The following is a 57,671-nucleotide window of genomic DNA, read 5'->3' on the forward strand; positions in this document are numbered from 1 at the left end:
TCGGGGCTGTAGAGGCGCTGGAGGTTCACCCACTCATTGCCGTTCGAGTGCAGGCCCTCCTGCGCGCGTTCATACATTTCGAGATCATCATGGCCGACGATCGAGGTCGGCGCGTTGATCAGCCGGTTGTACATCAGCGTGCGCTCGAGCAGCATGTCGGGCGTATCGACGAGCTGGAACGTCCAGGATTCGACCAGCGTCTTGTTGGCCGCGATCGGCTTGAAGTGCCGCAATAACTGGATCGGCCCCTTGATCATGATGTTGGGGAAATAGACCGTGTTGTGCCGGTTCTCGCCGAGGATCGCCTTGGCGCGTTCTTCGCCATAGGCGGCTTTCATCTTGTCGAAATAGCCTGGCACCGCCGAATAGTTGGAATGGATCGAGTGGTGCACGCCGGTGTGGCCGTGGCCGTTATCCCAGATCCGGATGCCCATGTTCTCGAAGAATTCGTAGGGGCTCATGAAGGGAGCGATGATCTCGACCGCCATCGGCTTCTTGGTGCCGGGCGGCGCTTTCTTCCAGACCTCGACCACCGTCCCGGCGGAGGACTCATGCGCGACCATCGGATGGCAAGTGTCGGTCTGGTTTTCCACCAGCATTTTCCAATTGCAATTGTGCATGTAGCGCAGCACGCCGCCGGCGACCTTGAGCTGGCCGACCGGCGAACGGTCGATCATGTTGTCGAAGCTCGACAGGCTTTCACCGAAGAACTCCTCGAAATCGAGGCCGCCGTCATTGATCTTGGCGAACACGAAGCCGCGGTAGTTTCTGATATGGCGGACTGGCGCCATGCCGCTCGCCGCATGGCTCTGTTCGAAGCCGGTATTCTCATAGCCCTTCTTCAGTGGGATAGCGAGCAGCGAGCCGTCGGTCCTGAAACTCCAGGCATGATAGGGGCAGCGGAAGAACTTTCCGGCATTGCCGCAGGTCTCGGACGTGATGCGCGTGCCCTTATGCGGGCAGCGGTTGTGCAGCACCTTTACCGTCCCGTCAGTGTGGCGGACCAGCAGGATCGGCTGCGTGCCGATCGTAGTGCCAAAATAATCGCCGGGATTGGGGACCTGGCTGTCGTGGCCGACATAGACCCAGCTATTTGGGAACATATGCTCCATCTCGAGCTGGAACACTTCCTCGCTGACATAGACGTCGCGGTGAACCTCCTGTTCGCGGACCAGATCGCGAATGGCCGCGACATTGCCGGCATATCGGGTCATGGGTTTCTCCATCACAGGTCGAGCACGAGTCGCTTGGTCTTCGCGCGGGAAATACAGATCTGCATCACCTTGTTCGATGCCTTTTCGCTGTCGCTCAAGATGTAGTCGCGATGATCGGGAATCCCCGCGATCACCGTTGTCTGACAGATGCCGCAATCGCCGCGCTTGCAGTCATGCATTGGGTCTTCGCCGGCCTCGAGCAGCACGTCGAGGATGGTCTTGCCGGCGGGAATCTCATAGACGCGCCCGCTGCTCTTGAGTTCGACCTCGAAAGCGGAGTCCCCGGACTTCTCTTCGGGCGCGGTGAAGATTTCGAAATGCAGCCGCCCTTTCGGCCAGTTCATCCGCTTCGCCAGCGCGATGGCTGCTTCGATCATCGGCAGCGGTCCGCAGAGATAGAGCGGCACATCGGGGGCGAGCCGGCTCATCAAGCCCTCAAGGTCGAAGAAGCGACCGGCTTCGTCGTCGGCGTGGATGGTCGCGCTGGCACTAGCCAGCCGCTCGATGTCGCCGAGAAAGGCGAGTTCGCCGCGGCTGCGACCGGCATAATGGAACGAGAACGGCCGCTTCACGGCGTTCAGTTCACAGGCCATTGTGAGCAGCGGCGTCACGCCGATGCCGCCTGCGACCAGTGCGACTTCACCTACGCCAGCTCGAAGCGGAAAATTGTTCGCCGGTGGCGAGATCGTGAGGCGATCGCCGGTCTTGAGGCCGTGCATAAAGCTGGAGCCGCCGTGGCTCTTGCTTTCCTGCAGCACGGCGATGCGATAGGCGGTCGGATGTTCGGCCGCGCGCGGCGAGACCGTCTCGATCAGCGAATAGGAGCGACGGCCGACATCAGGCAGGTGGATGTCGATATGGGCGCCGGCGGACCAGCCGGGCATCGGCGCACCGTTGACGCGCGTCAGCACGAATTCGCGGATGCGCGACGTGAGTGCCTCGGCCTTCGACACCACGACTTCGAATTGATCCATCCTCAGGCGTCCTCGAACAGTGTTTCGACGGTGCGCAAGGCGCCGTCGAGTGCGGCGCCATCGGCGTCCTTCAGCGCCACCTTTACGAGCCGCTGTACCCATTCGGCGGCATCGGGCCGGCCCGCCAGGCGCTCGGACGCAAGCATGACCTTGTCGAACTTCGATTCGCCACGCAAATGCGTATCCGAATAGCCGCCGACGAGACGGCGAGCCTCGCACACGGCGGTCGCGAGCGCCGGATCGGTCCCGGCGAATTTCCGGACGCGCTGCACCCACTCCTCGAGATGGCGCATCTCGCGCGCGTGCCGCAGCGTGCGCCGGCGCAAGCGCCGCAGTCCGGCCACGCAGTACAGCAGCAGGAACGACGACGGCGCGGTCGTGCGGAGCTTGCGCCCACGATCGATCAGCCGGGCCAGCCGCGGGCTACGCTCGACTTTTTCACCGAGAATTGGCGGCAGGAGCCCTGCCATTTCCTCGATCCGCGGATGGAAGAACTCGGTGATCGCGAGAACCTGGTCATCACCGGCCCGCACCTCCCGGCGCACTCGGTCGAAGCGTCCCGCGCGCGTCTTGAGATCCGCCACACGAATTACATCGTCATAGGCCATCGCGACCGCAAGATATTTGGCAAAGGCATGCAGCAGGCCTGTCGCGTCCCGCGGCATCGCTTCCAGCCGGTCGAGATACTCGCTGCCATAGGCGATGTCCTGGAAATCGACGACGCGCTGTAAGCCGGCGGCGACGATCCCATGTAGTTCTTCGGGCATCGTCCGCCGCGCCCGCACGACCAGCGCGTCATAACCGGCGTGGCCGATTGGTTCGAGAAGCGGAAAGCGCTTGGCTAGCGGCGGCTTCGCCGCAGGCTTGATCTTTGGGTCCTGCTTGACCATGGCGCCGGCCCGCTCACGGCCGGCGGTGAAGGCGCGCAGGCTGGCATCGACACCGACCCCCGCGGCCCGGATCGTGGCTTCAAAATCCTCGGTGGCAAAGGGCAGAGCGCCGGAGCCCGCGAGCGCGCCGAACAGCACCGAGGAGACCACGCTGCCGGTGGCGTCGGCGATTTCAGCCATATCGAAGGCGATGAAGCGGTTGGCGGCGACATTCGCCGCCTCGTAAACCTGCGCCGCGTCTGCGGTGCCGTCGCCGGGCGCGGTCTTCTCGATCACGGCTAATGAGCGATGCGAAGAGCCGATCAACAGCGTGCGATCAGGCGAGACCAGCCCACGCAGGATGGCGCGGCCGGCCTCCATCAGTTCGGCGCCGATCACGATGTCGACGTTGCCCGGCGCGGGCATCAGCGACAGCACGGGGTGGCGGTCGGGCTTGCTCGTGTCGGGCGCGATCATCTCGATGTAGTAGATCGTGGCGCCGGTGCGCTGGGCGACGCCGGGCACCGAAGTCGATTGCGCGAACCAGCCGCGCCGCTCGGCCAGTGCCACGATCCAGTCCACCAGCACGCCGCCGCCCTGGCCGCCCATCGCTAGCACCGCGACGGTGATCGGGCGAGCCTGACTAAGCGCGATGGAGGAGGGCGCGACCGAGACGTTCATGCCGCCTCCTGCTCGAACGTGATGCGGCGTCCGGCGCGCCAGCGCTGCAAAGCGCCGATCATTCGTTGCCAGAGGCGGTCGAGCTGCGTTTCGAACGAGGTCGGATTGGAAACGATGTCGGCGCGATAGAACGAGGGACACAACACAGCCGCGTCCGCGACCTCGCCGCAATGGCCGCAGCCGACGCAACTATTGTCGACGGCGGCGACCGGATTGTCCTTGAGGGGATCGGTGGTCGGCTTCACCGACAGCGAGGGGCAGCCGGACAGGCGGATGCACGCGTGGTCGCCGGAACATACATCCTCATCGACGCCGAAGCGCTCGCGCACGATGCGCTCGCCGCGCTTGGCGGCGGCGGCCATTAGCGGTTTCACGCGCCGCTGCTTGTTCAGCATGCACTCCGACGACGCGACGATGATCTTTGGGCCCTTCTCCTCCGTCGTCAGCGCCTCGCGCAGCGTGTCGCGCATGCGTGTGACATCGTAGGTGCGGTCGATCTGGCGCACCCATTTGGCGCCGACGCCCTTCGCCGCCTCGACGATCGGGTGTTTGGTCGAACGGGAACGGTTGTCGGCGCGAGAGGAAGGGATGTCCTGGCCGCCCGTCGCGGCGGAATAGTAATTGTCGACAACGACGATCACGCCATCGTGCTGGTTGAAGACGGCGTTGCCGACGCCGCTGGTCAACCCGTTGTGCCAGAAGCCGCCGTCGCCCATCATCGAGATCGGTCGTTTGCCCGCAGGCACATTGAAGGCGGAGGCCGAGGCCGGGCCTAGCCCGTACCCCATCGTGGTGGCGCCGATATTGAAGGGCGGCAGGATCGAGAACAGGTGACAGCCGATATCGGCGGCGATGTGATGCGGTCCGAGTTCCTTCTCAACCAGTTTCATTGCGGAAAAAATCGGCCGCTCCGGACAGCCGGTGCAGAAGCCGGGCGGGCGCGGCGGCACCACGTCGGCGAGCACGCGGATTTTCTCGTCGACTTCGGCGCGGTCGATGTTCGGTGCGCGCGCGGCATCCGACAAGGCATCCGGCCGCCAGCGGCGGATGAAAGCGCCGATCGCTTCGCCCATGACTTGTGATGTATATTCGCCGGCCATCGGGAACAGGTCCTTGCCGTGCAGCTTGGCTGGAACGTCGGCGTTGCGCAGGATCTTGTGCAGCGCCTGCTCGATGAACTCGGGCTGTCCTTCCTCGACCATCAGCACCGCTTTCTTGCCGCGGCAGAAGTCAATCACCTCGCGGTCGACGATCGGGTAGGTCACGTTCATCACGTAGAGCGGCACGCGCGTCTCGCCCCAGATGTCGGCAAGCCCGGCCTCGCGCAGCGCGGTGATGACGCCGTTGTACATGCCGCCCTGCATGATGATGCCGATATCGTCGATGTCGCCGTCGAAGGTCTCGTTCATGCCGCGGGCGTGGATGAATTCAACCGCCGCGGGCCAGCGATGCTCGACCTTCTGCTTCTCGTGCAGGAACGAGGCCGGCGGCAACACGATACGGTTGGTGTCGCGCGACGGCTGATCCAGCGCGCGGGACAGCGGAAAGGTGGGGCGGACATTGTCGTGGGTAGCGAAGCGGCCATGCACATGGCAGGCGCGTATCCGCACCTCTAGCATGACAGGCGTATTCGACGCCTCGGACAGATCGAAGGAATCGTGCACGGCCTTGACGATCGACGCCACGTTGGGCCGCGGATCGACCAGCCAGAGCTGCGACTTCATCGCAAACGCATGCGAACGCTCCTGCATGATGGATGAGCCTTCGCCGTAATCCTCGCCGATGATGATCAGCGCGCCGCCGGTCACACCGCCCGAGGAGAGGTTGGCGAGCGCGTCGGACGCGACGTTGATGCCGACCGGCGCCTTGAAGGTGACCGCGCCACGCACCGGATACATCACGGAGGCAGCCAGCGTTGCCGCGGCGGTGGCCTCGCTGGCGCTGGATTCGAAATGCACACCGAGGTCGGAAAGAATGTCCTGTGCGTCCGACAGCACGTCCATCAGATGCGAGATCGGCGCGCCCTGGTAACCGGCGACATAGCTGACGCCGCATTCCAGCAACGCCTTGGTAATGGCGAGGATGCCTTCGCCGCGAAATTCCTGGCCGGCACCGAGCTTCAGGTCTTCCACCTCGCGCGCGAAAGAGCGTTCTGCCATGCTCGCCTCCTGAGGGCTCGCCCGGAACTCCGGATGACCGAATATAATTTTAGACATCAAACAAAAATGATGTCAATCGGACGCGCGAGTCCTAAGGCCGCAAAACGCTTCACGCGCATTTGAGCGCAGTTTCTAGCCTGTTTCGTAGGCTTCATGCACACGCGCCGGGCTTCCGATCGGCGGCCGGTTCGCTTGACAGGATATTTTAGCCATGAAACATTATTGAGGCGCACGTTGCACTTCGCGGACGCGCGCAAAACCGGCCTTTGCGGGAGACTGACATGACTCCGGTTTCGCCATTGCGCGGGCCGTCGCGCGAACACCTCGCGTGGCCGTTCTTCGATTCCCGCCACAGCGAATACGCCGCCGCGCTCGACGCATTTGCAGCCGACCTTGGCGATACGCACGGTCATGACGTCGACGAAACCTGCCGTTCGCTGGTGCGCCGGCTTGGCGCGGCCGGATTGCTGGAGGCATCGGTCGCGGACGATCGGTCCGATGCGGTGATCGACTCGCGGCTGATCTGTCTCGCCCGCGAAACGCTTGCCTGGCACAGCGGGCTCGCCGATTTCGCATTTGCGATGCAGGGGCTTGGAACCGGTGCGGTGGCGATTGCCGGGTCGCCCGAATTGCGCGCGCTGGTGCTGCCGAAGGCGCGGCGTGGCGAATGGATTGCCGCCTTTGCCTTGTCGGAGAAGGAGGCCGGTTCCGACGTCGCTGCCATGGGCTGCAGCGCCCGCCGCGAGGGCGACCACTACATCCTCGATGGCGAGAAGACCTGGATTTCCAACGGCGGCATTGCCGACGTCTATACGCTGTTTGCGCGAACCGGCGAGGCACCGGGCGCGCGGGGCATTTCGGCCTTCGTGGCGCTGCCGGACGATCCCGGGTTTTCGATTGCCGACCGTATCGATGTGATGGCGCCGCATCCGCTGGCGACGCTGCGTTTTGAGGGCTGCCGGATCCCGGCGGCGCGGCTGTTGGGTTCGCCGGGCGAAGGTTTCAAGATTGCGATGCGCACCCTCGATATCTTCCGCGCATCGGTTGCAGCCGCCGCGCTGGGTTTTGCCCGCCGCGCGCTCGACGAGGCAGTGGCGCACGCACTGTCACGGAGGATGTTCGGTGGCGTACTGGGCGACCAGCAATTGACCCAGGCAGCCCTCGGCGACATGGCCGCAGGCGTCGATGCCAGCGCGCTTCTCACCTACCGCGCGGCATGGCGGCGCGACGTGCAGAAAGCTTCCACGACCCGTGAAGCGGCAATGGCCAAAATGGTCGCGACCGAAACCGCGCAAGCGGTGATCGACCGCGCCGTACAGATGTTCGGCGGCCGCGGCGTGCGCTCGGGCGAAGTCGTTGAGCAGCTCTATCGCGAGATACGCGCGTTGCGCATCTATGAAGGCGCGACCGAAGTCCAGAAACTCATCATCGGACGTGATGTCCTGAAGGCGGTCTAGCCGAACGGCCGTCCAGTCGCGTCCTGCTACGGGAGTATGAAATGTTCGAGGTCTTGCAACCACCCGGTTGGGCCAAGCCGAGGGGGTACGCGAACGGCATCGCCGCGCGTGGCAGGATGATCTTCGTCGCCGGCCAGATCGGCTGGAACGAGCAATGCAAGTTCGAGTCCGATGATCTGGTGGATCAGATCGGCCAGAGCCTGAAGAACGTCGACGCGATCTTGCGCGCCGGCGGCGCGGTGCCCGGGCATGTAGTATCGATGACCTGGTTCCTGCTCGATCGCAAGGAATATTCGGCGCGGCTGAAGGAAATCGGCGTCGTCTATCGCGACGTCATGGGCCGGCACTTTCCGGCCATGACCGCGCTGCAGGTATCTGGGCTGGTCGAGGATCGTGCCAAGGTAGAAATCCAGGCGATTGCAATGACACCTGACTAGATGATTGACAACGCGACGCCGGAAGCGGCGCCAACTCACAGGAGGGCGACATGGCAACGAAAGCGCGTGAAAACCATCGGGAAGATGTGGCCGGGCGGGCCAATGTCGAAGACACCCCTGAATTGCTCGCCTATTATGACGAACTCGAACGCCTGGAGGCGGGTGCACTCTGGACGGTCGCGAACAAGATCGAGCCGTGGCAGCCCAAATCGTCTTCCGTCCCGGTGCTGTGGCGCTATGAGGACCTCCGCGCGCACGTGCTGCGTTCCGTTGAGTTGGTGTCACCCGAAAAGGCCGGGCGCCGCGTCATCTATCTGAACAATCCCGGACGCCGCGACCACGCCGCCGCGGTCGGCTGGCTCTATTCCGGCCTGCAGGTGATGCATCCGGGCGAGGTCGCATCCGCCCACGCCCATTCGGCCTCTGCGCTCCGCTTCATCATGGAAGGCGAGGGCGCCTATACGATCGTCGATGGTCACAAGATGACGCTCGGTGCCAACGACTTTGTGCTGACGCCGAACGGCACCTGGCACGAGCACGGCGTCTCCAGCGACGGCACGCCCTGCATCTGGCAGGACGGTCTCGACATTCCCCTCGTCAACACGCTCGAAGCCAACTTCTATGTGGTTCACCCCGACCTGCAGCAGAGCGTCGGTTATCCCGTCGACGACATGACGCATAGCTGGGGCAATCCAGGTCTGCGTCCGGCGGGCGCCGAATGGTCGAAGGGATATTCGCCGCTGTTGAAGTATGAGTGGGGTCCGACCTACGAGGCGCTGCAGCGTTACGCCAAGGCGACCGACGGCTCGCCCTATGACGGCGTTCTCATGAACTACGTCAATCCGGTGACCGGCGGTCCGGTGATGCAGACGATCGGCGCGTCGATGCAGATGCTGCGGCCGGGCGAGAGCACGCGCGCGCATCGTCACACCGGCAGCTTTATCTATCAGGTCGCCAAGGGGCGCGGTCATTCGATCATCGACGGCAAGCGCTTCGACTGGAAGGAGCGGGATATCTTCTGCGTTCCGTCCTGGGCCTGGCATGAACATGTCAACGCCTCCGCCAGCGAGGACGCCTGCCTCTTCACCTTCAACGACCTGCCTGTCATGCACGCGCTCGGGCTCTATCGCGAGGAAGCCTTCGGCGACAATGGCGGCCGCCAGCCGCTCGTATCCTAGAGCTTCGATTCTGATTAGAACCGAAGCTCTAGACTTTGTTTGACGCGTTTTCTTCACGCGAACCGGTATCCACTTCGCTTGAAAACGCTATAGGAGAGCATCGTGCGTCTTGTTACCTATCGCAGCACCGTTGAAGCTGCCGCCCGTCTCGGCGCGGTTGTCGGCGATCTCGTCGTGGACGTCGAGAAATTGGGCCAGCATACCGGGGTTTCCCTTCCCCCATCGATGCTCGACTTCATCGATCTCGGACCGCCCGCCTTGGCGGCGCTCAAGAAGGTACTGAACGAAGGCAAGGATAACTGGCCGGTCGGCGCTGCATTGCCGCTTGCAAACGTCCGGCTGCTGGCGCCGATACCGCGCCCTCGCAAGAACATTTTCGGCATCGGTCTCAATTACGTCGAGCACGTCGCGGAATCCTCGCGCGCCCTCGACACCGCAAAGGATTTGCCGAAGCAGCCCATCATCTTTTCGAAGCCGCCGACCAGCGTCATCGGACCGGACGAAGCCATTCATCACAACAAGGCGATCACGCAGCAACTCGACTGGGAAGTCGAGCTTGCCGTCGTGATGGGACGAACCGCGCGGCGCGTGTCCGAAGCCGAAGCGCTCGGCTTTGTGTTCGGCTACAGTGTAATGATCGACGTCAGCGCCCGCGACAACCGCCGTGCCGGCCAATGGATCTATTCCAAGGGGCAGGACACCTACGCGCCGTTCGGGCCGTGCATCGTCACGGCAGATGAAATCACCGACCCGCATGCGCTCGATCTCTGGCTGACGGTGAACGGCGTCGAGAAGCAGCGATCCAACACTCGCCACATGCTGTTCAAGGTACCGCTCCTGATCGCCGACATTTCGGCCGCGATGACGCTGGAGCCGGGAGATATCATCGCGACGGGCACGCCCGAGGGCGTCGGCGCCGGCCGCTCTCCGCAGGAATGGCTGTGGCCGGGCGATGTGGTGGAAGCCGAAGTAACGGGCATCGGCCGGTTGCGTCATCCGGTGGTGGCGATCTGAGAGGTCGGCATGATCTTCGACATGGAGACGCTGGAAGCGCAAAACCGCTACAAGATATTGACGGCAACGGTGACGCCGCGGCCGATCGCCTGGATCACCACGCTCTCGGCGAGCGGCGTGATCAATGCCGCGCCGTTCAGCTTCTTCAACGTGATGGGTCATGAGCCGCCGACCGTCGCGATCGGACTTCTGGCGGGTTCGCAGCGATTCAAGGACACGGCGGCGAATATCCTCGATACCGGGGAATTCGTCGTCAATCTCGTCGCCGAGCGCAACGCCGAGGCCATGAACATCACGTGTATCGACGCACCGCCCGAGATCGATGAATTGGCGCTGGCTGGACTGACACCGGCTGCCTCGCAGGCAGTGCGCCCGCCGCGTATCGCGGAATCGCCGGTGTCATTCGAGTGCCGGGTACTCACGTCGCTGGTGACAGGACCGCGACAAACGGCCGTGATCGGTCGTATCGCTCGCGCCCATATCGATGACGCGGTGATCCTGGACAGGGAGCGCTGCCACATCGATACGCAGGCGCTGCGGCTGATCGCCCGCATGCACGGCAGCGGCTGGTATGCGCGCTCCACCGACTTGTTCCAGATCGATCGGCCAACCTGGGTGGCGTGGCAGGAAAAGAACGTCAAGGCGGAGCCTGCGTGACAGGATTGCGCGATACGCGTGGCGACGAAGCGGAGGATACTTTTGAAGATCGCAGTGTTGGGTGGAGGAAACGGTTCGTTCGCGGCCGCCGGCGACCTCGCGTTGGCCGGTCACGAAATCCGGCTGTGGCGGCGAAATCGCGGAGATGTCGACGCACACCGTGCGCAGGGCGGCACGATCACGGTCATCGATCGATCGGGCCGCCGCGAGGCCAGGCTGGCTGTGATTACGTCTTCGATCGCGGAAGCGATCGACGCTGCCGATCTCATCCTTTGTCCGGCACCGGCTTTTGCGCAAGGCGCGATCGCCGAATTGGCCGCGCCGCATTTGCGCGACGGCCAGGTCGTGTTCCTGCCGCCCGGCACATTTGGCTCCTACATCTTCGCCCGTGCCGCCCGCGACGCAGGCAACCGCGCGGAGATTGCAACGGCGGAGACCGGGACCTTGCCGTGGCTGGCGCGCAAGCAGGGCCCTTATGCGGTCCGCATCTCGGGCAGGGGCGCTCGATTGCCAACCGGTGTGTTTCCGCAGCACCTTGCCCCGCACGCGCTTGATGTGATCGAGCGCGCGTTTCCGGATGCCATCGAGCCGTGCGGCGATGCGCTCTCGGCGGCGCTGATGAATGCCGGTCCGATCATTCATCCGCCGCTGATCACCATGAACGCCGGTCCGATCGAACATTTCGATAAGTGGGATATTCACAAGGAAGGAACGCAGCCGGCCATACGCCGCGTCACGGACGCGCTCGATGCCGAGCGCATCGCCATTCGCGAGGCGCTTGGTTATGGAAAGCCGCATTTTCCCCTGGCCGATCACTATTCGCGGGATGGTGAGCCCTGGATGTATGCGCGCGACGCGCACGAGCAACTCACGGATTCCGGCGATTGGTCCGAACGCCTCATTCTTGTCGAGCACCGCTACATGCTGGAGGATCTGCGTCTCGGCCTGTCGTTCCTCGCATCGGTCGCTGGTCTTGCAGGCGTGCACACACCGCTAGTCAAGGCGTTCCTCGCAATCGGCGCGGCCATCACCGGCGAGGATTTCGCGGTGACGGGCCGGAGCTTGTCCTCGCTCGGCCTCGGCGATCTCGACCGGGCTGCGTTGCAAAATCTTCTGGCCGAGGGCTTCCGATGAAACCGGCGATCGGATGCCTCGGCGCTGGACGAATGGGCCGCGGCATTGCCGTCGTGTTCGCTTTCGCCGGTCATCAGGTTGTCGTCATCGATTTCAAGGAACGGGAGGCGTCGGCCTTCGAGGCGTTGGCGGCCGAAGCTAAAGTGGAAATTCGCTCAACGCTCGAGATCCTCTCGCGCATCGGTCTCCTCCCGCCGGAACTTGTGCCCACAATTGCCGAGCGGATCACGGTCGCGTCCCGGGACGAGGCGGCTATGGCGTTGCCGCGCTGCGATGTCGTCTTCGAGGGAATGCCGGAGATCCTTAGCCTGAAGCAGGCGGCGCTGGCTGAGGCCTCGCGGCTGGCGGGCGAGCGCCCGGTCATCGCCTCGACCACCTCGACGATCCTGGTCGACGACCTCGCCGGATCGATCGAACATCCCGGCCGCTTCCTCAATGCGCACTGGCTCAATCCCGCCTACCTCGTGCCGCTGATCGAATTGTCTCCCGGACGGCTCACCGCGCCGGAGACGACAGCGCGGATGAAAGCGCTGCTCGAAGGCATCGGCAAGGTGCCGGTGGTCTGCGCGGCACGTCCGGGCTTCATTGTTCCGCGAATCCAGGCGCTGGCCATGAACGAGGCCGCCCGGATGGTGGAGGAGGGTGTCGCCTCCGCGGAAGATATCGACAAGGCCGTGATCTATGGCTTCGGATTCCGCTTCGCGGTGCTCGGCCTGCTCGAGTTCATCGATTGGGGCGGCGGCGACATTCTGCATCATGCCAGCCGCTATCTGGTCGAGGCGCTCGGCGACAGCCGCTATGCGGCACCGGCGATTATCGAGACCAATATGCGCGAGGGACGCATCGGCATGAAGACCGGACAGGGATTCATGAACTACGAAGGCGTCGACCAGGCTGCCTATCGCGAGCAACGCCTCGCCGCTTTTGCCTCGGCGCTGCGGGCGATGGGCCTTGCGCGCGGACCCGTCGCGTAACGCGCGCGCTGTCCTAGCTAGCTAGATCTAGTGTTCGGATGATGCGAGGCCCCATTCCTACTTTGCATGGGGTTGTTTTCGCAATTTTTGGTCCCGCTCTTAGTTGCTCTAATGCCCGCCGAGATAGGCCGCGATCAGCTTCGGGTCATGAATCAGAGTATCCGCGGGCCCGGATTGGATGATCTCGCCGGTTTCCAGCACATAGCCGTAATCTGCGGTCTCAAGCGCTGCGCGGGCGTTCTGCTCGACGAGCAGGATCGACACGCCGAGGCTCCGCAGCGAGGCGATGGTGCGGAAGATCTCCCGGACGATGAGCGGCGCAAGGCCCAGGCTGGGTTCGTCGAGTACCAGGAGCTTCGGCTTCGCCATCAGCGCACGGCCCAGCGCCAGCATTTGCCGCTCGCCGCCCGACAGCGTGCCGGCGGCTTGCCTGCTGCGCTCCTTCAGCCGCGGAAAGCGGTCGAACACATCGTCGAGGCTTTTGCGCGTCGTCGAGCGATCGCGCAGGCTGTAGGTGCCGAGCAACAGATTGTCGGCGACCGACAGATCGGCGAATAGCTCGCGTTTCTCGGGTACGAGGCAGAGACCACGTTCGACACGTCCTTCGACATCGATCCGCGCAAGATCGTTGCCTTGAAAGGTCATTCGTCCGGTGGACTTCAGCAGACCGATGGCGGCCATCAGCAGCGTGGTCTTGCCGGCGCCGTTCGGTCCGATCACGGTCACGATCTGCCCTTGCTCAACGGAAAGCGAGACGTTCCGCACGGCCTCCACCTTGCCGTAGGCGACCGACACATTCTCGATCGAGAACATCTGCGTCACGCGACACCTCCAAGATAGGCTTCCTGGACGCGGGCGTCGTTGCGTATTGCCGCCGGTTCGCCTTCGCAGAGTTTTGAGCCGAAATCGAGCACGACGATGCGGTCGACCAGCGACATCACGAACTCCATGTCGTGCTCGACGAGGAGGATCGTCAGATGGTCGGCGCGAAGCGACCGCAGCAGTTCGGCCAGTTTTAGCTTTTTCCTGGCGGCGCAGACCGGCCGCCGGCTCGTCGAGAACGAGTAGTGTCGGGTCGGCTGCGAGCGCGCGGGCGATCTCGAGCACGCGCTGATTGCCGAGCGGCAAGTTGCCGGCGAGTTCGAACGGCTTGTCGCCGAGCCCGACGCGTTCGAGCTGCTGCAACGCCTCGTAGCGTGCGCTGGCCTCTTCCGCCTGATTCAGGCGGAGCGCGCCGGCGAGCAGGCCGGTCCTGGTGCGCGAATAGGTGCCGAGCAGCACGTTGTCGAGCAGCGTCATGCGCGGGCGCAGCTTGACGTGCTGGAAGGTGCGGGAGATGCCGGAGCGAGCGATGTGGAATTGCTGATCGTGGGTGATGGAGTGTCCCGCGAAAGCGATCTCGCCGCTGTTCGCGCGCAGCGCCCCCGTGAGCAGGTTGAACATCGTGGTCTTGCCGGCGCCATTCGGCCCGATCAGCCCGAGGATCTCGCCGGACCTTACTTCGAAGCTGACATTGTTGACGGCGACGAGGCCGCCAAACCGCCGCTGCGCGCCGCTCACTTTAAGAAGAAGCGTGCCGGGCGCCGGCTGCTCGCGGCGCGGCAGCGGGCTAGCCGGTTGCGGACGGGACAGCTTCACGTCGGGCAGAAAGCCCGCGAGAAACGGAACGATGCCTTGCCGGGCCCGCTGCAGGAACAGGATAAAGAGCGCGGAGAACGCCACGATCTCGAGCTGGCCGGAGGCGCCCTTCGCAATCAGCGGCAGGTAATCCTGCACGGTGTTCTTCAGCAGCGTGACGATCGCAGCACCAACCACGCCGCCCAAAATGCTGCCGGCGCCGCCGACCATCGCCATCATCAGATATTCGATGCCCATACCGGCCTCGAACGGGCCTGGGCTGACGAAACGGCCGAGATGGGCATAAAGCCAGCCCGACAGCGCGCCGAGGAATGCGGCGATCACAAACGTCACCAGTTTGATCTGGAAGGCGCTGATGCCGAGGCTTTCGACCAATGTATTGCCGCCGCGCAGCGCGCGCATCGCGCGGCCGATGCGGGAGTCGAGAAGGTTGTAGCAGAGGAGGAGGACTGCGACGACGATCGCCCAGATCAAGAAATAGATCTGCCGACTCTCCACCAGTGCGAACGGGCCAATCGAGATCGGTGGAATGCCCGAGATGCCATTATGTTGGCCGAGCCCCTGGATGTTGCCGAACAAGAACGCGATCGCCAGTCCCCACGCGACCGTGCTCAGCGACAGGAAGTGGCCGCCCAGGCGCAGCGTCACGAAGCCCAGGATTGCCGCGATGCTGCAGGTCAGAATGACGGCCAGCACCAGTCCGAGCCAGGGCGAATAGCCGTTCAGCGCTGTGACCCACGCTGTTGCATAAGCGGCGACGCCGACGAAAGCGGCCTGGCCGAACGAGACGATGCCGCCGACGCCGGTCAATAGCGCCAAGCCGATGGCCGCAAGCGAATAGATGCCGATATAGTTCAGCAAGGTGATGCTGAACGGATTGAGCACAAAGGGCGCAGCCACGAGGCAGGCGATCGCCGCGGCAATGATGAGACGGATCTGCTGCGGCGTCATTCCTCGACTTCCTCTTCGGAATGTTGCGAGGCGAGCGAGCGCCAGAGCAGCACGGGAATCAGTAGCGAGAAGACGATGACATCCTTCAGGGTGCTGCTCTGGAACGAGGCGAAGCTTTCGAGAAGGCCGACGCCGAACGCGCCGAGCGCAGCCCCCGGATAGCTCGTCATGCCGCCCACGATAGCGCCGACAAAGGCCTTCAGGCCGAGCAGGAATCCGGAGTCATAGAAGATCGTGTTGACCGGCGCGATCAGAATGCCGGAGACGCCAGCCATCAGTGATCCCAGCAGATAGGCGATCGTCCCGGCACGCGCGGGTCTAATGCCCATCAGCCGGGCGCCGGTCCGGTTCAGGGCGGTCGCGCGCAGCGCTTTGCCGATCAGCGTGAAGTCGAAGAACAGAAACAGCAGGCCGCTGAACACCAGCGCAGCGGCCAGGATCAGCACCGTCTGTCCGGAGACGTGCACCCCGGCGATCTCCATTGCCATCGATGTCAGCGGCTCGGTTCTGACGCCTTCGGGGCCGAAGAACAGCAAACCAAGTCCGACCAGCGCGAAGTGGAGCGCGACCGAGACGGTCAGCAAGAGGAGAACAGAGGCATCCGCGATTGGGCGAAATACGATCCGGTCCAAGAGCGGCGAGATCGGCATGATCAAGAGCAGCGCCAGCACGATCCGGACCGGCATCGGCGGAGCAAAGCGCATCGTCAGCCAGACGGTCCCAACGACGATCAGAGGCAACACGAGATAGAAGAGGACGGCCTTCGGCACCGCGCGAAGCTCGCCGGCGCGCGCCAGTGAGACGACTTCCATCGCGCAGGCCATGCACGCCAACACGACAACCAATCCGACTGTTCCGGGAAGCTGCTTGGCATCCAATGCGGCCAGCGTCAGCGCCGTGAAGGCTGCGATGTCGCCGAACGGAATGAAGATCACCCGCGTCACGGTGAAGATCAGCACGGTTCCGATCGCCACCAGGGCGTAGACCGCCCCGGTGGCTATTCCGTCGATCGCAAGGATCGCTGCGATGTCTGCCGTCATGCCCTCAATCGTCCTTCCGTGTCACGCGTCGGCATCGCTCAGGGCTGGTAGGTCCAGGCGCCGTTGACTAGGCGAACGATCACCAGCGCGCGCTCGTCCACGCCGTGATAGGCACCGGGCTTGAAGTTGTAGACCGCGTGCACGCCCGAGAGCTCCTTGGTGTTGAGGATCTCGTCGCGCAGGGCCTTGCGGAATTCGATGGTGCCGGGCTTTGCGGTTTTCAGCGCGCGCGCCGCGGCTGACGTGAAGATCATCCAGCCGTCGAAGGAATAGGCCGAGAAGCCGTCCGTGCTCGGGAGATTGTTGGCCTTCTGGTAGGCAGCGCGGAATTCGAGCGCGAGCTTCTTGGCGAAATGGCTGTCCGGAAGCTGCTCGGCCACGATGACTGGACCGGCCGAGACCTGAATGCCTTCCGCGGCCTTGCCGCCGACGCGCACGAAATCGGGATTGACGAGCGCGACCGTGCCGTAGGTCTTGCCTTTGAAGCCACGTTCCCCGAGCGCGAGCAGCGGCAGCGCGCCCTGCGTGCCCGATCCGCCGATCAGCACGGCATCCGGACGCACGGCAAGAACTTTAAGGATCTGGCCGGTGACCGACGTATCGACGCGCGCATAGCGCTCGTTGGTCAGCACCTTGATGCCGTCCTCGGTTTCCACCGCCTTGGCGCCGTTGTAGACGAGATCGCCCCAGGCATCGGAAAAGCCGATATAGCCGATGTTCTTCATCGCGTCGCGCTTCATGCGATCGGCGACGACCTTGACCAGCAGCGAAGCGGGTTGCGGAACGGAAATACCCCATTGGTCCGCCGGATTCGGTTGTCCTATCACCGGAGAGACGGCGATCATCGGCACCTTCAGTTCGGTCGCAACTGCCATCATGGCGATGGTCGATGGAGCGGTTGCGGTGCCGATCAGGAGGTCGACCTTCTCTTCCTCGATCAGCTTGCGCGCGTTGCGGGTTGCGGCGGAGGGATCGGAGCCGTCGTCGAGCTGGATCAGCCTGATCTTCTCGCCGTTGACCTCGTTTTTGTATTCCATAGCAGCCTGGATGCCGCGCCCATATGGGATGCCGATCGAGGAGCCGGGCCCGCTGAGCGACGTCACGAAGCCGATCGTGATGTCGGCCTGTGCGGTCGATGCCGCAACGAGGCCGCCGATGAGGGCAGTCAAACTCAACATCTTGCGCATTGCATTCCCCTTGGTTGAAAACAGCCGCGACCTGAGCGAGATGTCAGCATGGATCGGGTCGGACCAGCACGATCGATGCCGTGATTGTCGCCGAAACCCGGCGCGGGTCCGTTCCCCGCCTCCGGATGGGAGTTATGAAATGAGCGTCAGCAAAGTCGGTTCAATCTCGAGCGCCGCTTCGTCACGACGCGTCTTGGCCGCATCCATGTCGCTATGGCCGGAACCGGGTTTCCCATTCTTCTGCTGCATCAGACGCCGCGCTCGTGGGACGAATACCGTGATGTGCTGCCGCTGCTCGGCCGCGATTTCCGCGCCATCGCAATGGATACGCTCGGCTTCGGAGATTCCGATCGGCCTGCCGCTGGTCCTTCGATTGAACTGTGGGCCGAAGGGGCGTTCGCGCTGCTCGATGCGCTGGAAGAGCCGCGGGCCGCGATCGTCGGTCATCACACGGGCGCGGTGATCGCGGTCGAAATGGCCGCCTCGGCGCCTGCGCGGGTGAGCGCACTGGTGCTCTCGGCCTGTCCCTTCGTCGATGCAGCGCGCCGGGCCAGGCATGACGGCATGCGTGTGATCGACGAGGTCGAGGCGCGTACCGACGGCTCCCATCTCACCGAGCTCTGGGCGCGCCGGCAGCCGTTCTATCCCGCCGATGATGTCGATTTGCTGCACCGCTTTATGGTCGATGCGTTGCGGGCTGACGAGATGGCGGCGGAAGGCCATCGGGTGGTGAATCGCTATCGGATGGAGGATCGTCTGGGAAGCATCCAGTGTCCCACGCTGGTCATTGCTCCGACAGCCGATCCGCACGTTCATCCCGTGGCTCCAAGAATTGCCGGAGCTATCGAGGGTAGTATCTTGCGCGAGCTCTCAGGAGGCATGGTGCCGCTTCCCGATCAGATGCCGGAGGCCTTCGCTAGCTTGGTCCGCGATTTCGTCGCCGCCGAGGTGGCCAAGGGCGGGAACGGTACCTGAAGCGCCGAGTCCAACCGCGGCGGATGCGAACCCATCTGCAACACCTGCTGTTCCGAGGTCGATAATCTCAGCCACGATTGATGACCTTTATCAACGCAACGACCAATGCGACGCATGCCCGCACAGGCGTGGATGCCCGTCAATTGTTTAAAGCCTAAAGTATTTATCGGCCGAACGTCAATACGCCAGCGTCGTGCCTTTGCGGAAAGTTTGCGGCGGCGCGTGCAAGCGCGAAAGCTGAATTAGCTTATGCAAAAGCGTGAGGCGCTCTCTGCCTTTCCTTTCGGCAACTCGATCTCGTCGCGCGCAGATATCGTCGGAAAGCCGTTCAATTGACGCGAAAATTATTTTGTGGTTGAAATATTTCAGTCGATGGAGAATGGCGCGACGCTATCGCGTGCCTTCACATCGATGGCTTGTGCATATCGTCAGTCTTCTCAGACTGCGTCGTTTGAGGATCGATCGGTATGCGTCGCCTGTGAACGGGATATCCGCTGTGCGCATCTTCTGGCAGAGCTTCGTCGACCAGGCTACGAGCGCGCCCTACATGGCGCAGCTTGCGGCCTATCTGAACGAGATCGCGGCGCCCGGCACCAGCGTCCACGTCGAGGGCATCACGCCCGCTGACCGCGACTTCGGCCGCCTCAGCGAATTCCGTTGCGCGATCCAGGCGGTCGACAACGGACTCGCAGCGCAGGAAAACGGCTTCGACGCCTACGTCATGGGCCACTTCCAGGATCCGGGATTGTACGAACTGCGTTCGGCGCTGACGATCCCGGTGGTCGGCGCCGGCGAAGCCACGCTGCTCGCGGCCTCGCAGCTTGGCCGTCGGCTCGGCCTTGTCACGCTCGATGCCGCCTTCGAGGTCTGGCATTATGAGCAGACCGATCGTTACGGGCTTTCCGGCCGCGTGGTGCATGTTACCGGCATGGGCTGTCGTCCGGAAGATTTCAGCGCCGCGTTTGCGGGCGATGCGGCGGCGAAGGCACGTATGCTGAGCGACTTCGCAGCCTGCGCGCAGCCGCTGGTCGATCGCGGCGCCGACGTCGTCATTCCGGCCGGCGTGCTGCCCGGTCTCCTGATTGCGAGCGAGCGTGGCTTCAAGATCGGCTATGCGCCCGTGGTGAACTGCGCAGCGGTCGCGCTGAAGAGCGCCGAGATGTGGGTGCAGTTGCAGCGTCTCAACGGCACCGAGCCGAGCCGCGGGCCGAGTTTTACGCTGGCCAATGATCGTGCGCGCCGGGATTTCCGCGCCACCGTGGCGCGCACGCCCGACAAACCGAACAGCGCTTGAGGACAAGACATGCTGCAGCCCGACAAGATCTTGTATGAAACCGAGGTGACGGCGACCGGCGGGCGCGACGGCAAGGCGGCGAGCGACGACGTCAAATTGACCGTACTCTGAACGGCTCACAGGAATCCGGCGGTCCGATGCAGAGCTCCATCCGAACACCTTACGATCGGGTCGTGATGGCAGTTCCGGTGACGATCCCGTACGTGCGCTACTCGATCGAGAGCGCGCAATGGTGGATCGGCCGCGCGCTGAAGGCGTTGGTCGATGGCGCCGGAATCACGCCGCGCGACATCGACGGCTTCTGTGTTTCGAGTTTCACGGCGGGGCTCGACAGCGGGATCGGTCTCACCCAGCATTTCGGCCTCTGCGTGCGATGGATCGACACCATTCCGCTGGGCGGTGCGAGCGCAATTGCCGCGCTGCGCCGCGCGGCGCGAGCGGTGCAGGCGGGCGACGCGCGCATCGTGGCCTGCGTGGCTGGAGATACCAATCACGTCGATTCCTTCCGCTACACGCTCGAAAACTTCTCGCGCTTCAACCAGGATGCCGTCTATCCCTATGGCGCCGGCGGTGCCAATGCGAGTTTTGCATTGATCGCGCGCAACTACATGCGAACGTTCGGCGCCCGGCGCGAGGATTTTGGCAAGATCGCCGTCGCTCAGCGCAGCAATGCGCTTCGCTATCCCAACGCGCTGATGAAAGCGCCGCTGACTATCGAGCAATACATGTCGGCGCGACCGATCGCCGATCCGATCCATCTGTTCGATTGCGTGATGCCGTGCGCCGGCGCGGAGGCGTTTCTCGTGATGAGCGAGGATGTCGCCGCGTCCCTGAACCTGTCCGCCGCCAAAATTCTCGCCACGATCGAGCGCCACAATGCGTTCGGCGATGATCCCGTTCAGGTACGGGGCGGATGGGCGATGGACGTCGATGAGCTCTACGCGATGGCGGGCGTCAAGCCTGATGATCTCGATTTCGTCGAGACCTACGACGATTATCCTGTGATCTCGATGATGCAGTTCGAGGACCTCGGCTTCTGCCGGAAGGGGGAGGGACCGGACTTCGTTCGGCAGCACGATCTCACGATCGACGGCAGCTTCCCGCACAACACCTCCGGCGGTCAGCTCTCGGTCGGGCAGGCCGGCGCGGGCGGCGCCTATCTCGGCGTGGTCGAGGCGCTGCGTCAGGTTCTCGGGCAGGCCGGTCCGACGCAGGTTAGGGATGCACGCGTCGGGTTGGCTTCGGGTTTTGGAATGATCAACTATGATCGCGGCCTCGCTTCGGGCGCGGCGATCCTCGCGGGACCAGGCGCATGATCGAACCGATCGCAAAGCCGCGCCGGAAGAACCCTTTGCAGCGGACGCGGCTGCCGACGTCGCCAGCGCCCGCACGAAGCCGCGCCTCGCACGGGTTCACGCGGGCCGCCGCCGAGGGCCGCTTCATGCTGCAACGCTGCGGCGCCTGCGGAACGTTCTGTTATCCGGCGCGCGATGCATGCCCTGCATGCCTTTCCGCCGATCTCGCCTTCACGGACGCGCCGCGGCGAGGAACGCTTTTGTCCGAAACGACGCTGCATGTCCCGGCGGACGTGCACTTCCGCGAGCGCGCGCCATGGCGCATCGGCCTGGTTACGATGGAGTGCGGGCCAACCCTCGTGACGCACCTGCACGCGGATTGCGAAGAGGGCGGGCCGGTCGTGATGTCGTTCCAACTGGACAAGAGCGGGCAGGCCGTGGCTTTCGCGCACCCCGAACGTGAGACCCCCAACATGACGGACGACAGGCAGTGGCGTGAGATGACCGCCGATCCAAAGTTTCGGCGCGTTCTGGTAACCAATGGGCGCAGCATCGTCGGTCAGGAAGCGGTGGCTGCGCTGAAGACAGCCGGCGCGTCGATCGTGTTCGTCGGCGTCGCCGAGCCGTGGAAGCCGTTCCACGGCGAGGAGGCGTTGCGCGCCATGGAGGGTGTCGAGATCGTGCCGCTCGATATCGGCGACGAGAAGTCGGCCGCAGATCTGGCGGCCGATATCGGCGGCAAGGTCGATATTCTCGTCAACACCACCGAGCATGTCCGCGCAGGCGGGCTGCTCGATCGTCAAGGCACCAGCGTCGTGCGCGACGAGATCGACCAGAGCTATCTCGGCTTCGTGCATCTGGCGCAGGCGTTCGGACCGGCGATGCGGATGCGCGGCTCGGATGGCGTCAACAGCGCTGCCGCCTGGGTCAATATCCTGTCGGTCTATGCGCTGGCGAACTGGCCGGTGTTTGGCGCCTATTCGGCATCGCAGGCCGCCTGTCTGTCGCTGTCGCACTGCCTGCGGGCGGAGCTTCGGCCCGGCGGCGTCAAGGTGGTGAACGTGTTCACGGGTCCGCTCGATATCGAGTGGTTCCAGACGGTGCCGCCGCCGAAGGTGGCGCCACGCGCGGTGGCGAGTGCGATCGTGTCAGCGCTCAAGCGCGGGCTTGAAGATGTGTTCGTGGGCGATGTCGCCGAAGATATTCGCCAGCGCCTGGCCGCCAACCCCAAGGCGGTCGAGCGTGAGCTAGGGGCGTAGGCAGGCTTGTTGAGAACGGGAGAAGCGCAATGGATAGCAACAGTCTCATGCAATTTGCCGGCGCGGTTGCATCCGGCGCGGTGCGTGTCGTCGATCTGACGTTTACGCTCAGCCCGGACTTTCCCGTCATCGTGCTGCCGCCGGAATTTGGTCAGGCCGCGCCGGTCCGCATCCAGCAGATTTCGCGCTACGACGCGAATGGTCCTGCCTGGTACTGGAACAATCTCAGCTTCGGCGAGCACACCGGCACGCATTTCGATGCGCCGATTCACTGGTTCACCGGCAAGGACCTGCCGAACAACGCAGTCGACACGCTGCCGGTGCGCGACATGATAGCGCCGGCCTGCGTGATCGATTGCTCGGCGCAGGCCGCAAAGGATGCGGATTTCCTGTTGACGATACCGGTCGTGGAGGCCTGGGAAAAAATCCACGGGCGGATTCCGGAACGGCATTGGGTGCTGCTGCGCACCGACTGGTCGAAGAAAGGTTGGCGCGACTACGCCAATCTGAAGGACGACGGCGCCCACACGCCCGGACCGAACGCCGCCGTGATGCGCTGGCTCGTCGAGGAACGCGGCGTCATCGGCTTTGGCACCGAGACGATCGGCACCGATGCCGGCCAGGCCGGGCATCTCGATCCTCCCTATCCGGCGCATCATTTCCTTCACGGCGGCGGACGTTACGGCCTGCAGTGCCTGTGCAATCTCGATCAGCTTCCGCCGACCGGCGCGGTGATCGTGGCTGCCCCGCTCAAGATCCAGAATGGCTCCGGCAGTCCGTTGCGCGTGCTGGCGTTGGTACCTGGGCAGGGCTGAACCCTTTCGTCGACATCGAGTGACATCATGAACAAGAAAAAGACTTTGTTGATCGGCGCTGCGCTCTTGCTCGCCGCCGTGGCGCCGGCGCATGCCGAAATCCTCGTCGGTTTTGTTACCGGCCTGAGCGGACCGGTGTCCTCGATCGGCGTGCCGAACGCGAAGGGATTGGCCGCGGGCCAGGCCTATGTCGGCGAGATCGATGGTGAAAAAGTTCGCGTCATCCAGCTCGATGACGGCTCGGATCCGGCCGCGTCGACGCGCAACGCGCGTAAGCTGGTCGAGCAGGAAAAGGTTGATTTCCTGATCGGCACGTCAGGCGCGCCGCAGACGCTGGCGATGGCCACGGCAGCGATCGAGATGAAGGTGCCGATGGTAGCGGTCTCGCCGATCGCGCCGGTGCCGGCCGGAGAGGGCGGGCCGTGGGTGGTGCAAACCCCGCAGCCGACGCCGCTGCTCGTCCAGGGCATCGTCGATCACATGAAGAGCCGCAACGTGAGAAGCGTGGCCTTCATCGGCTTCTCCGACGCCTTTGGCGACCTGATGTATAATTCGCTGCTGCAAAGCGCCGAGAAGGCCGACATCAAGGTGATCGCCAACGAACGTTATGCGCGCTCCGACAACTCGGTCACTGCGCAGGTGCTGCGTGCAGTTTCCTTGCGGCCCGACGCGATCATGCTGGGCGGCACTGGAACGCCCGGCGCGCTGCCCGTGATCGCGCTATCCGAGCGGGGTTACAAGGGGCCGCTCTACGGCAATCACGGCATGATCAGCGCGGATTTTCTGCGGCTTGCCGGCAAATCGGCCGAGGGCATCATCTGCCCGACCGGGCCGGTGACGGCGGGCGAACAGCTTCCCGAGAGCAATCCTATCCGCAAGGTCGCGCTCGCATTCCGCGCGGCCTATGAGAAAGCCAATGGCGAGGCGCCGGCCGATGCTTTTTCGCCCTATGCCTTCGATGGCTGGCTGGTGTTCATGGATGCCGCCAAACGTGCCAAGGCGACCGGCGCGACGCCCGGAACGCCGGCGTTCCGTAACGCGTTACGCGAAGCCCTGTTCGCGACCAAGGATGTCGTCGGTGCGCACGGCATCTACACCTATACGCCGGCCGACCGCCACGGCGTCGATAGCCGCGCGCGGATACTGGTCCAGATCGAAAACGGGAAATACAAGCTGCTGCCGTAATTGCCGGATCGGCTGCCCGCGGCTCAGGCGTGCCGCAGCTTCGCCTTCAGCCCGCGCATGTCGATCGCGCGATTGGCGCTGACGGCGGCAGCCGCCAACGTCTTGATCTCGCCTCGGGCGAGCTTGCGCGTTGACGACAGCGGCAACTCGTCGAGGATGGCGACGTAGCCGGGCACCTTGTGATAGGCGAGGCGCTCGGCGCAGGTTTCGACGATCGAAGCCGCCAGCGCGGGAGCATCATCAACCTCCACATTCGGCACAATGAAAGCAAAGACCTCTTCGCCGCGGATATCGTCGGGAACGGGCGTCACCGCGCAGCCGCCGATGCGCGTGTCCATGTAAAGCGCGCTTTCGACTTCGAGCACGCCGATGTTCTCGCCGCTGCGCCGCACGATGGTCTTCTTGCGATCGAAGAAATACAGAAGCCCGTCCTCGTCGGCGAAAACTAGATCGCCCGTGTGGAACCAGCCGTCCTGCCACGCCGCTTCGGTGGCTTCCTCGTCTTTCAGGTATCCGCTGAAGAAGCCAGACCGGGCATTGTCGCCCTTTGCGCGGACCAGCAGTTCGCCGGGCTTTCCAGGCGCGACATCGGAACCTTGATCATCAACGAGGCGATACGCCATATTTGATGATGGCCGGCCGACGCAGCGCGCTGCAAACCCCGCGGGCTCACGGGCGGTGGTCGTCGCCGCCGCGCCCCCGGTCTCGGTCATGGCCCAGGCCTCGACTATCGGGATGCGGTAGCGCTCCTCGAAGGTGGCGCGGTGGCGGACATCGACGCCGGGCGCGAAGGCGAAGCGCACGCGATGCTGCCGTTCCACTTCAGTTACAGGCAGTTGCAGCAGAATGGCCGGGATGACGCCGAGACAATGCACGACAGTGGCGCCGCTATCGGCCACGCATTGCCACCAGCGATTGGCGTGGAAGCGGTCGAGCGGCACCACGGCACCGCCGAGCACCATCATGCCGACCGCGCTGCAGCCGAGCGCGTTCATGTGAAACATCGGCAACGGCGTCAGGTTGATCTCGCGGTCTGGCTGTAGCTCTGCCACGCCGCCTTGCGCGAGGTACCAGTCGGCGACCTGCAAAAAATAGCGGTTCGAGAGCATACAGCCCTTTGGCTTGCCGGTGCTGCCTGAGGTGAACAGCAGCGCGCATTCATCATTGAACTCGGGGGTTTGGGCGCTGACGTTCGTCTGGCACGGTGGAATGCGGCTATCGGTATCGATCAGGCGGGCGCGGCCGAGCGCCGCATCTTTCGTCACATGGACGCGATCGAGCGTCGCCACGAGCAGGTCGGCCTCCGACAGCTCAAGCTGGAAGGACAGTTCATCGGAGCGGACGTCGGGGTTGATCGGAACGATCGAAACCCCGAGCGCATTGAGCGCGAGCCAATGCAGGAAGAAGACCGGGCGATTGTCGAGCAGCAAGGCGACCCGCGCACCGCGTCCGTAGCCGGCGGTCGCGTATTCGGCACGCAGACGCTCGACCTCGGTCCTAAAGGCGCCGTATTCGATCTTGAAACCTTCCGGTGCGTAGGGCAGTTGCGCACTTGCAGGCGCCAGCAGGAATGGTGCGTCCGGCCGCCTTGCAGCCGTGGCGGCGAAAGCATCGGATGGCGATCGATACGGAATGTTGAGACTCATTGTGGGCGTCGCTCCCATTCATTTCCTGCCGCCGGACGCAGGTAGCCGGAGTCCGCACGCAGCACTTGCTGCAGGGGTTCTCGTCGAATACTTTAAGCCTAAACTATATTGCTGGCCAATAGCGATCTATCGCAGACCTGCCCGGCGAAGCTTGGAAGTGGCCTTGAAGCTTGAAAGTGGCCTTGGAAGTTGGCCTTGGAGGTGCGTATGCAGGCAGGTGATGGTGGCGCGGCCGGGCAGCGGCGGGGTGGGTCGATCTGGCCGCAGGCGGCTGAGCGTTTTCCGCCGGCGGATCGAATTCTCTCGACCATTTTGACACGGCAAGCCGCGCGGTACCGTGACCGCGCGCTGTTCGTCTTTGGCGAAACGCGATGGAGCTACGCCGAGACGGTTTCGATCGCCGCCGCATCGGCCGCCCGCCTGATGCAGGCCGGAATTCGCGCCGGCGACCGCGTGGCTCTGATGTGCTCGAACCGGCCGGAATTCCTGGAAATCCATCTCGGCTGCGCCTGGATGGGCGCCGTCACGGTGCCGATCAACACCGCACTGCGCGGTATCCAGCTCAGCCACATCCTGCGCAACTGCACGCCGAAGCTGCTGGTGATCGAGTCGTGCTTCATGCCCGCCATCGACACGCTGGAAAGCGAAGTCGCGCCGCCGGATACTGTCTGGACAATCGACGAAGGTGTCGCGTCTCAACTCGCGTCGGGATCGATCTCGCCGCTGCCGACGCTCGGCGACGGAACGCCGCCCGCGCCGGTGCAGCCGGGCGACACGGTCGCGATCCTCTATACCTCGGGCACCACAGGTCCTTCCAAGGGCGTTTGCTGCCCGCAGGCGCAGATGTTCTGGTGGGGCGTCTATTCGGCGCGGGCGCTCGACATTCGCGAAGGCGACATCCTGTTCACGACGCTGCCGCTGTTCCACACCAACGCGCTGAACGCGTTCTATCAGGCGCTCCTCAACGGCTGCACCTACGTGCTCGAGCCGAAATTCTCCGCCTCCGGTTTCTGGGCCGCGGCGCGCCGACATCAGGCAACGGTCGGTTATCTCCTCGGTGCGATGGCCGTGATGTTGCTGGCACAGCCCCCGGCAGCGAACGACACTGCGCATTTCATGCGTGTAGCGCTTGGTGGCGGCGTGCCCGGCCAGTTTCACGGTCCGTTTCTCGAGCGTTTCGGTGTGCCGCTGCTCGACGGTTACGGTTCGACTGAGACGAATTTCGTGTTCGCGGGTACGATCCCGTCCGATCGCCCCGGCACCATGGGCTATCTCGTCGAAGGCGTGGAGGCTTGTATCGTCAACTCTGAGGACGGACCCCTGCCTGACGGCGAAGCCGGCGAGCTGTTGTTACGCGCGCGCGAGCCGCTCGTGTTTGCAACGGGATATTTCGCAATGCCGGACAAGACGGCCGAAGCTTGGCGGAATCAGTGGTTTCGCACCGGCGATCGTGTCGTGCGCGATGCGGACGGCCACTATCGCTTCGTCGACCGCATGAAAGAGTCGATCCGCCGACGCGGCGAGAATGTTTCGTCCTGGGAGGTGGAGCAGGTGTTGCTGATGCATCCGGCGATCGCTGCCTGCGCGATCTATCCGCTGCCGTCCGAACTCGGCGAGGACGAGATTGCGGCGGCCGTCCAGTTCGAACCCGGCCAGGCGCTTGATCCAGTCGAGATCATCAGCCATTGCGAGGGCAAGCTGGCCTATTTCGCGATTCCGCGTTTTGTCCGCATCGTCACCGAGATGCCGTTGACCGAGAACGGCAAGATACGCAAGGTCGCGCTGCGGGAGGCCGGGAAGACTCGGACACCTGGGACCGCGATGCCGCGGGATACAAACTGCGTCGTTAAGGTCGGGAGCGGGCTTGGTCCGTCGCTTGCTTCACGGCGTTCTTCAGATCGGTTGTCCCCAAGGAGTCCCCCAATGCGCGTATTGGCTTGCTCGATTCTGACGATCGGAGCGATCTTGGCGTCCGCGCCGGCATGCGCCCAGACCTATGATCCAAACTACCCGGTTTGCCTGCAAACCTACGCCATCGGCGGCGGCCATATCGACTGCAGCTTTGCTTCGCTGGGGCAGTGCGCCGCGTCCGCTTCGGGTCGCGCGGCCCAATGTTTGAACAATCCGTACTTTGCGCAAGGCGTCAGGAAACCGCCCCGGCAGCGCGGCGTTTACTGAAGGTGGCATCGGCATGCGTCGCAGACGTGACGCCCGATTTTGCCCAAGCCAACGCTTGCACCTATAATCCGTTGAAACCACCATTCCGTGAGGTCATGTGACTGCCCCCAATCCTGCTGCCGGCAAACCGGTCGATCCCGCCTCCCTCGTCAACGTACCGCGGTTGATAACGGCGTATTTTGCGTCGAAGCCGGATCCGTCCGATCCCACCCAGCGCGTTGCGTTCGGCACCTCGGGCCATCGCGGGACATCGTTGAAGAACTCGTTCAATGAAAATCATATCCTGGCAACGACGCAGGCGATCTGCGACTATCGCCGCGAGACGGGACTGACTGGTCCGCTATTCATCGGCATCGATACCCATGCGCTGGCCGAGCCGGCGCTGGCGAGCGCGGTAGAGGTGTTTGCCGCCAACGGCGTCGACATCATGATTGACGAGCGCGGCGGCTATACGCCGACGCCCGTCATCTCGCATGCAATCCTGAGTTACAACAAGGGGCGAACGAGTGGACTTGCCGATGGCGTTGTCATCACGCCCTCGCACAATCCGCCAGACGATGGCGGGTACAAATATAACCCGCCGCATGGCGGCCCGGCCGATACCGACGTAACGGCCAAGGTTGAGAAGGCTGCCAATACCTACATCGAAGCCGACATAAAGGGCGTTGCGCGGATGCCGTATGAGCGCGCCCGCAAGGCGCCATCGACGCATCTGCACGACTACATCCGTCCCTATGTCGCCGATCTCGGCAATGCCGTGGACATGGTGCTGATCAAATCGTCCGGCGTGAGAATCGGGATCGATCCGCTGGGCGGCGCCGCCGTTCACTACTGGCAGCCGCTGATCGAGCATTACGGGATCAACGCAACTGTCGTGAACGACGCCGTCGACCCGACGTTTCGTTTCATGACGGCGGACTGGGATGGAAAGATCCGGATGGATTGTTCCTCGCCGTTCGCGATGGCGAGCCTGATCCAGATGCGCGACAGATTTGACGTTGCCTTCGCCAACGACACCGACGCCGATCGGCACGGCATCGTGACCCGCACCGGCGGGCTGATGAATCCGAACCATTTTCTCGCGACGGCGATCGCGTACCTGTTCGCGCATCGGCCGCAATGGGGCAGCAAGGCCGCGATCGGCAAGACCATCGTCTCCAGTTCGATCATCGACCGTGTCGCGAAGAAGCTGAACCGCAAGCTGGTCGAAACCCCGGTCGGTTTCAAATGGTTCGTCGAAGGCCTTGGCACGGGCGGCTTCGGATTCGCGGGCGAGGAAAGCGCCGGCGCATCGTTCCTCAAGCGCGATGGCTCGGTCTGGACGACCGACAAGGACGGCATGGTGATGGGGCTGCTCGCCGCCGAAATGCTTGGTCGCACCGGCCGCGATCCGAGCCAGCAGTTTGCGGCCCTGACCGCCGAACTCGGCGTGTCCTTCTATGAGCGGATCGACGTGCCGGCGACGCCCAAACAGAAGAGCGCGCTGAAGGCACTTGGACCGGAGCAGCTCAACATGCACCAGCTTGCCGGTGAACCGGTCAGCGCGATTCGGACCCGGGCGCCGGGTAACGATCAATCGTTCGGTGGCATCAAGGTGGAGTCCGAGGCGGGATGGTTCGCCGCGCGGCCATCGGGCACCGAAGATGTCTACAAGATCTATGCCGAGAGTTTTCGGGACCAGGATCACCTGAAGACGATTCAGCAGGATGCCCAGCGGGCCATCGCAAAGGCTTTCTGACTGCCGCGCCGTGAGGCGGTTGGGAGCTGTGTAACGGGTAAATGCCGGACCGCCGCGGGACGGCAGAATATTGCAATATTGCGCCCGGCTGCGCAGCCTGCACCAGTCCGGCACAGCCTGGAACCCGGAACGGAATTTCAGGTCACCGTTGCCCTTGCGATCACGCTGAAATCACGAGAGCCCACGCAGTGTTAAGCTCGGGAGTTAGCTGCCAGAAAGCCGTACCGAACGGGCGGCCTGTGAGCTATCGCGAGGTACCGGGGGATGAAATGAGTGCGGAATCGGTTGTCTACTATCTGAATCGCGTGCCGGAAAGCGATCCGAACGACCAAACCGAATGGCTTGTGACGGCGTTGGGGCAGTATACCGGCGCGGAATTGCGCGAGCTGCTCTATGTAGCGGAGGAACCTGGGTTCTTTGAATTAATGCGTGGGCTGTTTGCGCTCTCGGATGAAAGCCGTGCCGCCCTGCAGCATTTCCTCGAAACCGGTCACCCGTCGGCCATGAAGGCGGCGATCGACCCGAAGGGCCGGTTGACTATCGAGCATGTCACCGAGGAGAAGCGGATAAAATTGCTTCCCAGGATCGCAAATTAGCGCCTGCGTCTTCCGGAGGTTGTGCTAAGGTCTCCCAGCTTGAGGGAGCCTGCCGATGGCGACGAGGAAGTCTGGCCCGCTCGATGCGATGGTGGGCGCCAGAATTCGCATGTTTCGCGTCGACCGCGGCATCAGCCAAACCATGCTTGCGGAACGCATCGGTGTGACTTTTCAACAGGTGCAGAAATACGAGCGGGGCGCCGACCGGGTCGGTGCCAGCCTATTGGCGCAAATTGCTTCGGTGCTCGGCGTTTCGGTCGGTGAGCTGTTCTTCCCGGCCCGGATCTTCCGGCTTGAATTCACCGGTTCATTTGCCCGCAGAGCCGGGCGCCTTGCGCGTTCTCAAGGCCTTGCACGAATGATCAGCCCGCGCGTGCGACGTTGCGTCGCCAAGCTGGTTGAAAGCATCGGCGATCGAACGGCGGGGGCGAAGGCCACGGTTGCGCGGCTGAATACTGTCGATCGCGGTGATCGGCGGAGGTTTCCCTCCTGGGGATAGTCTTCCGCAGAAGGCGTGTGGCAACCTCGCGCAGCCCCATTTCTGCCGCTAGAGCGTTTCCAGCGAAAGCCTGCCCCGGACTTGATCCGGGGTGGATACCGGTTCGCGTTAAGAAAACGCGTCAAAACAAGAATCGAGAGCCCGGTTCTGATTCAATCAGAACCGAAAGGCTCCAGTCCGATCTCGGCTTCAGCCGGTAGCGCGTATCGCAAACCGCTCCGGCGGCCTGCTGCCGGGAATGAATTCGCCGATCCAGTCACGGCGCGTTGCTTCGATATGCCAGGACATCGCCTCAGCCGAATAGGGTGCCGGATCGGGAATGTCCTTGCGGATCTCCTTGCCGTCGAGCCAACCGCAGCTATGCGAATAGCGCGTCTTGCAGACGAGATGGACATCGCCGTGATCCTGCAGCAGCACGTATCCGTCGGCGGGAAAAAATGTGCCGGCAAGCTCGATCGCAGCAGGCAACTGGCGCACCAGCAGAAATGTGCTGCTGGATTGCGTCTCCGATTCGGAAACCAGCACGCCGACCAGGCTGTGGATTGGCGCGATCGCCTGCGGTGCAACCATTGCGAGAGGCTCCGTGATCGGGCCGGCTGTCGCAATCGAAAGATACTCACCCTCCGGCCCCCAACGGCAGGCGATCAGCCACTCACGGCTGCGGCTCCGAATCAAAGTCGGCTTGGCGTAATCCGATCGAGCAATATCTGCTGCCATGGCTATGACGAAGGCTTTCGCGAGCATAAGTTTCCTCCAGGGCGAGGGCGGACTGGCCTCTCGTCCGGAGTCTGGACGTCAAGTCGTGAGGTCACCGTGAGCGGTACCGAAAATTCGATGCAGGAATTGTTCGCGCGCGCTGCATCGTTGCTTCTTGGCAACGATGTGGACGCGGCTGGCGATCACGACGCCAGACTCATCCTTCAGGCGCTGGAATATGCCGAGGAATCAAGCAACGGGATTGATTCGCAGCTCGCCAATCGCGCTCATTTGCTGATCGCTGCTTCCCGATTTGCGCGCGTGTTCGAACTGGCAGCACCCGATGCGCCCGGCCTGATCAGCTTTGGCGCGCAGTTCGATCCAGCGCTTGCCGATCCCTTGCATGAGAAAAGCCCGATAGTCGGCGTTTCCGGCGTCGGTCTGACGTTGCGGGACGCGTTTCAGGGCTGCATCGGCGAGGGCATCGAGTACCTCTCTCAATTGCAGACCGGAACCGACCTGTTGCTCAAACCCGGCGTCGACGATTGGGCCGGAAAACTCGGTCCGAAGGCGCTGGAGTTGGTCGCAGCCCTTTCGGAACGCCGCATGCAACCGGAGCGAGCGCTTTTCCTGGTGTCGCGCAACGCGACTGACCGACGGCGGCGAGGTGTTGCTTCCGGCGGACATCTGCCTGCGCCGGCCGCCAGCGCAGCGCGAGTTTGCGTCGCCGTTCCCGCTGAGCATCGGATCGGCCGCCGGTCCGTCACGGGACGCCGCAGCGCTGCACGGCCTCTTGGAATTGATCGAACGCGATGCAGCCAGCCTGTGGTGGCGAGGCGGTCAATTGCCGCGATCGATTCCGCCGCAGCATGAAGCGGGTATCGCGGCGGAAGGTTTGTTGCGGCAGCTCCGGCACGGCGCAGCGGTGCCGCGCCGGACATGGCTACTGGATATCACGACGGATATCGGTGTGCCCTGCGTCGTGGCCGTCTCCTGCCGGGTGGACGGTTCCGGTTTCGCCTTCGGCCTCGCCGCGCGGCCAGCGCTCGAGACCGCGGTCCGCTCCGCGATTCTGGAAATGTGTCAGCTCGAACTGGCCGACGCCGTCGTCGCCACCAAACGCAGCGAGCGCGGCGATGACGCGCTCAACGCACAGGATCGCATCCACCTGCAGCGCGCGGCGATCGATGCCGGTCAGTGCAGACTGCTGCAGCCGGTCGCGGAGCACGCGGCCCATCTGCCCCTTCACGCAACTGAAGCGAGCGTTATATTTGGATTGATCGTACAGCGTTTGGAACAAATGGGAATCGAGACGTTCTGCCTCGATCTCACGCGCCAGCGCTTCGTCGTTCCGGTGGTCCGCGTGATTGCCCCGGGCCTGCAACTCGAGCCATCCGAAATCGTCACGGCCAGGCTGCAGGATGCGATGGCGCGAACCGGCGGCGGCGCAACCTATACCGGGGGCGTCCCTTTGATATAAAGTGGCGGGAATTAACCAACCGGTTCCGGAAACCGTTTCATGCCGGCCAGTGCCAGCGCCATGACATCAGACAGTGCCGCGACGGCGCCCGAAAGCGCTCCGCGCCTGTCGGTATCGCTGGTTGGGCGGCTCGGCGTGCGGTTCAACGGCCGGCCTATCGAACTGCGAACTCGCAAGGCCGGCGCGGTTCTGAGTTATCTGGCGTTATTGGAGTCGAAGCAGGAGAGCCGCGAGCGGCTGGTCGGCCTGCTCTGGAGTCGTTCAGACGAGGAAAAGGCGCGCGCCTCGCTGCGCCAGGTCGTGCGCGAACTGCGGTCGATGCTCGAGGAGGCCGGATATGACGGCTTCGTCGCGGAACGGCTGATGATCGGCATCGACGTCGGACGGATCGAAGTCGACATCGAAAGCGTGATTCAACTCGCTGAAGGTGGACGCGTTCACCCGCTGCTGCTTGATACGCCGCAGCTTGACGGGCGGTTGCTCGAAGGAATGGACGATCTCGACCCGTCATTCCGGGTTTGGGTGTTGGCCAAGCGGCAGACCATCCACGAACGGCTGATGCGAAATCTCGACGAAGGCTTGACCTCCGCAAGCGTTCCCGCCGACGCCAAAAAGAGGATCGCCGCTGCGATTGTCAATCTCGATCCGACCCATGAATATGCCTGCCGCTATCTGATGCGGGCGCATGCCGAAGAAGGCGATGTCGCTGGCGCGCTGCGCATCTACAAGGCGCTGTGGGATCTTTTGGATCGCGACTACGCCATGGAGCCGTCTTCGGCCACCGAAGAGCTCGTCGCGAACATCAAGCTCGGCATTCTGGAGCGCGCACCGGCCGATCGGGCCGCATCGGCAGCGAATGACGAATTCGCCGTCAGGATGGTCAGGGGGCCGCTCTCCAGCCGGTGGCCCCGATGTCGCCACCGGCCAATGCGCCTGCCAAGACGCGCCTGGTGCTGCGGCCCTTTGCGATGCACGGCGTCGATGAGGATCACAGCCATCTGGTGCAGGGGTTCTCCCAGCATCTCGCGGCCTGTCTCGTGCGCTTCCGGGAATGGAGCGTCGTCGATCGTCCTCCGGCGGCCGTCGTGCTTCCGGCGGGTACGGCTCCGCAATACTGCATCGAGACCACCGCCTATCAGGCGGGTGCCGAAATCAACATCGTGATGGTGCTCCGGGACGATACCACCGGGATTTACGTCTGGAGCGAAAGCTTCCGGCTCGGCCTCGGCAACTGGTTCGAAACACAGCAGCGCATCATCCGCCGGATCGCCACCTCGCTGAACGTGCAGCTCTCGACCGAACGGTTGATGCGGTTGGCCGGCGAGCCCGACGTGTCGCTCGATCTGCATGACCGCTGGCTGCGCGGACAGAACCTCATGTCGAAGTTTGATCCCGAAAGCTGGCGGCGGGCAGTCGCCATCTTCCGCGATGCGATCCGCGACAATCCGGGCTTCTCGCCCTGCTACAGCAGTCTCGTGCAGATGAACAACATCGAGCATTTCGTGCATCCGGGCATGTTCCGCGATCTCGACAAGGCGCGGGCAACACTCGAACTTGCAAAGACCGCCGTTCAACTCGATCCCGTCGATTCAAGGGCGCATCTATGCTGCGGCTGGTCCTATATGATGGCCCTTCGGGAAGCCGAAGCTGCGCCGCACATGCAGCTTGCCTGCGAGCTCAACGACAACGATCCGTGGACGTTGCTATCGAGCGCGCACTATGACGCGTTCTGCGGTTCGATCGAGCAGGCCCGGCAGCGAGCCGAGCAGTCGCTCGCGCTGTCACCGGCGCCGTCGTATCTCGAATGGAGTTACCATTGCATCATCCGCTTCTTGACAGGCGACTATGCAGGCGCGCTCGACGCCTATGACCGCACGCATGGCGTCGTGCCGATCCTGCCCGCGTGGCGGGCGGCGGCGCTGTTCTATCTGGGAGAGCGCGAAATGGCGCGGGAACAGGCGCAGCGGTTCGCGAACGGGCTGCGCTCTTTCTGGGTTGGGCAATTGGCCCCCACCGACGAGGCCGTAACGCGCTGGGTTCTACAGGCCCATCCGATCAGTGTCGGCGAGCGATGGGACGCCCTCCGCCACGGCTTGCGTGGCGCAGGGCTTCCAGTCGACGGTATCGTCCAGCTTTCCGCTTAGCTGATTGGCTTAGGCGCAAAGGCTGAGCGTGTAGTCGCCGATGCGTTCGGCGTGCACCTTGAACTTGTCTTCCTCCGGAATCACCGGATCGATGCCATTGAACAGGCGCTTGTAGAACGGCGGCAGCGGATAGGTCGATCCGGGCTGGTTGAGCAGCGCCTCGGAATCCTCGATCATCACCTTCGGTGGCAACTTCACTGTAATCGTGTCCTGCTCCTGCGCCACGAATTTGATGTGCTTGAAGCGATCAGGCACGGTGGCGAATACTTGAGCCTTGGCTAGTTGCTCCTTGAATTCTTCCACGGTCTCGGGCAGCGGATAGGTATTATCATCCTCAAGATAGTTTGTGCCGGTAGCCCAGGTCTTTACCAGCTTGCCCCACCGCTCATGGTTGCTTACTTGCAGTCTTTCGATGCGCATGGTTCTACTCCTCGGGGTTGCGCGAGACGGAACGATTCCGCTCACAGAAATGCGGGCACGGCATGCTTCAGCTCGGCAATTTCAGTGGTGAACTCCACCAACTGCGCCATGTTTGAGATGTCTGGAATGTCCTTAAGTACGTTCGCCAGGTAAAATTCGCGGGCAACGAGATCCAGTTGATCGGCGAGCGAACCGCCGCAGGCCGATTGCGGGTCGCTTGAGAGCGCCCCGAATATCACTTCCGATACGATGATCGAACCGAGCAGCCCGAGTTGCAGGCCCTTCGTCTGTTGCATTGCTTCGAACAGGATGAAGAACGGCAGCGGCGGATCGTTTGAAAGGGTGTCGATGTCGTCATCAGTCAGGGCGCCGTATGCCCGCCCGGCGGACAGCCATTCGCGAAGCTCATTGACGCGGTAGTCGCGATCCTCCAGCAGGCGCGACATCGCGATGAAATTCGGTCTGCGATTCCCGATCGCTGCAATCAGGGAGTCAACCGACCACATGCCCGCCAGTCCGGCGCCGAGCAGGTCCCGATAGAGCAGGCCGACCCGCTCCGTTTCGTCGAACGCCGGAAAGAACTGGTCGTTGCCAAGCCCGTAGCTGAGATGGGGTCCGATGCGGCGGCTGAAATTCGGCGTCGAACCGTTGATCTCGAAAAAGCGCGACCATTGCACCATCCACGTCTCGTCGAGCGGCATGTTGGCCGGGTCATTTACCGAGCTCTTTTCGAGCGTGTTGTTGAGGTCGTGGAGGGAGAGGTCGTTGATCTGGTACTCGGGTCGCACCATGGCGTGGCCGAAGCGGAATGCGCCATGCGAGAACTCCAGCGGTATTTCCCAATTGCCGATCGCGGCTTTCCTTGCGAGATCGGTGCGGTCGATGAACTGCGGGGCCGGACCGCGATAGCTTGCGTAAATCGCCGGATGGAGCACTCGCCGCATCAGGTCGTTGCGTATGATGTTGTGATAGATCGTCGTCAACGCGCCGCGGGCGCACAGGAAGCGTTTGTAAGCGGCGCCGAACCGGCCGTTTGGCCCCGCATTGCCTTCATGGCGGCGGATGATGTCGATGAGCCCATTGTGCAGCAGCGCGAAAAGCGCGGTGAGCTGCGACATGACGGCATGATCGTCGTTGCGCGGATCAGCGACCAATGCCTCGGTGAGGGCAGCGCGAACGCCGGCAATGCTGCGGTCGATTCCCGTCACATTCTCGGCCTGTGCGCGGGCGATGTCACGGAACGGGCAGCCGGTCGCGGGCTCGTTCTCCTTCCAGCGCATGCGGCCGAGCCGCAGCTTGGTGCGGCGGTCGTCATTCGGCGCGTCCAGCGCATAGATGTGCGGCGATCCGACCGGGCCGCTGCCATACAGCGTCTCCAGCCGAAGCGGCGTGCGGCGGGCGTTTGTGGTGCCTCGGCCAAGCCCGCCCGCCACCGAAAGCGGAATCGCCGAGTGAACCAGATCATGTGCAATGAACTGCAGTAGATAGGTGTAGCCCGAGGGGATGGAGGGATTTTCCCAATGTTCCAGCGATCGAACTTGATGTGACGGCCATTTTATGGCGGCATCCATTCGCCGTGACAGGCGATGCATCAATCCGCGAAGCTTTGCATGGTGTGACGGCGACTCGAGCGGATCGATACCGAAGGCGCGGAAGCGCTGCGACGGAGCGGGCGTGCCGAAGAAATGACGAAAGCCGGAAGGCGTTGCCGACGAAACAGAGTCGCGCGTATCGAGTTCTGAAGTTCGGAACGAGGATGCGCCGGCGACCTTGTGCACAACCATCAGAACTGCTCTCGCTGGATCAATGTGGCGAGATTGGAAATAAAGTCGTGAAATAATCGTGAGTTAAATCGTTAGAACCTGTGGACATATGTGGACATCTTTTGGTCATTCTGCGGGCCGCTCACGCCTGTTTCACGATTGGTGACGCGGCGGCATGACCATCACGTAGTAGCGGCTGGCATCGAAGCGCGTGTGAAGCTGATTGAGGCAGCATCCTTGGCGCGCCATTTCGGCCAATGCTCGCGGTGATGATTGTCGTATCAGGAGCGGTGTGCGCTGCCGCGATCGATACCTGCATCAAGGCACGCAAGTAAAGGCAAAAACCCGGCGTGATGTTTGCGAAACGTTGCCTTGGACCGGCATTCCGGATAGCCATGGCATATACTTCCCGCTGAGGCGCTCTCCTTCCATGGCTGACTTCCACGGCGTCTTTCCCTATCTCGTGTCACCGATCGATGCTTCCGGCGAAATTCGCACCGAAGTGCTGGGCCGGCTCTGCGACGACCTCATCAAGGCAGGCGTGCATGGGCTGACGCCGCTGGGATCGACCGGCGAGTTCGCCTATCTCAACCAGGCGCAGCGTGCCTGCGTCGTGCAGGCCACGATCGAAGCCGCTGATGGCCGCGTGCCGGTGATCGCCGGCGTTGGCTCGACATCGACGGCGGATGCCGTGGCGCAGGCGAAGGCGTATCAAAAGCTCGGCGCCGACGGAATTCTTGCGATCATGGAGGCTTACTTCCCGGTCGCCGACGCGCAGGTCGAATCCTATTTCCGCGCCATTGCCGACGCGGTCGACATTCCCGTCGTGATCTACACCAATCCGCAATTCCAGCGTTCCGATCTCACCCTCGACGTGATCGCGCGGCTCGCGACCCATCCGCGCATCGGCTACATCAAGGACGCCTCCACCAATACCGGCCGGCTGCTGTCGATCATGAATCGCTGTGGGGAGGCGATCCGCGTGTTCTCTGCATCCGCCCACATCCCGGCGGCGGTGATGCTGATCGGTGGGGTGGGCTGGATGGCCGGTCCTGCCTGCATCATCCCGCGGCAGAGCGTCGAGCTCTACAATCTCTGCAAGGCGGCGCGCTGGGATGAGGCGATGGCGCTGCAGCGCAAACTGTGGCGCATCAACGAGGCTTTTGCGCGGTTCAACCTCGCCGCCTGCATCAAGGCCGGGCTCGACATCCAGGGTTACGCGGTCGGCGATCCCATCCCGCCGCAGGCGGCGCTGACGGCCGAGCAGCGCAAGGTGGTCGAGGCGGCGCTGCGTGACCTCGGATAAGTGCAGCCTGCGATATCTTGTAGGGTGGACAAAGGCGCGTAGCGCCGTGCCCACCGTCAAGCGCACCGTCAGGAATGGTGGGCACGCGGAGCCTGTCATCGGGCGCGCGCTCGCGCGACCCGTTGGCTGTGTGCCGAGTATGAACGACAGCTTGGAGGTGGAAGTCCTCTATCCAGCCTGATGACGGCGAAGGATTAGCGAAACGCAAGGGCATCACCGCGAGGTGGGGGTCCGAAGAAAGCGTGGAGCAAAGCCGCGGCTCGATGGACAAAATACCGGATAATGAGGCCTGCCCGGCCGGACGAGCGAGCAGCCAATCGCGAAGTCCTCAGTCATCAAGGGTCGGGGTGGTAGATCCGGCGGGCGTGCGGCGAAGGCGGTCGGTCTTACCTCGGGAGGTCTGCGTTGTGTCCCGGCAACGGGACTGAGGTCGTCGCAAGGCGATCTGAGCGCAGCGCAGAAGTCAGCAGAGGGCGTAGTGGGCGGCAGCGCGCCGCTGAAGGCCCGAACGGTGGAAGAGGTCAGTAGAGCGGCAATCTCGTGCAGGCCATGCAGCAGAAGCCACAGCAAACACTGGACTTGGGCCGCGACGCGACGGGTGAAGCCCGAAGCGCCCCCTCCCAAGGGATTGAAACCAGCACGGCGAGAGCCAGCCTCGAACGCCCGGCGGTCGCGGGACCGTCGATGGAAGCAGTGATCGAGCGTGAGAACTTGAGGAAAGCGTTGGCGCAAGTGAAGCGCAACAAGGGTGCGGCGGGCATTGACGGGATGACCGTCGACGATCTGCCGGCCTACCTGAAGGAGCACTGGCCCACGATCCGAGCCAAGCTGCTTGACGGCACCTACCAGCCGCAACCGGTGCGGCGGGTCGAGATACCAAAGGCATCGGGTGGCGTTAGGCTGCTCGGCATCCCGACGCGCCGGGCATAATACACCTCATACAGTTTGCGTTGGGGATGGTGGGTCAAGATGGCTTGAAGTCGCAACCCATTTTCGGAGACGCCGGTCGACGTAATCGTCGATGGTGATTGCATATGGCGCATTCGGCTTGCGTTGCAGCGCCGAGACTATACCACGTTCGATCCAGTAATGGACGACCCACAGGCTGACGCCAAATCTCTCACAAACCTGGCTGACGTTCAACGTTCCGGCGGGAAGAGATGGGCCAGTGATACGATGCTTGTAGCGGATCCATCGAATCATGCTGACGGTGAACGGCCTGCCGGTCGAGCTTGTCTGGCCATTGCTTTTGAGTTGCGCGACGATTTCATGATCATCATGTAGTTCCGCCAGCGCGCGGATTTTGGCAACGAACTCATCGGGATAACGAACTGCTTCGGGGCGGTTCGGCCGCTGCCGGACCTCAATTGTCTCAGTAGCCCCACCTTGCCAGCGAATTTGCAATCGCAGCAGTTTGGGTTCTGGACCCTTAGCTACGGTGATGTCGCGTATCAACAGGCGGAGCATGCGCTTGCGGTCACGAGCTGAAGTGCTTGAAGCCTTCCACAGTCGGGGGAAGTCCCTGCCAAGCTGCAGTATTTGCTGCCTCTGTTCGGTTGTGATGCTACGCAGGTTCTGGCGCTCAAAATTGGCCAATTCAGTCTCGAGCTCGAGAAGCCGTTCCATTGCATCGTTCCAGCGCTTCTCGAGCGTACTGGCAACCAACCGATTGCTGGGGTCTGCTTCTTCATAGCGCCGTTCTGCCAAGTCGCAATCATAACGGGCCCGGTCTATCCTTCGTTGCCATTGCGCAGCAATTGACCTATCGCGCTCCTCCAAGCTTGTCAGCGCTTGCAACGCCAGTTCAACCGTCAGTGGCGTGACGGCGGTCAACAGGCGCTCTGCAATGGCGTGATCAAGCGGTTTTGATGGCAGAGACATGCAGTGCTGCGGCGCCAGTGCCTCCCGACGCCTCCAATTGCATTCATAGATCGGGTAAAGACCGCCATTGCCGGCGTAGCGCACATTTAGACGCCGTCCGCAAGCGCCACAAAGCAATAAACCTTGCAGCAAACAAAGTCCCTCTCGAGCGGGTCCGGCGATAACTTCGCTATTGGTCCTGTTCGCCGCCAAGTGTTCGCGGTTGGTAAGGAATCGATCCCAGGTAATATAACCAGCATGGTGATCGGGAATGACAACACGCCACTCATCTTGTGGCATGCGGCGCAACTGAGTTTGAATCTCACCGGTAGGGCCAACCTGCTTGCAAGATTGATATCGGCCAAACACGTAAGTGCCGGCGTAAGATGGATTGGCAAGGACACCGAGCACGCGTGAATGCGTAAGTCGTCCCCAGATCAGCTTGCCGTCCCAGACGCCGCCATAGGCTCGGCGTGGAAAGACAAGGCCGAGTTCATTGAACCGTTTAACTACGCCGTAGGCGCTGCTCTCTTGTTCAAATAGTTCGAAGACTGTTCGAACCGCGCCTTGCACTTCCTGATCGGGGTCGAGGGTGATCCTATCGCCGTCGAATACCAAACCGACCGGCAGAGGGAAGTGCAATTCACCTTTCTGCGCCTTGTTGAGTTTGCCTCCGTGGAGGCGCGCGCGAATGATGTGCAGCTCTGCCTGAGCAAACGTACCCTTCATGCCAAGCACAAGGCTGTCGTTGAAGTCCGCCGGATCGTAGCAGCCATCGCCGTCGAACACCAATGTGCGTGTCACCGCGCACAGCTCCAGCAAGCGATGCCAATCCTTGTTCGAGCGGGCCAGGCGCGAGGCTTCCAGAGAGAAGATCGCGCCGACTTGGCCCATTGCCACATCGCTGACCAGCGTCTTGAAGTCGTCGCGATTGGTCGCCTGCTCGCCGGAGTGACCGAGATCCCGGTCGAGGATCCGGATCTGCTCGGAGTCCACCCGAGCGACCTCGCTTGGTCCGCCAAGTTGTACTGGCGCTCTGTGCTCTCTTGATTGAAGCGGACTTGCCCCATCGTCGACTGACGGATGTAGATGCAGGCCTGCCGCGCGAGATGATGATCGGCAATCTTGGGATTGATCATGATCGGGTCCTTCCACATCGGGCGGCGGAGCGCCTGCAGCGAGATAGGAGTCGATCATGTTGGCGATGATGGCGCCCGCCTCGGCAAAGTCGAGGGCTGCGACCGCCGGATCCATCTAATCGAGACTTTCGCGGCGACGCAGAAGCTCGGCATTGATCGCGCAAATCTCGTTGAGCATCTCCTGGAGCTTGCGGTAGTTGGCGAGAAACTCGGCCACCTGAGGATACGCGCCATTCGGCACATAGCCGAGCCGCGGGCGTTCGCCGGTTCGAGCGATTGTGGACAGGTAACGCTTGGGGCCGTGTCCCGGTCCGTCGACGCAGTGGCAGCTGGGTCGGCCGCAGCGCTTGTAGGTCTCGATGAGCGACCCGCGCACAATCTGCTCGATCGGCGGCAGGGCACGCAAGAGCTGATGGCGGCGCTTTCGCAGGGCCGCGGAAGAAGGCTTCTTCATTTGCGGACCGAATCGAATTGATGTCCGAGTGATTCAGAAGCTGAGTCATTGGTCAAGCCTCATTTCTTGTGCTTCAACGAAGAGGCGAATTCGGCAAGCGCAAGCAGACCAAGGGCGTCAATGAGCAACGGCTGCTGGCCATTGATAGGCTCGCTCCGAGCACCTGGAAGCGCCCAGTCCGTCCAGTCGCGTGGGACAGCAAGCGATCCGATCTCGGCGTGGCGCAGGCTCAAAGTCTCTACGCCAGAGACCTCTCTGACCTTGAGGACAGCAAATCGCTGACCACGAAGTACATGGAAGGGATGGGTTATCTCAGCCGAACCCAAATCCTGACGGGGCTGAAGTGCAGTTCGACGCAACCGTGCCCACGGTGCTCGACCGCTTCATCCAGCAGGCGGTGATGCAGGTGCTGCAGGCGGACTGGGACGGAACGTTCTCCGATGCGAGCTTCGGCTTCCGGCCGGGTCGCTCGGCGCATCAGGCGGTGGAACGGGCGCAGGCGTATATCGCGTCAGGGCACGCCGTCGTCGTGGACATCGACCTGGAGAAGTTCTTGGATGTTGCGTCATACTACACCTTCAGTTTTTTTGAGAGGGTCGAAGAGGTCCGGAGCAACTGCAGGTACCTGAATTCGTATGCCTTTTGCCCGTCCGCGATAGACGTGAACGGCCTTAAGCTCGCCGCGCTTTACACGTTGCAAGATGGTTTGCCGCGAGACGCCGAGTAGATTCATGGCCTTGAACATCTTCACGTAACCTTCGGGCGCGCTCTCCACAAAGCGCGACCGCAACTCGTCATTGATACGGATGCGCCAAGGCGCGCCAGGTGTGATCTGCTCTCCGGCAATGAAGCCATCGTTGAGGCAGCGATGCAAAGTAGAGGGTGCGATCCCGAGAGCGCGTGCTGCTTTCTCGATCGTCATGCACTCGCCGTCCTGCACTTGCTGTTTCGGCTGGAAGCACGGGATCTCCCAGTGCGTCCGCAGGCTCGACACACGATTTGCCGTAAACGACAGTCCTGTGGCCGTTGTACGGCCTTGGCGATTGAGGATGCCGGCGATCTTGGTGTCGGGATAATGTGCAGCCAGTCGCCGCAGCAGATCGATCGTATCGTCGGCGGTGCGGATCGGCGATGGATGCGAGTGCGGCAATGGGACATTAACTTCACTGAAGAGACCGCCGCGCCAACGCAGCGTCAGGTGAGCGTTGTATTTATCGCGCTCGACTCTCAAGGTGACATCGTCGAGCAGCGTGCGGAGCAACTCCTTGCGATCGCGATCGCTCGTCGTGGGAGCGAACCAGATACGCTTGAGGTCTTTACCGAGTGCAAGGATAGCGTCGCGTTCTTCGTGCGTAAGCGAGCGCGGTCGGGCATGTTCGCGGTCGAGAGTTCGGATTCGGCAGTCTTCAATTCCAGCAGAGCGCTTTCCCATTCTGCTTCGAGTCCACGCGCGACGAGTCTATTCTCCGGGTCCACTGCGCGATAGCGTCGCTCGGCGCGCTGCGCGTTGTAGCGCGCACGCTCGACGTCGCGACGGAACTGCGCGAGAGTCGTCTCGCGATCGGCGTCGAATTGCTCGATCGCCTGGAGCGAGGCTTCCAGGCCTGCGGGCGCGAGAGCCGCAAGGAACGCTTCGGCGACAGCCGCATCGATCTGCACACCGCCGATGTTGAGGCAGTACTCGCCCCGGCCGTTGACGATGTTCTTGCCGGCGCAGTGATATCCGGGCGCCGAGAACCGGCCGCTGTAGTGTACGGCCAGGCGCCGACCGCAGTGTCCGCATACGGCGAGGCCTTGCAGGAGTGCTGCGCCTTCTCTCACGGCACCCCCGCTCTGGTGCGGTCGAGGACGGATGTTCTGCGCCAGGCGCTTCTGGTTCGCCTCGAAGGTATTCCAATCGATGTATCCGGCATGATGGTCACGAATGAACACCGGCCACTGCTCGCGGTCGCGTTGTCTGATGCGCTTTCGGATTCGACCGCCCGCATCGAGATAGCATGTCTGCTGGGTGCGGCCATACACATAAACGCCGGCATAGAACGGGTTGGTGAGGACCTGGTGGATCTTTGTGTAAGTGGGGGCGACCCAGCGGAGATCGACAAGGCTGTTGGAGTGCAGCGGAAAGCGCAGGCCTTGCGAGCGGAACCACAGCCACACGCGTCGTGCCGAGCCGAATTCGGCAAAGCGGTCGAAGACAGCATGGATCGCGGCTTGCACCGACTCGTCAGGATGCAACAGCACCTCCCCGTCGGCGTCGCCCCGTACCAGACCCACCGGCAGCCCGCGGTGCAGTTCTCCGCGTGCGGCCTTGTTGCGGATGCCACCGAGCAGCCGCGCACGCAGCACATGCAGCTCTGCCTCTGACATCGTACCTTTGAGCCCGAGCACCAGGCGGTCATTGAACAAGCCCGGATGATAAATCCCATCTCCATCACCGATGAGCGTGTGGGTCAGGCCACATAGATCGAGCAGACGGTACCAATCAGCATTATTGCGCGCCAGTCGCGAGACTTCCAAGCCGAGCACGATGCCCACCTGGCCGAGGCCGACCTCCGCGGTCATACGCGCGAAACCGGTGCGCTCGGAAAGGCCGGAACCGGAAATACCGAGGTCCTCATCGATGACCTTCACCTGATCGCGTCGCCAACCAAGCCGCGCGGCGCGTTCGGCTAACTCGTACTGACGGGCAGTGGACTCGCGATTATGCTCGACCTGCGTCGTACTGGACTGACGCACGTAGACGATTGCGCATCGGCGTAGGTGCTCAGCGGTAATCTTGCTCAGTTCGTTCATCGTTGTGATCTCCGGCAGTGGCGATTGCTCGGGCGATTCGTCGGGCGAGTCGCAGCACGAGATGTGCGCGCTGCTCTCTATCGAGGGCCTCCCATACAGGTACGGCCCCGCGCTGAGGTGGTGGGTCGAGAAAGCTTAGCTGCTGCATGGCTGTCCTCCGATTCCGGTGGCAGGACAGTATGCGCGCCATCCAATTGCCGCAGCAAAGCGTCGACGATCGTCCGGGCGTGCAGCAGCTCGGCGTGGGAAGCCAGGAATGCCGCTCGAGCGCATTGCGGGCTTGCACGCGGTAAATGTTGTGCGATAGGCAGATCTGTCCACGCGGCCGGTACAAGGGCACGGGTACCATCGGGCAGTACAAGCGTCAGATGAAGTTCGCCGCGTCGATGACACCAGCCAAGCACATTAAGCGCAGATCCCTCAAAGGGATGGCGCGACCGAACGATGGTTACCTGATCGGGATAGTCGTCGAGATGATGAGCGCGGTGGTGGGTAGTCTGTCGAGTAGTCTTTCGACCGGGTCAACCACGACATCCTAATGGGGCTCGTCGCCAAGCGGGTTGCTGACAAGCGCGTTCTGAAGCTCACCCGCGCCTTCCTGAATGCGGGTGTGATGGAGGGCGGGTTGGTCAGTCCGACAGAAGAGGGCACGCCGCAGGGCGGCCCGCTCTCGCCGTTGTTGTCGAACCTGATGCTAGATGTGCTGGACAAGAAGCTTGAGAAGCGCGGTCACCGCTTCGTGCGCTACGCCGACGACTGCAACATCTATGTGCGCAGTCAAAAGGCGGGTGAACGGGTGCTGGCGGGCATCGAGAAGTTCCTGGAAAAGCGCCTCAAGCTCAAGGTCAACAAGGCCAAGAGCGCGGTCGCCAAACCGAGCGTCCGCAAGTTCCTGGGCTTTAGCTTTACAAGCGGGCCGGGGCCACGACGGCGCATCGCACCGCAGGCGATCGCCCGCTTCAAGGCCAGAGTTCGGGAATTGACGCGGCGCACAGGCGGACGAAGCCTCGCGCAAGTCGCCAAGGAATTATCCGTTTACCTTGTCGGCTGGCGTGGCTACTTCGGCTTCTGCCAAACCCCGTCGGTATTGCGCGCACTTGACGAATGGATCAGGCGGCGGTTGCGCGCCATCGCCTGGAAGCAGTGGAAGCGTGGACCCGCTCGCTTTGCAGAGCTGCGACGCTGCGGCGTCGGCCGGGATCGGGCGGCTCAAACCGCCGGCAGCCCACATGGCCCTTGGCGGCTGGCAGCGAGTCCCGCGCTCACCATCGCATTGCCAACTCACTTCCTCGGTTCACTCGGTCTCACTTCCGTCGCGGCGTCGAGGTCCGCATAATCCATCGAACCGCCGTATACGGACCCGTACGTACGGTGGTGTGGGAGGGGAGTCGCGGACTCCCCTATCCCGATTTGCCCACCCTACGATTCCTGACATGGCTAGATCGCCCGCAGCGCCTCCTTCGGCGTTTCGCGCATCAGCGCTTCGAGGTCGCTCTGCTCCAGGGTTTCTTTCTCCAGCAATTTTTTTCGCCGCGCGATCCAGGATCGCACGGCGCGCCTTCAGGATGCCCTGCGCGCGGTCGAACACCCGATCGACGATCGCGCGAACCTCCTCGTCGACTGCCGCAGCGGTTTCGTCGGCATAATCGCGCTCGCGCATGGGGAAGGGCCGATCGGCGCCGGCCAGGAAGTTGCCGGGATCGCGCTCGTAGGCGACGCCGCCGAGCTTTTCGGACATGCCGTAGCGCGTCACCATGCTGCGGGCGATGTCGGTGACGCGGCGAAGATCGTCGGCGGCGCCGGTGGACAGGTGGCTGAACACGATCAGCTCCGCCGCCCGGCCGCCGAGCAGCACCGCCATCTTGTTCTCCAGTTCCTCCTTGGTCATCAGGAAGCGATCCTCGATCGGGCGCTGGATGGTATAGCCGAGCGCGCCGACGCCGCGCGGGATGATCGACACCTTGTGCACGGGATCGACGCCGGGCAGCGACAGCGCGATCAAGGCGTGACCCATCTCGTGATAGGCAACGATCTCGCGTTCCTTCGGATTGAGCAGCCGGTTTCGCTTCTCCAGCCCGGCGACCATGCGCTCGACCGCATTGTTGAAATCGGTCATTGCGACGGCAGTGGCACCGCGCCGTGTCGCCAGCAGCGCGGCTTCGTTGACCAGATTGGCAAGGTCGGCGCCGGTGAAACCGGGCGTCAGTGCAGCGACCGCCTCGGCATCAACGCTGGAGTCGAGCTGCACCTTCTTCATATGAACTTTGGAGAATCTCGGTGCGGCCCTTCTTGTCGGGGCGGTCGACCAGCACCTGACGGTCGAAGCGACCGGCGCGCAGAAGTGCCGGATCGAGGATTTCCGGCCGGTTGGTGGCGGCGAGGATAACGAGACCGGAGCGCGAGTCAAAGCCGTCGAGTTCGACCAGAAGCTGATTGAGCGTCTGCTCCTTCTCGTCGTGGCCGCCCGCAAACGGCCCGATGCCGCGGGCGCGGCCGAGCGCATCGAGTTCGTCGATGAAGATGATGGCAGGCGCTTTCTGATGTGCCTGCTGAAACAGGTCGCGCACACGCGCCGCGCCGACGCCGACGAACATCTCGACGAATTCCGAACCTGAAATCGAGAAGAACGGCACCTTGGCCTCGCCGGCCACCGCCTTGGCCAGCAGCGTCTTGCCGGTGCCGGGCGGACCGACCAGCAGCACGCCCTTGGGCATGCGCCCTCCGAGCCGTCCGTAGTCGGTTGGATTTTTCAGGAAGTCGACGACCTCGCGGAGTTCGTCCTTGGCTTCGTCGACACCGGCAACATCGGAAAAATTCACGCCGGTATTGGACTCGACATAGATCTTGGCCTTGCTCTTGCCGATCGCCATCAGCCCGCCGCCAAGGCCGCCGCCTTCTGCCGCGCGTCTGGCGATGTACCACCACAGGCCGAAGAACAGCAGCACCGGCATGACCCAAGACAGCAGGTCACGCAGGAAAGTGCTCTCGATCTGGCCGGTGAATTTTACGTTGTATTTCTCGAGCTCCTGCGCGGTCTCCTGATCGACGCGCGTGGTGACGAACTGCTTTTGTCCGCCGGACAGCGGCTCCTTCAAGGTGCCCTGCACGGTGCGGTCGGAGATGCCGACGGTCGCGACCTTTCCCTGCTTCAGCAATTGCTGATATTCGCTGTAGGGAATGATGGCGATCTGGCTCGCCGTGGAAACGAAATATTGGATGATCAAGACAGCAAAGATCGCGGCGATCGCATATCCGATATTGAAGCGCGTCTTGTTGTTCATCTCGCAACTCCGGACGCCTTGTCGCAGGAAGCCGCATCGGGACCTTTGCCTGCTGGCCATGCCAGGCGCCCGATCAGGACCGGCGGCGCAATGACGGACTGCGGCTCTAGAACAAGTAGAATGGCAGGATTAGGTTTCAAGCGCAGGCCGCGCTGCTTGCGCGACAAACCGTCATGCATAAATCACGTCAACCGGTCGATTTTTGCCGTATGATTAAGTCTCTGAAAGTTCAGAGACTTTAGTCCGGCAAGGACGTTTGGTGGGTGATGATGCCCGGCCTGCTTACCTTCCGCATCGCGCTTTGCGCGATATCGCGATATCAAGTGAGTGATCGATGAATCGTCGCTTCGCGCTGTCATTAGCCGCCATCGCAGCCGTACTGGTGGCGCTTACCCTCTCCAATATCCGCTACAGCCCGTGGACCAATACAGTCGCCCGCAGCGTCGACCAGCGGGGCCCACTGTCTGATGCCGAGCGCGCGAACATCGAGCTTTTCGAACGCGTCTCGCCGTCCGTTGTGCAAGTCGCGGCACGATCCGCCGTGGCCAATCCCTTCGAAGAAGAGGAAGGCCCGGCGGCCTCGGGCCGGGCGGCCTCCGGCACTGGCTTTATCTGGGATAGTAGCGGTCATGTGGTCACCAACAATCATGTCGTGCAAAATGGCCGCGAGGTAGCCGTTCGCTTCGCCTCAGGCGAGGTGGCCCAAGCTTCAATCGTCGGCGTTGCACCGAACTACGATCTGGCGGTGCTGCGGATCAGGAATCCGCGCCAGTTGCCGCCGCCGGTGGCGCTTGGCAGTTCTAACGACCTCAAGGTGGGCCAGATTGCATTTGCGATCGGCAACCCATTCGGACTAGATCAATCGCTGACCAGCGGAATCATCAGCGCGCTCAAGCGGCGGCTGCCGACCAGCAGCGGTCGCGAGATCGCCAACGTGATCCAGACCGACACCGCGATCAATCCCGGCAATTCCGGTGGCCCGCTTTTGGACTCGGCGGGACGGTTGATCGGCGTCAACACGGCCATCATCTCGCCCTCCGGCTCCAGCGCCGGCATCGGCTTCGCCATTCCGGCCGATATCGTCAATCGTATCGTGCCCGAGCTCATCAAGAATGGTCGGGTGCCGACCCCGGGGATCGGGATCGTCGCCGCCGGCGAAGCCGTTGCGACGCGCATGGGCGTCGAAGGGGTGATCGTCGTGCGCACCGCGCCCGGAAGTCCGGCCGAACGGGCTGGCATCCGTGGCGTCGATTTCAACTCGGGCGCGCTCGGCGATGTGATCGTTCAGGCCGATGGTAAGCCGGTTCACCGGCTCTCCGACCTGACCGACCAGATCGAGCAGGTCGGTGCAGGCAAAAGCATCCGCATCACATTGAAACGCGGTTCGGAAACGCGCGATGTCAACGTCGATATCGTGGATATCAGCCGCGGCTAATAGTCCCCCTGAAGGCAGAATCGTACCCCGCGGTGGTGCTTGCGTCTTCAGCGCTGACGCTTTTGTTGCAGCGGGCTGAATGAGTTGTCTCACGGTGAAAAACCGCTAAAACCCCGCCCAATCCGAACAAGCTAAGGACAAACTGATGAACATTCTTCCCGGCAATATGCGTTTCGGTGCGGGCCAGCCGGTCAAGCGTTTGGAAGACCAGAGACTGCTCACCGGGAAGGGGCAGTTCATCGACGACAAGCCCGACGAGGGCGCGCTCTGGCTCTACGTGCTGCGCTCGCCCCATGCCCACGCCAAAATCGTCTCGATCGACACGGCTGATGCCGCCGGGATGCCGGGCGTCCACGCGATCTATACCGGCGCGGAGCTGATCAAGGACGATGTCGGCACCATCCCGACGCTCGCGATCTTCAAGCGGCCGGATGGATCGCCGATGACGGTTCCGCCGCGACGCCTGCTTGCGCATGAAATCGTGCGGTATGCCGGCGAAGCTGTGGCCGCCGTGGTCGCGACGTCGCGCGTGCTGGCGCAGACCGCGGCCGAAGCGATCCTGGTCGATTACGAGGTGCTGCCCTCGGTGGTCGACCCTGTCGAGGCGGTGAAGCCCGGCGCACCCGCGGTATGGCCCGAGGCGCCTGACAACGTCGTGGCTGCCATGAGCTACGGCGACGCCGCCAAGGTCGAGGAGGCCTTTGCCAAGGCTGCGCATGTCGTCTCGCTCGACCTGGTCAGCCAGCGGCTGGTGCCCTCCGCCATGGAGCCTCGCTCGACGATTGCCGAGATCGAGAAGAAGACCGGCCGGTTGATCCTGCACGTGCAGTCGCAAACGCCCGGCTCGACCCGGGACCTGCTCGCGGAATCCATTCTGAAGCGGCCGAAGGACAGCGTCCGCGTGCTGGTCGGCGACATCGGCGGCGGCTTCGGCCAGAAGACCAGCCTTTATCCCGAAGACGGCATCGTTGCTTACGCCGCGACCAAGCTGAACAAGAAGATCCGCTGGCGCGGCGACCGCACCGACGAGTTCGTCGGCGGCACGCATGGCCGAGATCTTACCTCGACCGGCGAATTCGCGCTCGACGCCAAGGGCCGCGTGCTCGCTTACCGCGTGCGTTCGATCGGAGGCACCGGCGCGTACTCGTCAGGGACCGCGAATATCATTCCGCTGGTGCTCGGGCCCTTCGTGCAGACCGGCGTCTACGATCTGCCGCTGGTGCATTTCGAGGTGAAATCGGTGATGACCCACACCGCACCGGTCGGCGCCTATCGCGGCGCCGGGCGGCCCGAAGCCGTGTTCATCGTCGAGCGGCTGATGGATGCCGCCGCGCGTCAGATCGGAATCGACCCGCGTACCATCCGCAAGCTGAACTACATCAAGCCGGCGCAACTGCCCTACACCAATGCGGTCGGGCAGGTCTACGACTCCGGCGCCTTCGCGCACATGCTGTCGCGCGCCTCCGAGCTTTCGGACTGGGATGGTTTTAACGCGCGCAAGAAGGCGGCGAAGAGGAAGGGCCTGCTCTACGGTCGCGGCCTCACCAGCTATATCGAATGGACCGGCGGGCGCGCGCATACCGAAAAGGTCAGCCTGCACGCGACCGCGGAAGGCCGCATTATCCTGCATTCCGGCACCATGGCGATGGGGCAGGGCCTGCAGACCACTTACACGCAAATGGTATCCGATACGCTCGGAGTTCCCATGGACAAGATCGACGTCGTGCAGGGCGATACCGATCTCGCCACCGGCTTCGGCAGCGTCGGTTCGCGCTCGCTGTTTGTCGGCGGCACGGCGGTTGCGGTTTCGACCAACGACATGATCCAGAAGGCGCGCGAGAAGGCCTCGAACGTGCTGGAGACGTCCATCGAGGATATCGAATACCGCGACGGCTGGCTGACGGTGGTCGGCACCGACAAGCGCATCAGCCTGTTCGAGATCGCGAAGAACGAAGATGGCGCGCGGCTCTCCGTCGATTCCGAAGGCGAAGTCGACGGCCCGAGCTGGCCGAACGGCACTCACATTTGCGAAGTCGAGATCGATCCGGAAACCGGCGTCAGCAAGGTAGTGCGTTACACCACGGTCGACGACGTCGGCATTGCCGTCAACCCGATGCTGGTGACCGGCCAGGTGCACGGCGGCGTCGCCCAAGGCATCGGGCAGGCGCTCTATGAGGGCGTCGCCTACAGCGAGGAAGGGCAGTTGTTGACCGCGAGTTACCAGGACTACTGCGTGCCGCGCGCCGACGATATTCCGCCGATCGCGGTGACGCTGGACGATTCCGCGCCGTGCCGCACCAACCCGCTCGGCGCCAAGGGCTGCGGCGAATCGGGCGCCATCGGCGGCCCGCCCTGCGTCACCAACGGCGTGATGGATGCGTTGAGCGAGCTCGGCATCAAGCAGCTCAACACGCCGCTCACGCCGGCCAAGGTCTGGCAGGCGATAAGGGATGCGAGGGCGGCGGGGTAAAGATTCTCCGGCGTTTGCTACCACCCTCCCCTGGAGGGGAGGGGTCGGCACGCATCGCGAGATGCGTGACGGGGTGGGGTGATCTCCCCACTCGGGCACTGTTGGACGTGGAGGGACCGTCACCCCACCCCGCCGCGCGTTGCACGCGCGTCGACCCCTCCCCTCCAGGGTAGGGTAAGCGAGACGGGCTACAGCCCCAACACCATCTTCGCGACGATATCGCGCTGGATCTCCGACGAGCCGCCGAAGATCGTGTACGCCCGGCCGTTGAGATATTCCGGCACGACGGAAAGCAACTCCTCGGGGATTCCCGGCGCCTCGTTGAGCCGGTAGAGCGGCCGCATTGGCTCGACATAGAGCCCGTCATTGCCGATCACGTCGACGCCGAGCCGCGTCACCGCCTGGCGGATTTCGCTGACGCGCAGTTTTAAGAGCGACGACACCGCGCCGGGATTTTGCCCGGTCTGCAGCGCCGACAGCACGCGTAATTCCGTCATCTCGAGCGCGTCGATATCAATCTCGATCTCCGACATCCGCACCGCGATATCGGGATCGTCGACGGCGCGGCCGGTCGCGTCAGATTCGGCAAGCTCCGAAATCGTCTTCAGCGCATCGCGCAGCTTGGCCGAGGCGATGCCGGAGCCGCGCTCGAACTCGAGCAGATATTTGCCGTAGGTCCAGCCCTTGCCTTCCTCGCCGACGCGGTTGGCGACGGGCACGCGCACGTCGTCGAAAAACACCTGGTTGACTTCGTGGTCGCCGCCGATGGTCAGGATCGGCCGCGTCGTAATGCCCGGGGTCTTCATGTCGATCAGGATGAAGGAGATGCCGTCCTGCTGCCGCTCGGTCTCGTTGGTGCGCACCAGCGCGAACATCTGGTTGGCGTGGTGGGCGTGCGTGGTCCAGATCTTGGTGCCGTTGATGATGTAGTCGTCGCCGTCGCGCGCGGCTCGGGTCTTCAGCGAGGCGAGGTCGGAGCCTGAGCCCGGCTCGGAATAGCCCTGGCACCAGTAATCCTCGCCCGAGAGAATCCGCGGCAGATAAAAATTCTTCTGCTCGGGCGAGCCGAAGCCGATGATGACCGGGCCGACCATCTTGACGCCCATCACGTTCACATTGGGCACGCCGGCGCGGGCGCATTCGGCCTCAAAAATCCAGCGTTGCGCCGGCGTCCAGTCCGGCCCGCCATATTCCACCGGCCAGCCCGGCGCGCCCCAGCCCTTCTTGTGCAGCGCGCGCTGCCAGGCCATGCCGATATCAGGATCGGAGAACACCGAAGGCGTCAGCGCGGTGGCGCGCTTGATCTCCGGCGTCAGGCTGGCCGCGATGAAGTCGCGCACTTCCTGTTCGAAGGCGCGCTCGTCGGCGCTGAAGGTGAGATCCATGGGTATGTTCCTTTCAGGCCTCAACGGCTCGTCCACCGAGGGCGGCGTGACGGCGATAATGATGGGCGCTGCCGCCGAACAGCATCTCGAAGGCGAGCAGCCGCTTGAAGTAGGAGCCGATGTCCAGCTCTTCGGTAACGCCCATCGCGCCGTGAAGCTGGACGGACTGTTCGGCGACGAAGCGCGCGCATTTGCCGATCTTGGCTTTGGCACCCGAGGCGGCGCGGCTGCGCGCGACCGGTTCGGCATCGGCCATCAGCGCGGCGCGCAGAGCCATCGAGCGCGCCTCGTCGCATTGCATGGCCATGTCGGCGAGGCGATGACGGATCACCTGGTTGGCCGAGAGCGGCCGGCCGAACTGTTTTCGGATTTTGGTGTATTCCAGCGTCTGGTCGAGCAGGGTCTGCATGATACCGACGGCTTCGGCACCGAGGGCAGCCATGGCGCGGTCGACCACGACTTCGATCGCCGGCAGCGCGTCGCTGCCGTCGCCGAGCAGGGCATCGGCGGAAAGCTGCACATCCCTGAGTTCGAGGTTGCAGGCCCGGCCGCCACCGAGGCGGGGGAAGTCGCGTGAGGCGAGGCCGAAGACGCCTCGCGGCACCATGAACAGACCGATCTTGCTGTCATCGATGCGAGCCGAGACGATGATCTGCGCGGCGGCGCCGCCATCGAGGACGGCGGTCTTCTGTCCGTCGATACGCCAGCCGTCAGGTGTTCTCTTCGCTGTCGTAGCCACCTTGGCAAGGTCGTAGCGCGCCTGTCGTTCGGAATGCGCGAATGCCAGAATCAGTGAACCATCGGCAATTTTCGGCAATAGCGCCTGCTTCTGCGTTTCCGTGCCGCACTCCGAGATCAGCGAGGTGCCGATGACGACGGTGGAGAGATAAGGTTCGGAGACAAGGCCGCGTCCGAACGCTTCCATCAGGATACCGATCTCGATCGCGCCGCCACCGAGGCCGCCATGGGCCTCCGGGATCGCCAGCGCCAGCCAGCCGAGATCGGCGAACTGCTTCCAGATATCCATGCTGAAGCCGAGCGGGTCGGTCGCGATCGTGCGGCGGTAATCGGCGGTGTAAGTCTCGTTGACGAAGCGGTCGGCACTTTCGCGCAGCAATCGCTGCTCGTCGCTCAGGTTGAGGTCCATCTGATTTGCTTTTGCCTTTTTCTTAGCTGGCCTGCGCCGGCTTCCGGACGGAGGGGTGAAGACCTGAGGGATCCACGATCATGCCGAATTCCTGAAGATTATGCGCGTGGCAGAGCTGATGCAGCGCGAATGCCTGTTCGATCGCCGCGGGCTGTCCCATCACATCGACCGAGCGGTTGACCGCTTCCTTGGTCAGCTTCAGCGCGAAGGACGGTTTTGCGGCGATCCTTTCAGCAAGCTTCATCACGAAGGGGGAAAGCTCGTCCCGCGGCACCACGTGGTTGACCATGCCGAGCCGGTGGGCTTCCTGCGCACTCCAGACGTCGGCGGTGAACAGCAATTCCTTGGCCTTGCGCGGGCCCAGCTCCCAGGGATGCACGAACCATTCGACGCCGCAGACGCCCATGGTGACCACGGGATCGCAGAACTCGGCGTCATCGCTTGCGACGATGAGGTCGCAGGCCCACGCCAGCATCAATCCGCCGGCGATGCATTTGCCATGCACTTCGGCAATCGTCGGCTTTGCGAGGTTGCGCCAGCGCCGCGTGATCTGCAGATAGATTTCCTGCTCGCGCGCAAAGCGGCCGTGGGCGTTGGGTTCGGCGAACCCGCCCCAATTTCCGACCGGCGGAAAATCCACGCCGGCAGTATTCTTAGGCCCGGGGCGCAGGTCATGCCCTGACGAAAAATGCGGGCCGTTGCCGGCGAGAACGATGACCTTGACCGCGTCGTCCTGCACCGCCTGATCAAAGGCGGTGTTGAGATCGTAGGTCATCTGCAGGTTCTGCGCGTTGCGGGCCTCGGGCCGGTTCATCACGATCCGCGCAATGCGCGGCTCCGGCCGCTCCACGATGATGGTTTCGAAAGCGGTCAATCGGCCCTCCCTCAATTATTATTATCGGGCCATGTTGTTGTTTCGGCGAATGATAGGCAAGGGCCATTGGGCTGCAAAATGAGCCTGAAGCAGGCTCGCGCCTTGCATGCCAGACGCAACCAATCAGATGGGTTGGCGTTGAACTTTCTTTTTGGGAGAGTTCGATGCGCAGACTTTGGACTGTACTGGCGGCGCTGGCGACGCTGAGCCTGACCAATTGCGGCTACAACGCCATCCAGACCAATGACGAGCGGGTCAAGTCGGGGTGGTCAGAAGTGGTCAACCAGTACCAGCGCCGGGCTGATCTGGTGCCCAATCTCGTCAATTCCGTAAAAGGCTTTGCGCAGCAGGAGAAAGACGTGCTGCTCGGCGTCACCAATGCCCGCGCCAAGGTCGGCAGCATCCAGGCCACGCCGGAGGTGCTGAACGATCCCGCTGCGTTCCAGAAATTCCAGTCCGCCCAAAGCGAACTCACGAGCGCGCTGTCGCGGCTGCTGGTCGTCACCGAAAATTATCCGCAGCTCAAATCGGATGCGCTGTTTCGCGACCTGATGGCGCAGCTCGAAGGCACTGAGAACCGCATCACGGTGGCGCGCAACCGCTATATCAAGGCGGTGCAGGACTACAATGTCGGCATCCGCACCTTCCCGAACAATCTCACGGCGATGGCGTTCGGCTACCAGGAAAAGCCGGCTTTTGCGGTCGAGAACGAGAAGGCGATCTCGACGGCGCCGAAGGTGGACTTCAACCCGACACCGGCGCCCGCCAAGTAGCGGCTGAAAAGGCCACTGCGATGAACGCTGCGAGAGCGTCCCTTCTTGCGCTACTGCTGTGCTGGGCTGCGTCAGCCTTGGCGCTCGTCGCGGTGCCGCCCTTGAGCGGGCGGGTTGTTGACCAGACCGGCACGCTCACCGCCGGCGACGTCGCCGCGCTGACGCAGCAGCTTAGGGATCTCGAGGCGCGAAAGGGCAGCCAGATCGCGGTGCTGATCGTGCCGACGACGGACGGCGAGGCCATCGAGCAATTCGCGCTCCGCGTCGCGGAAGCCTGGAAGATCGGCCGCAAGAAAATCGACGACGGCGCGCTTCTCGTGATCGCCAAGAACGATCGCCGTTTGCGGATCGAGGTCGGCTACGGCCTCGAGGGCGCGCTGACGGATGCCACCACCAAGCGCATCATCGACGAGGATATCACGCCAAAATTCAAGAGCGGCGATTTCGCCGGTGGTGTTTCGGCAGGCGTTATCAGGATGATCGCGGTCGCCAATGGCGAGAAACTGCCGGAGCCGGAACCGCCACACTGGCAAAGTCCCGGCCTGTCCAACTATGTCGACCCGTTCAATCCATTTATCCTCGTCTTGGTTTTCATTGTCGGCGCGGTGCTGAGGGCGGTGCTCGGCCGATTCATCGGCGCGGCGGCGACCGGTGGCATCGTAGGCGTCTTCGGCTGGTTCATTGCGGGATCGTTCGCAGCGGCGATCCTCATCGGCTTTATCGCGTTCGTCGTAAGTTTCCTCGTCCAGAACATGGGCTCGATGGGCCCAAGCGTGGGACGCCGCGGCAGGGACAGTGGATGGGTCGGCGGCAGCGGCGGCTCCTGGTCCGGCGGTAGCAGCTCCAGCGACAGCGGGTTCCGCGGTGGCGGTGGCAGCTTTGGCGGCGGCGGTGCATCGGGGAGCTGGTAGGCATGAGCATCGGACGTATCATCAGGCATCTTCTCCAGCATCACTGGCGCCGCCGCCGCGATTTCCCGCCAGCCGTCTTGGCGAGGATCGAACAGGCGATCAAGGCGGGCGAGGCAACTCATTCCGGGGAGGTCCGTTTCGTGGTCGAAGGCGCGCTCGACGGCGCGCCGCTGTTTCGCGACCAGCCGGCGCGTGAGCGGGCGCTGGACGTCTTTTCGCATTTGCGGATATGGGACACCGCCGACAATAACGGCGTGTTGATCTATCTCTTGCTCGCCGATCACGACGTCGAGGTC

General features: G+C 63.1%; 46 protein-coding genes and 3 pseudogenes (2 of these 49 running past the window's edge). 28 read left to right on the plus strand and 21 right to left on the minus strand.

What is annotated here, in order from left to right; genetic code table 11:
• The 4 genes in view from ACFXS9_RS39275 to ACFXS9_RS39290 are tightly spaced (at most 11 nt apart) and all read right to left on the minus strand, a layout consistent with a single transcriptional unit that may run on beyond the window.
• Nucleotides 1-1,214 carry the 5' portion of an aromatic ring-hydroxylating dioxygenase subunit alpha gene (locus ACFXS9_RS39275; RefSeq protein WP_392698688.1) on the minus strand. It extends 100 nt beyond the left edge of the window, so only the first 1,214 of its 1,314 coding nucleotides appear in the window; it begins with the start codon at nt 1,212-1,214; its stop codon lies off the left edge, out of view.
• An 11-nt stretch (nt 1,215-1,225) separates the two neighbouring features.
• Nucleotides 1,226-2,188 carry a PDR/VanB family oxidoreductase gene (locus ACFXS9_RS39280; protein ID WP_392698690.1) on the minus strand — a complete coding sequence of 321 codons (963 nt, stop codon included), beginning with the start codon at nt 2,186-2,188 and terminating at the stop codon, nt 1,226-1,228.
• A gap of 2 nt (nt 2,189-2,190) precedes the next feature.
• On the minus strand, nt 2,191-3,738 hold the full coding sequence (locus ACFXS9_RS39285; RefSeq protein WP_392698692.1) for an indolepyruvate oxidoreductase subunit beta family protein: 1,548 nt from the start codon (nt 3,736-3,738) through the stop codon (nt 2,191-2,193).
• The gene (locus ACFXS9_RS39290) at nt 3,735-5,897 is read right to left on the minus strand and encodes a thiamine pyrophosphate-dependent enzyme (protein ID WP_392698693.1); all 2,163 of its coding nucleotides are present in this window, start codon (nt 5,895-5,897) and stop codon (nt 3,735-3,737) included. Before ACFXS9_RS39290 ends, ACFXS9_RS39285 begins: the two co-directional genes overlap by 4 nt.
• Before the next feature lie 281 nt (nt 5,898-6,178).
• Here ACFXS9_RS39290 and ACFXS9_RS39295 point away from each other — a divergent pair, with 281 nt between their 5' ends.
• The 7 genes from ACFXS9_RS39295 to ACFXS9_RS39325 all read left to right on the plus strand — a co-directional run bounded on the left by ACFXS9_RS39295 (nt 6,179) and on the right by ACFXS9_RS39325 (nt 12,748).
• On the plus strand, nt 6,179-7,354 hold the full coding sequence (locus ACFXS9_RS39295; RefSeq protein WP_392698695.1) for an acyl-CoA dehydrogenase family protein: 1,176 nt from the start codon (nt 6,179-6,181) through the stop codon (nt 7,352-7,354).
• Between the two features lie 41 nt (nt 7,355-7,395).
• Nucleotides 7,396-7,791, plus strand: coding sequence for a RidA family protein (locus ACFXS9_RS39300; RefSeq protein WP_392698696.1), 396 nt, complete (start codon nt 7,396-7,398; stop codon nt 7,789-7,791).
• 50 nt (nt 7,792-7,841) lie between these two features.
• Nucleotides 7,842-8,969 carry a cupin domain-containing protein gene (locus tag ACFXS9_RS39305; RefSeq protein ID WP_392698697.1) on the plus strand — a complete coding sequence of 376 codons (1,128 nt, stop codon included), beginning with the start codon at nt 7,842-7,844 and terminating at the stop codon, nt 8,967-8,969.
• A 102-nt stretch (nt 8,970-9,071) separates the two neighbouring features.
• Nucleotides 9,072-9,983, plus strand: coding sequence for a fumarylacetoacetate hydrolase family protein (locus tag ACFXS9_RS39310; protein WP_392698699.1), 912 nt, complete (start codon nt 9,072-9,074; stop codon nt 9,981-9,983).
• 9 nt (nt 9,984-9,992) lie between these two features.
• The gene (locus ACFXS9_RS39315) at nt 9,993-10,640 is read left to right on the plus strand and encodes a flavin reductase family protein (RefSeq protein WP_392698701.1); all 648 of its coding nucleotides are present in this window, start codon (nt 9,993-9,995) and stop codon (nt 10,638-10,640) included.
• A gap of 42 nt (nt 10,641-10,682) precedes the next feature.
• Complete coding sequence (locus ACFXS9_RS39320; protein ID WP_392698703.1) at nt 10,683-11,774, plus strand: NAD/NADP octopine/nopaline dehydrogenase family protein; 1,092 nt, start codon at nt 10,683-10,685, stop codon at nt 11,772-11,774.
• Nucleotides 11,771-12,748 (plus strand): 3-hydroxybutyryl-CoA dehydrogenase, encoded by a 978-nt coding sequence (locus tag ACFXS9_RS39325; protein WP_392698704.1) that lies wholly within the window; start codon nt 11,771-11,773, stop codon nt 12,746-12,748. The genes ACFXS9_RS39320 and ACFXS9_RS39325 overlap by 4 nt, the downstream gene beginning before the upstream one ends.
• Nucleotides 12,749-12,856: 108 nt before the next feature.
• On the opposite strand, the gene ACFXS9_RS39330 is transcribed toward ACFXS9_RS39325, so the two are convergent.
• The 4 genes and pseudogenes from ACFXS9_RS39330 to ACFXS9_RS39345 all read right to left on the minus strand — a co-directional run bounded on the left by ACFXS9_RS39330 (nt 12,857) and on the right by ACFXS9_RS39345 (nt 17,564).
• Entirely contained in the window at nt 12,857-13,561 is a 705-nt protein-coding gene (locus ACFXS9_RS39330) for an ABC transporter ATP-binding protein (RefSeq protein ID WP_392700253.1), read from the minus strand.
• Nucleotides 13,562-13,566: 5 nt separating this feature from the next.
• A pseudogene (locus ACFXS9_RS39335) lies at nt 13,567-15,337 on the minus strand (ATP-binding cassette domain-containing protein).
• Nucleotides 15,334-16,377 (minus strand): branched-chain amino acid ABC transporter permease, encoded by a 1,044-nt coding sequence (locus tag ACFXS9_RS39340; RefSeq protein WP_392698706.1) that lies wholly within the window; start codon nt 16,375-16,377, stop codon nt 15,334-15,336. Before ACFXS9_RS39340 ends, ACFXS9_RS39335 begins: the two are co-directional and overlap by 4 nt.
• Nucleotides 16,378-16,415: 38 nt before the next feature.
• Nucleotides 16,416-17,564 (minus strand): ABC transporter substrate-binding protein, encoded by a 1,149-nt coding sequence (locus ACFXS9_RS39345; protein WP_392698708.1) that lies wholly within the window; start codon nt 17,562-17,564, stop codon nt 16,416-16,418.
• Nucleotides 17,565-17,777: 213 nt separating this feature from the next.
• Here ACFXS9_RS39345 and ACFXS9_RS39350 point away from each other — a divergent pair, with 213 nt between their 5' ends.
• From ACFXS9_RS39350 to ACFXS9_RS39375, 6 genes are all read left to right on the plus strand, one after another.
• Nucleotides 17,778-18,539 (plus strand): alpha/beta fold hydrolase, encoded by a 762-nt coding sequence (locus ACFXS9_RS39350; RefSeq protein WP_392698709.1) that lies wholly within the window; start codon nt 17,778-17,780, stop codon nt 18,537-18,539.
• Between the two features lie 496 nt (nt 18,540-19,035).
• Nucleotides 19,036-19,833 carry an aspartate/glutamate racemase family protein gene (locus ACFXS9_RS39355; protein WP_392698711.1) on the plus strand — a complete coding sequence of 266 codons (798 nt, stop codon included), beginning with the start codon at nt 19,036-19,038 and terminating at the stop codon, nt 19,831-19,833.
• Nucleotides 19,834-19,970: 137 nt separating this feature from the next.
• Nucleotides 19,971-21,149 carry a thiolase family protein gene (locus ACFXS9_RS39360; protein ID WP_392698712.1) on the plus strand — a complete coding sequence of 393 codons (1,179 nt, stop codon included), beginning with the start codon at nt 19,971-19,973 and terminating at the stop codon, nt 21,147-21,149.
• Complete coding sequence (locus tag ACFXS9_RS39365) at nt 21,146-22,387, plus strand: SDR family NAD(P)-dependent oxidoreductase (RefSeq protein ID WP_392698714.1); 1,242 nt, start codon at nt 21,146-21,148, stop codon at nt 22,385-22,387. The genes ACFXS9_RS39360 and ACFXS9_RS39365 overlap by 4 nt, the downstream gene beginning before the upstream one ends.
• 29 nt (nt 22,388-22,416) lie before the next feature.
• Nucleotides 22,417-23,202: a cyclase family protein gene (locus ACFXS9_RS39370; protein ID WP_392698716.1), complete on the plus strand. Its 786-nt coding sequence runs from the start codon at nt 22,417-22,419 to the stop codon at nt 23,200-23,202.
• Between the two features lie 27 nt (nt 23,203-23,229).
• Entirely contained in the window at nt 23,230-24,387 is a 1,158-nt protein-coding gene (locus ACFXS9_RS39375; RefSeq protein ID WP_392698718.1) for an ABC transporter substrate-binding protein, read from the plus strand.
• A gap of 23 nt (nt 24,388-24,410) precedes the next feature.
• Here ACFXS9_RS39375 and ACFXS9_RS39380 read toward each other — a convergent pair whose 3' ends face one another.
• Nucleotides 24,411-26,033, minus strand: a complete 1,623-nt coding sequence (locus ACFXS9_RS39380; RefSeq protein ID WP_392698720.1) for an AMP-binding protein — start codon at nt 26,031-26,033, stop codon at nt 24,411-24,413.
• Nucleotides 26,034-26,240: 207 nt separating this feature from the next.
• On the opposite strand from ACFXS9_RS39380, the gene ACFXS9_RS39385 reads away from it, so the two are divergent.
• The 4 genes from ACFXS9_RS39385 to ACFXS9_RS39400 all read left to right on the plus strand — a co-directional run bounded on the left by ACFXS9_RS39385 (nt 26,241) and on the right by ACFXS9_RS39400 (nt 31,044).
• Nucleotides 26,241-28,211 carry an ATP-dependent acyl-CoA ligase gene (locus ACFXS9_RS39385; protein ID WP_392698722.1) on the plus strand — a complete coding sequence of 657 codons (1,971 nt, stop codon included), beginning with the start codon at nt 26,241-26,243 and terminating at the stop codon, nt 28,209-28,211.
• Between the two features lie 97 nt (nt 28,212-28,308).
• A complete protein-coding gene (gene pgm / locus ACFXS9_RS39390; RefSeq protein WP_392698724.1) occupies nt 28,309-29,949 on the plus strand; it encodes a phosphoglucomutase (alpha-D-glucose-1,6-bisphosphate-dependent) in 1,641 nt (546 codons plus the stop codon).
• Nucleotides 29,950-30,188: 239 nt separating this feature from the next.
• Nucleotides 30,189-30,545 carry a hypothetical protein gene (locus ACFXS9_RS39395; RefSeq protein WP_392698726.1) on the plus strand — a complete coding sequence of 119 codons (357 nt, stop codon included), beginning with the start codon at nt 30,189-30,191 and terminating at the stop codon, nt 30,543-30,545.
• Between the two features lie 88 nt (nt 30,546-30,633).
• A complete protein-coding gene (locus ACFXS9_RS39400; RefSeq protein ID WP_392700255.1) occupies nt 30,634-31,044 on the plus strand; it encodes a helix-turn-helix domain-containing protein in 411 nt (136 codons plus the stop codon).
• Between the two features lie 189 nt (nt 31,045-31,233).
• On the opposite strand, the gene ACFXS9_RS39405 is transcribed toward ACFXS9_RS39400, so the two are convergent.
• Nucleotides 31,234-31,788, minus strand: a complete 555-nt coding sequence (locus ACFXS9_RS39405) for a hypothetical protein (protein WP_392698728.1) — start codon at nt 31,786-31,788, stop codon at nt 31,234-31,236.
• Between the two features lie 496 nt (nt 31,789-32,284).
• Between ACFXS9_RS39405 and ACFXS9_RS39410 the strand changes: the two genes are divergently transcribed.
• Nucleotides 32,285-33,220 carry a YcaO-like family protein gene (locus ACFXS9_RS39410; protein WP_392700256.1) on the plus strand — a complete coding sequence of 312 codons (936 nt, stop codon included), beginning with the start codon at nt 32,285-32,287 and terminating at the stop codon, nt 33,218-33,220.
• A 39-nt stretch (nt 33,221-33,259) separates the two neighbouring features.
• Nucleotides 33,260-34,384, plus strand: a complete 1,125-nt coding sequence (locus ACFXS9_RS39415) for a BTAD domain-containing putative transcriptional regulator (RefSeq protein ID WP_392698729.1) — start codon at nt 33,260-33,262, stop codon at nt 34,382-34,384.
• A gap of 989 nt (nt 34,385-35,373) precedes the next feature.
• Here ACFXS9_RS39415 and ACFXS9_RS39420 read toward each other — a convergent pair.
• Entirely contained in the window at nt 35,374-35,784 is a 411-nt protein-coding gene (locus ACFXS9_RS39420) for a hypothetical protein (RefSeq protein ID WP_065743275.1), read from the minus strand.
• Nucleotides 35,785-35,825: 41 nt separating this feature from the next.
• The gene (locus tag ACFXS9_RS39425; protein WP_392698731.1) at nt 35,826-37,568 is read right to left on the minus strand and encodes a hypothetical protein; all 1,743 of its coding nucleotides are present in this window, start codon (nt 37,566-37,568) and stop codon (nt 35,826-35,828) included.
• 409 nt (nt 37,569-37,977) lie between these two features.
• On the opposite strand from ACFXS9_RS39425, the gene ACFXS9_RS39430 reads away from it, so the two are divergent.
• Both ACFXS9_RS39430 and ACFXS9_RS39435 read left to right on the plus strand, forming a co-directional pair.
• Nucleotides 37,978-38,853 (plus strand): dihydrodipicolinate synthase family protein, encoded by an 876-nt coding sequence (locus ACFXS9_RS39430; RefSeq protein ID WP_392698733.1) that lies wholly within the window; start codon nt 37,978-37,980, stop codon nt 38,851-38,853.
• 540 nt (nt 38,854-39,393) lie between these two features.
• Nucleotides 39,394-39,783: a hypothetical protein gene (locus ACFXS9_RS39435; RefSeq protein WP_392690124.1), complete on the plus strand. Its 390-nt coding sequence runs from the start codon at nt 39,394-39,396 to the stop codon at nt 39,781-39,783.
• A 6-nt stretch (nt 39,784-39,789) separates the two neighbouring features.
• On the opposite strand, the gene ACFXS9_RS39440 is transcribed toward ACFXS9_RS39435, so the two are convergent.
• The 5 genes from ACFXS9_RS39440 to ACFXS9_RS39460 form a co-directional block, all read right to left on the minus strand.
• Nucleotides 39,790-41,967, minus strand: a complete 2,178-nt coding sequence (locus ACFXS9_RS39440) for a recombinase family protein (protein WP_392691788.1) — start codon at nt 41,965-41,967, stop codon at nt 39,790-39,792.
• On the minus strand, nt 41,968-42,306 hold the full coding sequence (locus ACFXS9_RS39445) for a DUF6788 family protein (protein WP_376960332.1): 339 nt from the start codon (nt 42,304-42,306) through the stop codon (nt 41,968-41,970). It lies immediately after the preceding gene.
• A 59-nt stretch (nt 42,307-42,365) separates the two neighbouring features.
• A complete protein-coding gene (locus ACFXS9_RS39450) occupies nt 42,366-42,665 on the minus strand; it encodes a DUF5372 family protein (protein WP_392698735.1) in 300 nt (99 codons plus the stop codon).
• Between the two features lie 206 nt (nt 42,666-42,871).
• Complete coding sequence (locus ACFXS9_RS39455; RefSeq protein WP_392698737.1) at nt 42,872-43,567, minus strand: helix-turn-helix domain-containing protein; 696 nt, start codon at nt 43,565-43,567, stop codon at nt 42,872-42,874.
• Nucleotides 43,534-45,099 (minus strand): recombinase family protein, encoded by a 1,566-nt coding sequence (locus ACFXS9_RS39460; RefSeq protein ID WP_392698738.1) that lies wholly within the window; start codon nt 45,097-45,099, stop codon nt 43,534-43,536. The genes ACFXS9_RS39455 and ACFXS9_RS39460 overlap by 34 nt, the downstream gene beginning before the upstream one ends.
• A 523-nt stretch (nt 45,100-45,622) precedes the next feature.
• Between ACFXS9_RS39460 and ACFXS9_RS39465 the strand changes: the two are divergent.
• Both ACFXS9_RS39465 and ACFXS9_RS39470 read left to right on the plus strand, forming a co-directional pair.
• A pseudogene (locus ACFXS9_RS39465) lies at nt 45,623-45,991 on the plus strand (reverse transcriptase domain-containing protein); the annotation flags it as partial.
• A 57-nt stretch (nt 45,992-46,048) separates the two neighbouring features.
• Nucleotides 46,049-46,435, plus strand: a complete 387-nt coding sequence (locus ACFXS9_RS39470) for a group II intron maturase-specific domain-containing protein (protein ID WP_392700258.1) — start codon at nt 46,049-46,051, stop codon at nt 46,433-46,435.
• A 101-nt stretch (nt 46,436-46,536) separates the two neighbouring features.
• Here the strand turns inward: ACFXS9_RS39470 and ftsH are convergent.
• Nucleotides 46,537-48,380, minus strand: a pseudogene (gene ftsH / locus ACFXS9_RS39475) (ATP-dependent zinc metalloprotease FtsH).
• A 334-nt stretch (nt 48,381-48,714) separates the two neighbouring features.
• On the opposite strand from ftsH, the gene ACFXS9_RS39480 reads away from it, so the two are divergent.
• Both ACFXS9_RS39480 and ACFXS9_RS39485 read left to right on the plus strand, forming a co-directional pair.
• The gene (locus ACFXS9_RS39480) at nt 48,715-49,815 is read left to right on the plus strand and encodes a S1C family serine protease (RefSeq protein ID WP_392698740.1); all 1,101 of its coding nucleotides are present in this window, start codon (nt 48,715-48,717) and stop codon (nt 49,813-49,815) included.
• A 145-nt stretch (nt 49,816-49,960) separates the two neighbouring features.
• Nucleotides 49,961-52,285, plus strand: coding sequence for a xanthine dehydrogenase family protein molybdopterin-binding subunit (locus tag ACFXS9_RS39485; protein WP_392698742.1), 2,325 nt, complete (start codon nt 49,961-49,963; stop codon nt 52,283-52,285).
• A gap of 188 nt (nt 52,286-52,473) precedes the next feature.
• On the opposite strand, the gene ACFXS9_RS39490 is transcribed toward ACFXS9_RS39485, so the two are convergent.
• The 3 genes from ACFXS9_RS39490 to ACFXS9_RS39500 are packed head-to-tail and all read right to left on the minus strand — an operon-like array spanning nt 52,474 to nt 55,691.
• Nucleotides 52,474-53,670 (minus strand): acyl-CoA dehydrogenase family protein, encoded by a 1,197-nt coding sequence (locus tag ACFXS9_RS39490; RefSeq protein WP_392698744.1) that lies wholly within the window; start codon nt 53,668-53,670, stop codon nt 52,474-52,476.
• A gap of 13 nt (nt 53,671-53,683) precedes the next feature.
• Nucleotides 53,684-54,817 carry an acyl-CoA dehydrogenase family protein gene (locus ACFXS9_RS39495; RefSeq protein WP_392698745.1) on the minus strand — a complete coding sequence of 378 codons (1,134 nt, stop codon included), beginning with the start codon at nt 54,815-54,817 and terminating at the stop codon, nt 53,684-53,686.
• A 22-nt stretch (nt 54,818-54,839) separates the two neighbouring features.
• Nucleotides 54,840-55,691: an enoyl-CoA hydratase gene (locus tag ACFXS9_RS39500; RefSeq protein WP_392698747.1), complete on the minus strand. Its 852-nt coding sequence runs from the start codon at nt 55,689-55,691 to the stop codon at nt 54,840-54,842.
• A 164-nt stretch (nt 55,692-55,855) separates the two neighbouring features.
• Between ACFXS9_RS39500 and ACFXS9_RS39505 the strand changes: the two genes are divergently transcribed.
• The 3 genes in view from ACFXS9_RS39505 to ACFXS9_RS39515 are tightly spaced (at most 20 nt apart) and all read left to right on the plus strand, a layout consistent with a single transcriptional unit that may run on beyond the window.
• Nucleotides 55,856-56,464 carry a LemA family protein gene (locus ACFXS9_RS39505; protein ID WP_392698748.1) on the plus strand — a complete coding sequence of 203 codons (609 nt, stop codon included), beginning with the start codon at nt 55,856-55,858 and terminating at the stop codon, nt 56,462-56,464.
• Nucleotides 56,465-56,484: 20 nt separating this feature from the next.
• Nucleotides 56,485-57,375 (plus strand): TPM domain-containing protein, encoded by an 891-nt coding sequence (locus tag ACFXS9_RS39510; RefSeq protein WP_392698750.1) that lies wholly within the window; start codon nt 56,485-56,487, stop codon nt 57,373-57,375.
• A 2-nt stretch (nt 57,376-57,377) separates the two neighbouring features.
• Nucleotides 57,378-57,671, plus strand: the 5' portion of a protein-coding gene (locus tag ACFXS9_RS39515; RefSeq protein ID WP_392698752.1) for a TPM domain-containing protein. 204 nt of this gene lie beyond the right edge of the window; only the first 294 of its 498 coding nucleotides appear in the window; it begins with the start codon at nt 57,378-57,380; the stop codon falls past the right edge of the window.

Origin of the sequence: Bradyrhizobium sp. RDI18, assembly GCF_043203335.1 — a bacterium.
Taxonomy (GTDB): domain Bacteria; phylum Pseudomonadota; class Alphaproteobacteria; order Rhizobiales; family Xanthobacteraceae; genus Bradyrhizobium; species Bradyrhizobium retamae.

Excerpts from the sequence above, each read along its gene's own strand:
- ACFXS9_RS39280 (WP_392698690.1), bottom strand. The coding sequence starts at position 2,188 with ATGGATCAATTCGAAGTCGTGGTGTCGAAGGCCGAGGCACTCACGTCG.
- ACFXS9_RS39285 (WP_392698692.1), bottom strand. The coding sequence starts at position 3,738 with ATGAACGTCTCGGTCGCGCCCTCCTCCATCGCGCTTAGTCAGGCTCGC.
- ACFXS9_RS39290 (WP_392698693.1), bottom strand. The coding sequence starts at position 5,897 with ATGGCAGAACGCTCTTTCGCGCGCGAGGTGGAAGACCTGAAGCTCGGT.
- ACFXS9_RS39295 (WP_392698695.1), top strand. The coding sequence starts at position 6,179 with ATGACTCCGGTTTCGCCATTGCGCGGGCCGTCGCGCGAACACCTCGCG.
- ACFXS9_RS39300 (WP_392698696.1), top strand. The coding sequence starts at position 7,396 with ATGTTCGAGGTCTTGCAACCACCCGGTTGGGCCAAGCCGAGGGGGTAC.
- ACFXS9_RS39305 (WP_392698697.1), top strand. The coding sequence starts at position 7,842 with ATGGCAACGAAAGCGCGTGAAAACCATCGGGAAGATGTGGCCGGGCGG.
- ACFXS9_RS39315 (WP_392698701.1), top strand. The coding sequence starts at position 9,993 with ATGATCTTCGACATGGAGACGCTGGAAGCGCAAAACCGCTACAAGATA.
- ACFXS9_RS39325 (WP_392698704.1), top strand. The coding sequence starts at position 11,771 with ATGAAACCGGCGATCGGATGCCTCGGCGCTGGACGAATGGGCCGCGGC.
- ACFXS9_RS39330 (WP_392700253.1), bottom strand. The coding sequence starts at position 13,561 with ATGTTCTCGATCGAGAATGTGTCGGTCGCCTACGGCAAGGTGGAGGCC.
- ACFXS9_RS39340 (WP_392698706.1), bottom strand. The coding sequence starts at position 16,377 with ATGACGGCAGACATCGCAGCGATCCTTGCGATCGACGGAATAGCCACC.
- ACFXS9_RS39345 (WP_392698708.1), bottom strand. The coding sequence starts at position 17,564 with ATGCGCAAGATGTTGAGTTTGACTGCCCTCATCGGCGGCCTCGTTGCG.
- ACFXS9_RS39350 (WP_392698709.1), top strand. The coding sequence starts at position 17,778 with ATGGCCGGAACCGGGTTTCCCATTCTTCTGCTGCATCAGACGCCGCGC.
- ACFXS9_RS39360 (WP_392698712.1), top strand. The coding sequence starts at position 19,971 with ATGCAGAGCTCCATCCGAACACCTTACGATCGGGTCGTGATGGCAGTT.
- ACFXS9_RS39365 (WP_392698714.1), top strand. The coding sequence starts at position 21,146 with ATGATCGAACCGATCGCAAAGCCGCGCCGGAAGAACCCTTTGCAGCGG.
- ACFXS9_RS39370 (WP_392698716.1), top strand. The coding sequence starts at position 22,417 with ATGGATAGCAACAGTCTCATGCAATTTGCCGGCGCGGTTGCATCCGGC.
- ACFXS9_RS39375 (WP_392698718.1), top strand. The coding sequence starts at position 23,230 with ATGAACAAGAAAAAGACTTTGTTGATCGGCGCTGCGCTCTTGCTCGCC.
- ACFXS9_RS39380 (WP_392698720.1), bottom strand. The coding sequence starts at position 26,033 with ATGAGTCTCAACATTCCGTATCGATCGCCATCCGATGCTTTCGCCGCC.
- ACFXS9_RS39385 (WP_392698722.1), top strand. The coding sequence starts at position 26,241 with ATGCAGGCAGGTGATGGTGGCGCGGCCGGGCAGCGGCGGGGTGGGTCG.
- ACFXS9_RS39400 (WP_392700255.1), top strand. The coding sequence starts at position 30,634 with ATGGTGGGCGCCAGAATTCGCATGTTTCGCGTCGACCGCGGCATCAGC.
- ACFXS9_RS39405 (WP_392698728.1), bottom strand. The coding sequence starts at position 31,788 with ATGCTCGCGAAAGCCTTCGTCATAGCCATGGCAGCAGATATTGCTCGA.
- ACFXS9_RS39415 (WP_392698729.1), top strand. The coding sequence starts at position 33,260 with ATGCCGGCCAGTGCCAGCGCCATGACATCAGACAGTGCCGCGACGGCG.
- ACFXS9_RS39420 (WP_065743275.1), bottom strand. The coding sequence starts at position 35,784 with ATGCGCATCGAAAGACTGCAAGTAAGCAACCATGAGCGGTGGGGCAAG.
- ACFXS9_RS39425 (WP_392698731.1), bottom strand. The coding sequence starts at position 37,568 with ATGGTTGTGCACAAGGTCGCCGGCGCATCCTCGTTCCGAACTTCAGAA.
- ACFXS9_RS39430 (WP_392698733.1), top strand. The coding sequence starts at position 37,978 with ATGGCTGACTTCCACGGCGTCTTTCCCTATCTCGTGTCACCGATCGAT.
- ACFXS9_RS39440 (WP_392691788.1), bottom strand. The coding sequence starts at position 41,967 with ATGGATCCGGCGGTCGCAGCCCTCGACTTTGCCGAGGCGGGCGCCATC.
- ACFXS9_RS39445 (WP_376960332.1), bottom strand. The coding sequence starts at position 42,306 with ATGAAGAAGCCTTCTTCCGCGGCCCTGCGAAAGCGCCGCCATCAGCTC.
- ACFXS9_RS39460 (WP_392698738.1), bottom strand. The coding sequence starts at position 45,099 with ATGAACGAACTGAGCAAGATTACCGCTGAGCACCTACGCCGATGCGCA.
- ACFXS9_RS39480 (WP_392698740.1), top strand. The coding sequence starts at position 48,715 with ATGAATCGTCGCTTCGCGCTGTCATTAGCCGCCATCGCAGCCGTACTG.
- ACFXS9_RS39485 (WP_392698742.1), top strand. The coding sequence starts at position 49,961 with ATGAACATTCTTCCCGGCAATATGCGTTTCGGTGCGGGCCAGCCGGTC.
- ACFXS9_RS39490 (WP_392698744.1), bottom strand. The coding sequence starts at position 53,670 with ATGGATCTCACCTTCAGCGCCGACGAGCGCGCCTTCGAACAGGAAGTG.
- ACFXS9_RS39495 (WP_392698745.1), bottom strand. The coding sequence starts at position 54,817 with ATGGACCTCAACCTGAGCGACGAGCAGCGATTGCTGCGCGAAAGTGCC.
- ACFXS9_RS39505 (WP_392698748.1), top strand. The coding sequence starts at position 55,856 with ATGCGCAGACTTTGGACTGTACTGGCGGCGCTGGCGACGCTGAGCCTG.
- ACFXS9_RS39510 (WP_392698750.1), top strand. The coding sequence starts at position 56,485 with ATGAACGCTGCGAGAGCGTCCCTTCTTGCGCTACTGCTGTGCTGGGCT.